At 45.3% G+C, this 57,671-nt stretch carries 56 protein-coding genes, 1 tRNA gene, 1 other RNA gene and 1 pseudogene (2 of these 59 running past the window's edge); 40 read left to right on the forward strand and 19 right to left on the reverse strand.

Features of this window, described 5'->3' with window-relative positions:
- The 3 genes from ttcA to NGM44_RS00860 all read right to left on the reverse strand — a co-directional run.
- On the reverse strand, window positions 1-192 hold the start of the coding sequence (ttcA, locus tag NGM44_RS00850; RefSeq protein ID WP_371923535.1) for a tRNA 2-thiocytidine(32) synthetase TtcA. The gene continues 759 nt to the left of window position 1, outside the view; only the first 192 of its 951 coding nucleotides appear in the window; its start codon is at window positions 190-192; its stop codon lies beyond the left edge, outside the window.
- 168 nt (window positions 193-360) lie between these two features.
- A complete protein-coding gene (gene rlmKL, locus NGM44_RS00855; RefSeq protein ID WP_371923517.1) occupies window positions 361-3,156 on the reverse strand; it encodes a bifunctional 23S rRNA (guanine(2069)-N(7))-methyltransferase RlmK/23S rRNA (guanine(2445)-N(2))-methyltransferase RlmL in 2,796 nt (931 codons plus the stop codon).
- Window positions 3,157-3,255: 99 nt separating this feature from the next.
- Window positions 3,256-4,404 carry a mechanosensitive ion channel family protein gene (locus NGM44_RS00860; RefSeq protein WP_253223811.1) on the reverse strand — a complete coding sequence of 383 codons (1,149 nt, stop codon included), beginning with the start codon at window positions 4,402-4,404 and terminating at the stop codon, window positions 3,256-3,258.
- A 261-nt stretch (window positions 4,405-4,665) separates the two neighbouring features.
- Between NGM44_RS00860 and NGM44_RS00865 the strand changes: the two genes are divergently transcribed.
- The 3 genes from NGM44_RS00865 (at window position 4,666) to nfsB (ending at window position 7,890) form a co-directional block, all read left to right on the forward strand.
- The gene (locus NGM44_RS00865) at window positions 4,666-5,577 is read left to right on the forward strand and encodes a lysine exporter LysO family protein (RefSeq protein WP_253223812.1); all 912 of its coding nucleotides are present in this window, start codon (window positions 4,666-4,668) and stop codon (window positions 5,575-5,577) included.
- A gap of 91 nt (window positions 5,578-5,668) precedes the next feature.
- Window positions 5,669-7,198: an exodeoxyribonuclease VII large subunit gene (xseA, locus tag NGM44_RS00870; RefSeq protein WP_253223813.1), complete on the forward strand. Its 1,530-nt coding sequence runs from the start codon at window positions 5,669-5,671 to the stop codon at window positions 7,196-7,198.
- Between the two features lie 35 nt (window positions 7,199-7,233).
- The gene (gene nfsB, locus NGM44_RS00875; protein ID WP_253223814.1) at window positions 7,234-7,890 is read left to right on the forward strand and encodes an oxygen-insensitive NAD(P)H nitroreductase; all 657 of its coding nucleotides are present in this window, start codon (window positions 7,234-7,236) and stop codon (window positions 7,888-7,890) included.
- Between the two features lie 85 nt (window positions 7,891-7,975).
- Here the strand turns inward: nfsB and dusB are convergent, their stop codons facing one another.
- The 3 genes from dusB to NGM44_RS00890 form a co-directional block, all read right to left on the reverse strand.
- The gene (dusB, locus tag NGM44_RS00880) at window positions 7,976-8,992 is read right to left on the reverse strand and encodes a tRNA dihydrouridine synthase DusB (RefSeq protein WP_253223815.1); all 1,017 of its coding nucleotides are present in this window, start codon (window positions 8,990-8,992) and stop codon (window positions 7,976-7,978) included.
- A gap of 105 nt (window positions 8,993-9,097) precedes the next feature.
- Window positions 9,098-9,901, reverse strand: a complete 804-nt coding sequence (locus tag NGM44_RS00885) for a TatD family hydrolase (protein WP_253223816.1) — start codon at window positions 9,899-9,901, stop codon at window positions 9,098-9,100.
- 34 nt (window positions 9,902-9,935) lie between these two features.
- On the reverse strand, window positions 9,936-11,609 hold the full coding sequence (locus NGM44_RS00890; RefSeq protein WP_253223817.1) for a mechanosensitive ion channel family protein: 1,674 nt from the start codon (window positions 11,607-11,609) through the stop codon (window positions 9,936-9,938).
- Window positions 11,610-11,845: 236 nt separating this feature from the next.
- Here NGM44_RS00890 and NGM44_RS00895 point away from each other — a divergent pair, with 236 nt between their 5' ends.
- The 4 genes from NGM44_RS00895 (at window position 11,846) to NGM44_RS00910 (ending at window position 17,352) form a co-directional block, all read left to right on the forward strand.
- The gene (locus NGM44_RS00895; RefSeq protein ID WP_253223818.1) at window positions 11,846-13,738 is read left to right on the forward strand and encodes a TonB-dependent siderophore receptor; all 1,893 of its coding nucleotides are present in this window, start codon (window positions 11,846-11,848) and stop codon (window positions 13,736-13,738) included.
- A 225-nt stretch (window positions 13,739-13,963) separates the two neighbouring features.
- Window positions 13,964-15,337 carry an adenosylhomocysteinase gene (ahcY, locus tag NGM44_RS00900; protein WP_253223819.1) on the forward strand — a complete coding sequence of 458 codons (1,374 nt, stop codon included), beginning with the start codon at window positions 13,964-13,966 and terminating at the stop codon, window positions 15,335-15,337.
- A 177-nt stretch (window positions 15,338-15,514) separates the two neighbouring features.
- Window positions 15,515-16,531, forward strand: coding sequence for a methylenetetrahydrofolate reductase [NAD(P)H] (gene metF / locus NGM44_RS00905; protein WP_253223820.1), 1,017 nt, complete (start codon window positions 15,515-15,517; stop codon window positions 16,529-16,531).
- A 92-nt stretch (window positions 16,532-16,623) separates the two neighbouring features.
- Entirely contained in the window at window positions 16,624-17,352 is a 729-nt protein-coding gene (locus NGM44_RS00910) for a 16S rRNA (uracil(1498)-N(3))-methyltransferase (RefSeq protein WP_253223821.1), read from the forward strand.
- 82 nt (window positions 17,353-17,434) lie between these two features.
- Here NGM44_RS00910 and folP read toward each other — a convergent pair whose 3' ends face one another.
- Window positions 17,435-18,316 carry a dihydropteroate synthase gene (gene folP, locus NGM44_RS00915; RefSeq protein WP_253223822.1) on the reverse strand — a complete coding sequence of 294 codons (882 nt, stop codon included), beginning with the start codon at window positions 18,314-18,316 and terminating at the stop codon, window positions 17,435-17,437.
- A 170-nt stretch (window positions 18,317-18,486) separates the two neighbouring features.
- On the opposite strand from folP, the gene hflX reads away from it, so the two are divergent.
- From hflX to NGM44_RS00930, 3 genes are all read left to right on the forward strand, one after another.
- Window positions 18,487-19,911 (forward strand): ribosome rescue GTPase HflX, encoded by a 1,425-nt coding sequence (gene hflX / locus NGM44_RS00920; RefSeq protein WP_253223823.1) that lies wholly within the window; start codon window positions 18,487-18,489, stop codon window positions 19,909-19,911.
- A 110-nt stretch (window positions 19,912-20,021) separates the two neighbouring features.
- On the forward strand, window positions 20,022-20,423 hold the full coding sequence (locus NGM44_RS00925; protein WP_253223824.1) for a CidA/LrgA family protein: 402 nt from the start codon (window positions 20,022-20,024) through the stop codon (window positions 20,421-20,423).
- Window positions 20,424-20,426: 3 nt separating this feature from the next.
- Window positions 20,427-21,125: an LrgB family protein gene (locus NGM44_RS00930; protein WP_078253160.1), complete on the forward strand. Its 699-nt coding sequence runs from the start codon at window positions 20,427-20,429 to the stop codon at window positions 21,123-21,125.
- Between the two features lie 123 nt (window positions 21,126-21,248).
- Here the strand turns inward: NGM44_RS00930 and NGM44_RS00935 are convergent, their stop codons facing one another.
- Entirely contained in the window at window positions 21,249-22,070 is an 822-nt protein-coding gene (locus tag NGM44_RS00935; RefSeq protein WP_253223825.1) for an enoyl-ACP reductase, read from the reverse strand.
- A gap of 242 nt (window positions 22,071-22,312) precedes the next feature.
- Here NGM44_RS00935 and folE point away from each other — a divergent pair, with 242 nt between their 5' ends.
- On the forward strand, window positions 22,313-22,918 hold the full coding sequence (gene folE / locus NGM44_RS00940) for a GTP cyclohydrolase I FolE (RefSeq protein WP_253223826.1): 606 nt from the start codon (window positions 22,313-22,315) through the stop codon (window positions 22,916-22,918).
- Between the two features lie 393 nt (window positions 22,919-23,311).
- Here the strand turns inward: folE and NGM44_RS00945 are convergent, their stop codons facing one another.
- Window positions 23,312-24,061 (reverse strand): YoaK family protein, encoded by a 750-nt coding sequence (locus tag NGM44_RS00945; protein WP_253223827.1) that lies wholly within the window; start codon window positions 24,059-24,061, stop codon window positions 23,312-23,314.
- A 132-nt stretch (window positions 24,062-24,193) separates the two neighbouring features.
- A complete protein-coding gene (locus NGM44_RS00950) occupies window positions 24,194-24,610 on the reverse strand; it encodes a NirD/YgiW/YdeI family stress tolerance protein (protein ID WP_253223828.1) in 417 nt (138 codons plus the stop codon).
- Between the two features lie 381 nt (window positions 24,611-24,991).
- Between NGM44_RS00950 and NGM44_RS00955 the strand changes: the two genes are divergently transcribed.
- Complete coding sequence (locus tag NGM44_RS00955; protein WP_253223829.1) at window positions 24,992-27,043, forward strand: hypothetical protein; 2,052 nt, start codon at window positions 24,992-24,994, stop codon at window positions 27,041-27,043.
- Window positions 27,044-27,136: 93 nt separating this feature from the next.
- On the opposite strand, the gene NGM44_RS00960 is transcribed toward NGM44_RS00955, so the two are convergent.
- Window positions 27,137-28,045, reverse strand: coding sequence for a LysR family transcriptional regulator (locus NGM44_RS00960; RefSeq protein WP_253223830.1), 909 nt, complete (start codon window positions 28,043-28,045; stop codon window positions 27,137-27,139).
- A 207-nt stretch (window positions 28,046-28,252) separates the two neighbouring features.
- Here NGM44_RS00960 and ycaC point away from each other — a divergent pair, with 207 nt between their 5' ends.
- The 8 genes from ycaC to NGM44_RS01000 all read left to right on the forward strand — a co-directional run bounded on the left by ycaC (window position 28,253) and on the right by NGM44_RS01000 (window position 35,440).
- Window positions 28,253-28,876 (forward strand): isochorismate family cysteine hydrolase YcaC, encoded by a 624-nt coding sequence (ycaC, locus tag NGM44_RS00965; RefSeq protein WP_253223831.1) that lies wholly within the window; start codon window positions 28,253-28,255, stop codon window positions 28,874-28,876.
- Window positions 28,877-28,984: 108 nt separating this feature from the next.
- Window positions 28,985-29,521 (forward strand): NADPH-dependent FMN reductase, encoded by a 537-nt coding sequence (locus tag NGM44_RS00970; protein ID WP_253223832.1) that lies wholly within the window; start codon window positions 28,985-28,987, stop codon window positions 29,519-29,521.
- Window positions 29,522-29,564: 43 nt separating this feature from the next.
- The gene (locus tag NGM44_RS00975; protein ID WP_253223833.1) at window positions 29,565-30,179 is read left to right on the forward strand and encodes a glutathione S-transferase family protein; all 615 of its coding nucleotides are present in this window, start codon (window positions 29,565-29,567) and stop codon (window positions 30,177-30,179) included.
- A gap of 13 nt (window positions 30,180-30,192) precedes the next feature.
- Entirely contained in the window at window positions 30,193-30,486 is a 294-nt protein-coding gene (locus NGM44_RS00980; protein ID WP_253223834.1) for a GNAT family N-acetyltransferase, read from the forward strand.
- A 114-nt stretch (window positions 30,487-30,600) separates the two neighbouring features.
- Window positions 30,601-31,512 (forward strand): pirin family protein, encoded by a 912-nt coding sequence (locus tag NGM44_RS00985; RefSeq protein ID WP_253223835.1) that lies wholly within the window; start codon window positions 30,601-30,603, stop codon window positions 31,510-31,512.
- Between the two features lie 215 nt (window positions 31,513-31,727).
- Window positions 31,728-32,597 carry a pirin family protein gene (locus NGM44_RS00990; RefSeq protein ID WP_253223836.1) on the forward strand — a complete coding sequence of 290 codons (870 nt, stop codon included), beginning with the start codon at window positions 31,728-31,730 and terminating at the stop codon, window positions 32,595-32,597.
- Between the two features lie 174 nt (window positions 32,598-32,771).
- Complete coding sequence (locus NGM44_RS00995; protein WP_253223837.1) at window positions 32,772-35,129, forward strand: YgiQ family radical SAM protein; 2,358 nt, start codon at window positions 32,772-32,774, stop codon at window positions 35,127-35,129.
- Window positions 35,129-35,440, forward strand: coding sequence for a hypothetical protein (locus NGM44_RS01000; RefSeq protein WP_253223838.1), 312 nt, complete (start codon window positions 35,129-35,131; stop codon window positions 35,438-35,440). Before NGM44_RS00995 ends, NGM44_RS01000 begins: the two co-directional genes overlap by 1 nt.
- Window positions 35,441-35,524: 84 nt before the next feature.
- On the opposite strand, the gene NGM44_RS01005 is transcribed toward NGM44_RS01000, so the two are convergent.
- The 5 genes from NGM44_RS01005 to ispF all read right to left on the reverse strand — a co-directional run bounded on the left by NGM44_RS01005 (window position 35,525) and on the right by ispF (window position 38,114).
- Window positions 35,525-35,854 carry a hypothetical protein gene (locus NGM44_RS01005; RefSeq protein ID WP_253223839.1) on the reverse strand — a complete coding sequence of 110 codons (330 nt, stop codon included), beginning with the start codon at window positions 35,852-35,854 and terminating at the stop codon, window positions 35,525-35,527.
- 77 nt (window positions 35,855-35,931) lie between these two features.
- On the reverse strand, window positions 35,932-36,567 hold the full coding sequence (locus NGM44_RS01010) for a PIN domain-containing protein (RefSeq protein WP_253223840.1): 636 nt from the start codon (window positions 36,565-36,567) through the stop codon (window positions 35,932-35,934).
- Window positions 36,568-36,625: 58 nt separating this feature from the next.
- On the reverse strand, window positions 36,626-36,961 hold the full coding sequence (gene grxD, locus NGM44_RS01015) for a Grx4 family monothiol glutaredoxin (protein ID WP_253223841.1): 336 nt from the start codon (window positions 36,959-36,961) through the stop codon (window positions 36,626-36,628).
- A 15-nt stretch (window positions 36,962-36,976) separates the two neighbouring features.
- Window positions 36,977-37,558, reverse strand: coding sequence for a YbjP/YqhG family protein (locus tag NGM44_RS01020; protein WP_253223842.1), 582 nt, complete (start codon window positions 37,556-37,558; stop codon window positions 36,977-36,979).
- Between the two features lie 79 nt (window positions 37,559-37,637).
- On the reverse strand, window positions 37,638-38,114 hold the full coding sequence (ispF, locus tag NGM44_RS01025) for a 2-C-methyl-D-erythritol 2,4-cyclodiphosphate synthase (RefSeq protein WP_253223843.1): 477 nt from the start codon (window positions 38,112-38,114) through the stop codon (window positions 37,638-37,640).
- 177 nt (window positions 38,115-38,291) lie between these two features.
- On the opposite strand from ispF, the gene mnmA reads away from it, so the two are divergent.
- The gene (mnmA, locus tag NGM44_RS01030; RefSeq protein ID WP_253224587.1) at window positions 38,292-39,359 is read left to right on the forward strand and encodes a tRNA 2-thiouridine(34) synthase MnmA; all 1,068 of its coding nucleotides are present in this window, start codon (window positions 38,292-38,294) and stop codon (window positions 39,357-39,359) included.
- A 60-nt stretch (window positions 39,360-39,419) separates the two neighbouring features.
- Here the strand turns inward: mnmA and NGM44_RS01035 are convergent, their stop codons facing one another.
- Window positions 39,420-39,863, reverse strand: a complete 444-nt coding sequence (locus NGM44_RS01035) for a hypothetical protein (RefSeq protein ID WP_253223844.1) — start codon at window positions 39,861-39,863, stop codon at window positions 39,420-39,422.
- Window positions 39,864-40,049: 186 nt separating this feature from the next.
- Between NGM44_RS01035 and purB the strand changes: the two genes are divergently transcribed.
- Window positions 40,050-41,438 carry an adenylosuccinate lyase gene (gene purB, locus NGM44_RS01040; protein ID WP_253223845.1) on the forward strand — a complete coding sequence of 463 codons (1,389 nt, stop codon included), beginning with the start codon at window positions 40,050-40,052 and terminating at the stop codon, window positions 41,436-41,438.
- Window positions 41,439-41,647: 209 nt separating this feature from the next.
- Here the strand turns inward: purB and NGM44_RS01045 are convergent, their stop codons facing one another.
- Complete coding sequence (locus NGM44_RS01045) at window positions 41,648-41,848, reverse strand: hypothetical protein (RefSeq protein WP_253223846.1); 201 nt, start codon at window positions 41,846-41,848, stop codon at window positions 41,648-41,650.
- A 276-nt stretch (window positions 41,849-42,124) separates the two neighbouring features.
- On the opposite strand from NGM44_RS01045, the gene alaS reads away from it, so the two are divergent.
- The 15 genes and pseudogenes from alaS (at window position 42,125) to NGM44_RS01120 (ending at window position 55,139) form a co-directional block, all read left to right on the forward strand.
- Window positions 42,125-44,776 (forward strand): alanine--tRNA ligase, encoded by a 2,652-nt coding sequence (gene alaS, locus NGM44_RS01050; protein WP_253223847.1) that lies wholly within the window; start codon window positions 42,125-42,127, stop codon window positions 44,774-44,776.
- 159 nt (window positions 44,777-44,935) lie between these two features.
- Window positions 44,936-46,222 (forward strand): aspartate kinase, encoded by a 1,287-nt coding sequence (locus NGM44_RS01055; protein WP_253223848.1) that lies wholly within the window; start codon window positions 44,936-44,938, stop codon window positions 46,220-46,222.
- A 231-nt stretch (window positions 46,223-46,453) separates the two neighbouring features.
- Window positions 46,454-46,621 (forward strand): annotated as a pseudogene (gene csrA, locus NGM44_RS01060) (carbon storage regulator CsrA); the annotation flags it as partial.
- Window positions 46,622-46,713: 92 nt separating this feature from the next.
- On the forward strand, window positions 46,714-47,061 hold the full coding sequence (locus NGM44_RS01065) for a HopJ type III effector protein (RefSeq protein WP_253223849.1): 348 nt from the start codon (window positions 46,714-46,716) through the stop codon (window positions 47,059-47,061).
- Between the two features lie 281 nt (window positions 47,062-47,342).
- The gene (gene rpmB, locus NGM44_RS01070) at window positions 47,343-47,579 is read left to right on the forward strand and encodes a 50S ribosomal protein L28 (RefSeq protein ID WP_076554403.1); all 237 of its coding nucleotides are present in this window, start codon (window positions 47,343-47,345) and stop codon (window positions 47,577-47,579) included.
- A gap of 36 nt (window positions 47,580-47,615) precedes the next feature.
- Window positions 47,616-47,771 (forward strand): 50S ribosomal protein L33, encoded by a 156-nt coding sequence (rpmG, locus tag NGM44_RS01075; protein WP_078253122.1) that lies wholly within the window; start codon window positions 47,616-47,618, stop codon window positions 47,769-47,771.
- Window positions 47,772-47,963: 192 nt separating this feature from the next.
- Window positions 47,964-48,156, forward strand: a non-coding RNA gene (gene ssrS / locus NGM44_RS01080) — 6S RNA.
- A gap of 137 nt (window positions 48,157-48,293) precedes the next feature.
- Window positions 48,294-48,369 (forward strand) — tRNA-Asn (locus NGM44_RS01085).
- Window positions 48,370-48,650: 281 nt separating this feature from the next.
- Window positions 48,651-49,076: a hypothetical protein gene (locus NGM44_RS01090; protein WP_253223850.1), complete on the forward strand. Its 426-nt coding sequence runs from the start codon at window positions 48,651-48,653 to the stop codon at window positions 49,074-49,076.
- A gap of 145 nt (window positions 49,077-49,221) precedes the next feature.
- Entirely contained in the window at window positions 49,222-50,676 is a 1,455-nt protein-coding gene (locus NGM44_RS01095; RefSeq protein WP_253223851.1) for an L-lactate permease, read from the forward strand.
- Window positions 50,677-51,009: 333 nt separating this feature from the next.
- Window positions 51,010-52,128 carry an aspartate-semialdehyde dehydrogenase gene (gene asd, locus NGM44_RS01100; protein WP_253224588.1) on the forward strand — a complete coding sequence of 373 codons (1,119 nt, stop codon included), beginning with the start codon at window positions 51,010-51,012 and terminating at the stop codon, window positions 52,126-52,128.
- A gap of 94 nt (window positions 52,129-52,222) precedes the next feature.
- The gene (locus tag NGM44_RS01105) at window positions 52,223-53,218 is read left to right on the forward strand and encodes an asparaginase domain-containing protein (RefSeq protein ID WP_253223852.1); all 996 of its coding nucleotides are present in this window, start codon (window positions 52,223-52,225) and stop codon (window positions 53,216-53,218) included.
- Window positions 53,215-54,048 (forward strand): tRNA pseudouridine(38-40) synthase TruA, encoded by an 834-nt coding sequence (gene truA, locus NGM44_RS01110; protein ID WP_253223853.1) that lies wholly within the window; start codon window positions 53,215-53,217, stop codon window positions 54,046-54,048. The genes NGM44_RS01105 and truA overlap by 4 nt, the downstream gene beginning before the upstream one ends.
- 64 nt (window positions 54,049-54,112) lie before the next feature.
- Entirely contained in the window at window positions 54,113-54,334 is a 222-nt protein-coding gene (gene infA / locus NGM44_RS01115; RefSeq protein WP_029102801.1) for a translation initiation factor IF-1, read from the forward strand.
- Window positions 54,335-54,479: 145 nt separating this feature from the next.
- The gene (locus tag NGM44_RS01120; protein WP_253223854.1) at window positions 54,480-55,139 is read left to right on the forward strand and encodes a triacylglycerol lipase; all 660 of its coding nucleotides are present in this window, start codon (window positions 54,480-54,482) and stop codon (window positions 55,137-55,139) included.
- A gap of 219 nt (window positions 55,140-55,358) precedes the next feature.
- Here NGM44_RS01120 and NGM44_RS01125 read toward each other — a convergent pair whose 3' ends face one another.
- On the reverse strand, window positions 55,359-56,027 hold the full coding sequence (locus NGM44_RS01125; RefSeq protein ID WP_253223855.1) for an alpha/beta hydrolase: 669 nt from the start codon (window positions 56,025-56,027) through the stop codon (window positions 55,359-55,361).
- A 127-nt stretch (window positions 56,028-56,154) separates the two neighbouring features.
- Here NGM44_RS01125 and NGM44_RS01130 point away from each other — a divergent pair, with 127 nt between their 5' ends.
- The 3 genes from NGM44_RS01130 to NGM44_RS01140 form a co-directional block, all read left to right on the forward strand.
- Window positions 56,155-56,427 carry a hypothetical protein gene (locus tag NGM44_RS01130; protein ID WP_253223856.1) on the forward strand — a complete coding sequence of 91 codons (273 nt, stop codon included), beginning with the start codon at window positions 56,155-56,157 and terminating at the stop codon, window positions 56,425-56,427.
- Window positions 56,428-56,564: 137 nt separating this feature from the next.
- Window positions 56,565-57,464, forward strand: a complete 900-nt coding sequence (locus NGM44_RS01135) for a neutral zinc metallopeptidase (RefSeq protein WP_253223857.1) — start codon at window positions 56,565-56,567, stop codon at window positions 57,462-57,464.
- Window positions 57,465-57,536: 72 nt separating this feature from the next.
- Window positions 57,537-57,671, forward strand: the beginning of a protein-coding gene (locus NGM44_RS01140; RefSeq protein ID WP_253223858.1) for an ATP-binding protein. Its footprint extends 747 nt past the window's final position; the window shows 135 of its 882 coding nt (coding positions 1-135); it begins with the start codon at window positions 57,537-57,539; its stop codon lies off the right edge, out of view.

Consider the following 57,671-nt stretch of genomic DNA (forward strand, 5'->3'; position numbering starts at 1 on the left):
CACGACATCAAAGTGAATCGGCGCAATACGCTTTAGGAATAATAAAATATCAAGTAGTGTAAAACTGTCCTTACCGCCTGAGATACAGACCATCACCACATCGCCATCTTCAATCATCTTAAAGTCGCGAATCGCCCAAGACACTTCCTTGCGGATTTTCTTTTGTAGCTTTTTAAAGCGTGCAGATTTGATGCCATCATCGAATTCATGGCGAGCATCGTCCGCATGATCATCAAGCTCTTCTTCATGATCACCAAGGCTAATATCCGCACCCGATAGCACGCTTTGCAAGGTTTGTTGTTCTTGATTGTCGATTTCTTCGATATGAGTGGTCATGGCTTACCTATATATACAATAAATTTATTTTTTAGATTTAATTTGATAGCGCGAAGTGGTGCTTGTATCATTTTTGGTGTCAATCTTATCTTGCAGATTTTTGGCAAGCGTGTCTGCGCCTGCAAGTTTTGGATTGACATACACACGCTTGGCACCTGTCGTATCCAATGCACGCTTATGTTTTTGCACAGTTTTTGGATGAGTGTCGGCTGATTTTTTATTCAATGATTTGTTATCAAACGGCTTTTTGTTTGCTGGTTTTTTATCAAATCTTGGTTTGTCAGCTGATTTTTTGGTAAATTTATCATCACGCTTAGCAAAGCTTTTGCCTTGATTCGGCTTGTCAGTTTTATCAAAGCGCGATTTATCCGTGCGTTTGCCATCGCCATCTTTGCCAAAGCTGCGTGATTTTTCGCCTGTATAATCCGCTGATTTATCCAATTGTTTATCAAATTTATCTTTAAAATCACCACTTATATGGCTTGGCTCATTATCAGCTACCAAGGCAGATTTGATGGCGTTTTTGTGGCGGATTTCAAAGCTTTGATGAATCGGTTTTTTGATATCAAAATCAAAGCCGATGGTCTTGTGCGTGATGTCCGTCACTTCATAGCGATTGGTCAGGCTCTCGTCAATCTCAAAGCGCGTGTAGTTATTACTAAAATACAGCACGCCACCCGCAGATAGGCGATTCATCGCGCGATTGATCAGCGCCACATGATCACGCTGCACATCAAAGGTGCCTTTAAATTTCTTAGAATTTGAAAAAGTCGGCGGATCGATAAAGATGACATCGTACTGCTCGGTGTTATTCTTAATCCATTCAAAGGTATCTTCTGCGATGAACTGATATTTTAACCCATCTTCAATTTGAGCATCAAGTACCAAGCCATTGAGGGCGAAATTTTGCTTGCCCCAATCCAAATAATTACCCGACAAATCGACACTAGTTACGCTCTTCGCCCCTGCCATTGCAGCGTGGACACTGGCTGAGCAGGTATAAGAAAACAGATTTAGCACGCGTTTGCCACGACTTGCCGCCTTGACAAGTCCGCGCATATTGCGATGGTCGATGAACAGGCCAGTGTCAAGATATTCTGTAAAATTGACATAAAAATACGCACCATTTTCGGCGGCGACATACAGCTTGTGGCGTTTGCTGTTTTCATTCTTGGTGTATTGCTCATTGCCCAATTGGCGCGCGCGTGTCTTGATAAAAATCGATTCACGCGATACACCAAAGACTTCGCGCACCGCGTGCAGCACCAGATTAAAGCGCGCTTTGGCGACATCAGTAGGGATTTGCTTAGGCGGTGCGTATTCTTGCACATGGATTTTATCGCCATAGACATCGATGGCGACATTGAAATTGGGCAAATCCGCATCATAGACGCGCAGGTTGGTTACGCCTGTTTTGGCAGCTTGTTTTTTAAGATTGACTACATTTTTTTGCAGGCGATTGATGAATTCTTGTGCATCATCAATCAGCACTTCACGACGCTCGTAATCACGGATAATGCTTGGCAAGGCTACCAAATTCAGCTGACCATAGCGAAAATACACCGTCAGTGCACCGTTGTGACAGCGTAAAGTTTTCGGCTCGGCGATTGGCAGAGTATCGACGTGCTCGACATGGCTTGCCAGTACCGCCATATAGGCATGATCCACACCTGCTGCGCGCAAGCCATCGACGCATTTTAGCCCCAAGCCTTGATACAAGGGCTTGATAAAATCACTGTCGCCCAGTCGCTCGCCATAAGGCGGATTACTGATGATCAATGCTGATTTGGCGATGATATCGCTCAGCACATCACCCAATGTCGCCACCGCACGCTGCTCAAGGCGCACCTTAGATAAAATCGGTGATAAGCCTGACGCCATCAAGTTCTTATGACACGCTTGCACCGCATAGGCATCGGCATCACAGGCAATGATGGTCAGCTGCTCATTTTGTAGTTTTTCTAAATTATCATGAAAATCTTGCGTGGCTTTGGCGACCATCTGATCCCACAAATCTTCATCATGATGCTGCCAGCAATAAAAGCCAAATTCATCCGCTGCTTTATCCAGTCCCACAGGGTAGTTGGCGCGCATCAGAAGGCTTTCGGTGATAAAAGTACCCGAACCACACATCGGATCGATGATGGCATCAAACTCACCCTTGTGCCAGCCGCATTCGTACAGCAGGGCTGATGCCAAGTTTTCTTTCAAAGGCGCAGCAGTATTGGCGATGCGATAGCCGCGGCGGTGTAAGCTTGTACCTGATAAATCAAGGAACAGTTCGGCAAATTTATTATTGGCAGCGGCAAAAATCTGAAAATCAGGGGCTTTGGCATCGACATCAGGACGCGCGCCAAACGCACGGTTGAAAGTATCGGCAATTGCATCTTTGATACGCAAGGTAGCAAACTGCTGATTGACCGTCAGTCGCTTATCGGTGCTTAGGCGAATGGCGAAGCGGTGATCTAAGCCAAACAGCGCCATCCAATCGATACGGCTAGCAAACTGATACAGTGCTTCAGGCACATCTTCGTTCAGAACTTCGTTGCCATTATCAAGTTTTTGTTTAAAATAATACTCGCCAAGTGGCAAAAGCACGCGACTTGCCACACGACTATAAAGGCACAAACGATACAAACCTGTCAAATCCGTCTGCACCAGCACACGCCCTGCGCGCAAGATCTCACCTGTCATGCCAAAGCTATCAAGCTCGATCAGCAGCGCAGGCTCAAGCCCATCAGCGCAAGTGATGACAAGGTGAAATGCGCTTGGGTCAAAGGTGCGCAGATTGGCAAAATAAGTGGTGGCAGACGCAGTCATAACGATCCAAATTTTCAGTCGAAGTCAAACAAACCATTATAGCACAGCTTTGTGATTTCGACGATAAAAAACCACCAAGTGAATCGGTGGTTTGGCTGCTTAATTTTTATCCATCAACTCATCGGTGTGTAGCAGCTTATCTTTGGTTTCATCACTCATCACAAGCTTCATATATGGATACGGTACTTCGACGCCTGCGTCATCAAGGGCGCGTTTGATTTTTTCGTTGATATTTTCTTTAATCACAGGGATGCGCGCAACCGATAATGGCGCAACCCAAAAACGCACAATCAGATTAATCCCCGATTCACCAATGCTATCAACCGTGGCAAGTGGCGCAGGATGCTTAAGCACCACTTCATCTTTTTGTAAAGTTTTAATAATCGCACTGCGCGCAGCGGTGATGTCCGCGTGTAGCCCGATGCGCGTTTTGACATCGAAGCGGATCATTTTTTTGGAAGTCAAATTCACCACTTCAGACGATGCCACTGCTGAGTTTGGAATGATGATGATAATGTTGTCGCGATCTAGGATTTGCGTGGCGCGCAGCGAGATTTTCACCACGCGACCTTCTTTATCACCCAAGCGAATCCAGTCGCCAACTTGGAAAAATTGCTCCACCAAAATCACAATCCCTGCGATGAAATTGGCAAGGGTGCTTTGGGACGCCCAACCTACCGCAAGACCTGCGATACCAAGACCTGCAACGATTGAGAAAATATCAAAGCCGAATTTTGCCATCACGGTGGCAAAGGCAAGCACCAAGATAAGTACTAATAATAAGTTTTTTAAAAGTTGCTCAATCGATGCGTTCAGATCATAATGCTTCAGCACACTGCTGACCATCTGTCCACTGGCAGCCCACAGTGCATAATAAAAACCCGCCCAAGTTGCCGCCGATGCCCCTGCTTTAATAGTGTCCGCCCGCACGCCAATCTGCGACAGCACCGCCAAAATACTGGTAACAAACCACAAATAGCGTAAAGTCACGCGAGCAATGCGCGCATAGCGATGCGGTAAGCCAAACGCCTTTCGCACTGTCTTGATGGCATAGACAAGCAGCCAATAAATAAAGCCAATCAACACAAGCAAAATGATGATTTTAATGCCTGTGGCCAGTATCGACAAGCCGAGCTTTGCCCAGTTGAGCGTCTTATCATCGAGCGAACCACCAAGCAACCAATAGATATTTTGGTATAATTCCCTTAATATTTTTTCAAAAAATTGTGCAATATTCGACGCATTCATAGCGGGCACATCCATCGACAAAAATCAACTACAGCAATTGGTGTTAAGACTTGATATTTTAACAAAAAAATTGACACTAAGCCATTGATAAATACGAGTTATTTTTTAATAAATGTTATATAAATTCAGCTTGCACAAATTTTATCCACACACCATCATAACGAACGCTGTTTATGCATATTTTCAGCCCAAAACAAGGATAACTTTCACAAATACAGAAACAGTGTTACAATAGCGAAATTTATCCACACAGGTACCGCTATGTCAGGTCTGATCACGCTTGTACTTATCCTAAGCCCGATGTTTATTGGCTTTTTATTACCCAGTCGTCCAGAGTGGGTGAAAATGAGCGAAACCGCTTTGGGCTATTTGGTATTTTTACTGTTGATCGTCATCGGCATTGAGCTTGGGCTTGTGCAGGATTTGGCGGAGAAAATCGGCGCGATCGCCATGTATCTTGGCGTGCTAATGCTACTTACTCTAAGCTCAGGCGTCGTTGCATTATGGGCGTTTGATCGCTTTTCACCACAGCACACCACGCGCACAGACACGCAAGGCAGTAAGCCAAAAGTTAGCCTACGCGGCAGCCTTGTGCAGCTGATTTGTCTTGCCATCGGATTTAGCTTAGCTCAGATTTTACCTGCTGCCCTGCTACCCCCTGAGAGGACCACCACCGTGCTACTCATGGCACTGCTGTTCTTGGTCGGAATCTCATTAAAAGGCTCTGGCGTAAGCCTTCGTGAAGCCATGCTAAATAAACGCGGCTGTCAAATCAGTGTGATTTTTATGGCGGTCACTTTATTAAGCGGTGTCATTTATGCGCTGATTTTCTCAGAAGTGTCATTTGCAAAAGCCTTGGCATTGGCATCTGGCTTTGGTTGGTATTCGCTGTCTGGCACGATCATGACCGATGCCTATGGCGCGGTTTGGGGCAGTGTCGCCCTGCTCAATGACTTGGGTCGTGAGATCGTTGCTTTGATCGTCATTCCGATGCTGATGCGCCATTCGACATCGGCAGGCATTGGCTTGGGCGGTGTTACCAGTCTTGATTTTACCTTGCCAACCATTTTACAATCAGGCGGTACACAGATCATGCCTGTGGTGATTAGCTTTGGTTTTATCACCAATGTGGTTTCGCCAATTTTAATGGTATTATTTAGTCAATTGGGATAATCTTAGCATTATATCAGTACAAAGCACACATTGTCTTAAGACCCTTGCTTTGTTACAATAACCCATTCACCGCTTTATTTTGGTTATTATTATGTCAAACTCCATCGTCGAACAAGCACTGCGCGCCGCCCGAGCTGATCAGGTAAATAGCCATCAAGACATCCTTGCCAAACACCAAAAAATCGCCGAAGAATTTGAAGAATCATTAAAAAATCAGCAAGCATTACAAGACATTCATCTATCCCTATCAGACTATTTGGCTGCGGTCAAATTGGTCATTGATGACAGCTTCGATCATGAAGTATGGGTGCGCGCCGAAATCCGCTCACTGCACAGCAAAGGCGGCCATTATTATTTTGAACTTGCCGAAAAAGACGATGATGACAACATCACTGCCAGTTGCCGCGCGACCTTATGGCGGTATCGTGCCAATACAGTTCTTGCCAAATTCACCGCTACCACAGGGCAAAAACTTGCCGCAGGCGCAAGCATCCTGATCGAATGCTCAGCAAGTTTTCATGCGCAATACGGCTTTAGCCTAAATATCTCAGACATCGATCCGAACTACACACTCGGCGAGATCGCAGCCGCTTATCAAGCGATGAAAAAACGCTTGATCGATGAAGGATTGATCAATTTAAATAAACAATTGCCCACACCATTTGACATCGAAAATGTCATCGTCATCGCACCAGAGCAAGCGGCGGGATTGGGAGATTTTCGCGCTGAAGCCGATCGCTTGATGCGTGCAGGTGCGTGCCAATTTCACTATCATCATGCCACTTTTCAAGGCAATCATGCACCCAGTGAGATTCGCGCCGCTATTACTACAAGCTTGACAGAGTTTGTAGAAAATCATCAAAAACTACCCGACATCTTAGTGATTATTCGCGGTGGCGGCGCGGTCGGCGATTTGGCATATTTGAACGATTATGAATTGGCAGCACTGATCGCAGAATGCCCTGTGCCTGTTTGGGTTGGCGTCGGTCATGAGCGCGATCAGGTGATTTTGGATTTGGTGGCACATACAAGCTTTGACACACCGTCAAAAGTCGTGCTCGGTATAGAATCGCATTTGGCACAAATTACAAGCCAAGCCAAATCCACCATGGAATACCTGCACAAAAAAGCACTGGATCAGCTATACCTTGCCAAAAATAACAGCCAGCGGCATTTTGAGAAAGTACGCCTAAAAAGCCTAGCTGCCATCGCCTTGGCAAAAAAAGACACCGCACATGAACTCAAGCAATTTAGCCAAACGATCAAACACCAGCATTCTAAAGAAAAATTAAAAACTTATGCCTTGATGAAATCAATTCATCAACACAGCATTACGCAGCTTACCCATGCCAAGCACCAAAGTACACATCAGCTACACCGCCATCACAGTGTGAAATCTCGCCTGCAAGTCATGCGCGATCGCTGCGCACAGCTACAACGCCTAATCCTGACTCAACACCCCAAACACACCCTACAAAAAGGCTATGCCATCATCTATAATGATGTCAATCAGCCGATCAAAAGTGCGAGTATGCTCAAGGCTGATGATCGCGTACGCATTCAGTGGCAGGATGGTAGCGTCAGTGCGCGCATCGAATCAGTGCATTCAGAGTTATTTTAACGCTATAATTTTCGAAAAACTTTTAAGGTAAATTTATGAATACAGCACTACAATTGGCACAGACACGATACACTTGCAAAGCCTATGATGCTGCGCAAAAAATCGATGAAGACACTTTTAATACCCTGCTTGAAATGCTGCGCCTTGCACCATCATCGATCAATATTCAGCCGTGGCAATTTTTGGTGGTGAATAGCGATGACAAAAAATCCCTACTGACACAGTCGATGACCGATGGCGATGCACACAATGTGCCTAAGGTAATGAACGCATCTCATATCTTGGTACTGTGTACCAAAACCAGCCTTGATGGCGCGCATCTTGACAAGGTGCTACAAGCCGAACAAGCTGCGGGACGCTTTGCTACCGATGAAATCATGCAGTCACGAAAGGCACTGTGTAGCTACTATATCGAGCAGTTCGCCCAAGACCCCCAAAAGCTCATCACTTGGGCGGAGAATCAAACCTTCATCGCACTAGGACATCTGCTGCTATCAGCTGCGATGCTTGGCATTGATGCCACACCGATCGGCGGCTATGATGCGCAAGTGCTGGATGATTTGCTAGATCTACCTGCACAGAATTTAAAAAGCTCGGTGCTTGTAAGCCTAGGGTATGCAAGTAGTGCCGATGGCAATAAAACCTTGCCAAAAGCCCGCCTAGCGATGGATGATGTTGTTAAGTTTTTATAAAAATTATCAAGCAAAATAAGCTTGTGAAAATACCAAAACCCATCATCGCGATGGGTTTTGTTTTGGTTTAACTTGACAAATATATTTAGTCAATCCGCCCCAAAAACTCATCAACAGCACGGTACTGCTCAGCCGTCGTCTCGCAGGCATACATCGCATCACGAAAGGCATTGGAATTGGGCAAGCCGCCTGTGTACCAAGCAATGTGCTTACGCGCAATGCGGCAACCTGAATATTCACCATAGAATTGATATAGCTCTTGTAAGTGAGTCAGGACAATGTCTCGCAGTTCGGTAACGCTTGGCGCATCCAAAAGCTCGCCCATCTTAGCATAATGCACGATGTCGCGAAATAGCCACGGTCGCCCTTGTGCTGCGCGCCCAATCATCACTGCATCTGCGCCAGTGGCTTGTTGTACCGCGACTGCCTTTTCAGGGCTATCGATATCACCATTAACAATCACAGGAATACTGATGGATTGTTTAACCTGTCTAATCAAATCATAGCGCGCCTGCCCTGTGTAGAAATCTTCGCGTGTGCGTCCATGAATGGCAATGGCGGCGATGCCTGCTTCTTCGGCGATCCTGGCGACTTGTAGGATATTTTCTTGTCCATTGGCAAAACCAAGTCGTGTCTTTAGGGTGACAGGCACATCGACGGCATCGACCGCGGTTTCTAATAATTGCTTGACCAGACCAACATCTTGTAAGAGTGCTGAGCCCGCCAGTTTTTTACAAACCTTTTTGGCAGGACAACCCATATTAATATCAACGATTTGTGCGCCATTTGCCACCTGAAATCGCGCAGCTTCGGCAAGCTTATCAGGCTCTGCACCAGCGATTTGCGCGGAGATGGGGGCAATCTCCCCATCGAAATTGGCGCGGTATAAGGATTTTTTACGCGCGTATAGAGCGGTATCAGCAATGATCATCTCACTGACTGCATGACCTGCGCCAAACGACTTGCACAATCGGCGAAAAGGATTATCCGTCACACCCGCCATCGGTGCCACCCATAATCTATTCTTAATCTCTAAGCCCTTGATATACAAAGGCTGTAGTAAAATATGTTGATTTTCAAGGGGTTTTTGGGGATTTTGCATTGTGTATATTTTCGTATATTGTTGCATATTTTAGCGTATTGTTGCATATTTTGCTTTATTCTGCATCATATTGACATCATTTCTCAGTCGTAACGCAGAACCAAATCATGCAATCACCGTCTTATACTGATTGACAAGTCGCACAAAATTCTCGCTGCTAATCCGCCCAATCTCTTCGCTGCTCATGCCATAAACCTTGGCAAGTGCCTGTGCCACATACGGCACATAGGTCGGTTCATTATCACGGCCACGCTTGGGCACAGGTGCTAGATACGGACTATCAGTCTCAATCAATAGGCGGTCTAGGGGCAACTGCTTGGCAACTTCTCGCAATGCTTCAGATTTATTAAAGCTGACAATCCCTGATAGCGAAATGTACAGCCCCATATCCAGTGCACGCTTGGCAAAGGCATAATCTTCGGTAAAACAGTGGATGATACCATGCTCACAGCGCTCGCTTTGTAGCACATCCAACGTGTCATGATAAGCACTGCGAGTATGCACAATGATGGGTTTTTTGGCGATTTTACTGGCACTGATATGGGTGGCAAAGCTATGCTTTTGGGCAGATTTTTTATTGTCATCCCAATAATAATCCAGCCCCGTTTCGCCAAATGCCCACACCTTATCCGTATCCAAAGCCAACAAATCCTCAACTTGCACGCTCTTTAGCATCGCCTCATCTTGACAAGGGTGAATTCCCACACTCATGCCGATATCAGGCAGGCTATCATCACTCATCGCCAAATCCACCCACGCACGGATGGCATCATTTTCCTCAAACTTGCACATAATCGCCATCGCTCGGCTGACATCAGCATCACGCATGGCGGTCAGTAGATGGTGTGGCGACTGCTCACAATTGTCAAGTTTTAGATAAGTTAAGTGGCAATGGGAATCGGTGTACATAGTCGTTCTCAATCAATACAAACGCCGTATTTTATCATGAATCTGGCTGATTTAGGCGGTTTTTGTCGTCCAGCACCACCGTCTGGCTAGGCAAGGCGTGCTCAACCTGATAATTTTCTAAGAATTTAAGTACCGCAAGCGCAAGCTGGGTCTGCTTGGCATAAAACTCCTGCGCCCCTGACGCTGGAATATACGCACGCATCTCGATGACATAGCAGTCTTGGCGCAGCTCTTTGATCCACACCTGATTCCACTCATCATTGGTCAAGGTATGTGATGCCAAAAAGCCTTGTAAATCAGCAATCATCCGCTCTACTTCTGCCAAATCCGCTGTGCGTTTGATAAATAGATTATGCAGAAAATAAAACATATCTCTTGCGGTAAAGTTCTCAATCTGCAAGGCAGAAAACTCACCATTTGGCACGGTAACAATGGTGCGATTGAGCGTGCGGATACGCGTCGAACGGATACCGATATCAATGACCGTACCTTCATAAGTGCCAAATTTACAATAATCCCCCACATGCACTGGACGATCAGCGACGACAACTACTGAGCCGATGAGATTTTCGATGGATTTTTGGGCACCAAAAGCCAGTGCCAAACCACCCACACCCAGTGCAGCAATCCCCGTGGTCAAATCAAAACCTAAGTTGCCAAAGATGATGATAATTGCCAAAATCAACATAAACACTTTAGCAAGCTTACGCAATAAACCTAGGATAGATACCTGCTCAGGGCGATTGCGTTTGAGTGAATTGGCTTCGGCACGGCGAAACACACCATCAATCAAGCGAAACGCAAGCCATGTAGTCGCAATCCATGCCACTGCCTCCTTGAGTCGCCCAACTGGTGTGCGGATGGTCACAGGCACGCCTGCTCGTAGCATGATTTCGGACAGTAGCATGGCGACGATGATGATCGCAACAGGCATGATGACATTGGCATTGATGGCAAAGCGTCTGCCAGTCAATCTAGGAAACAGCCACCGGCTAATGACAAACAACGTCCAAACCAATACATACACCACCGCAAGACTGATCAGCACCATCACCGCCAGTGCGATAATCTTTGACAGCTCAAAGTCAAATAGCTTAACGCCCTTTAACTGCTCAATCTCAAAATAACTTGCCCAAGTCCGTCCTGTCGTATGCACATCAGGCAAATTTGCCAAAGTCTCATCTGCAAACTGCCAATAGCGGTTGCCATCTTTATCGACCTTACGCACCAACAAGACATCCACGGATTTGTCAGCAATGCGAATACTACCAACTTTTTCTTGGTCATTTGGCAACAAATCCCCGACATCCCCTTCTTTGGCATCAGACAGTTGCAACAGTGGCTCAAGTCGACCGCCTGTGTCAAGCGCCTGCTTAAACTGTGCCACAACATCAGCATCCGACATCTTTGATTTGCTTAAAAATGTCGCATCCAAATAGCGACTGGCAAGCTGTGTATCTTCGCTTGACAACGCCGACATAAAGCCCTCAACTGTGCTACGCGGCGTATCTCGCCCATAGCTATCCGACCACACTTCGGCAGGCTCTTCGGTTTGGGTGGTTTTTAGCCCCAGCTTGGCAGTGGTGGCATGACTTGGCGATGCCAATAGTAGACAGCTACACAGCATCATCACACACCACAAACCAGCCCTTGGCATTCGCTGATACCACTTAGCAAGCATACTATACAGGGATGATGGATCAAGCATGGCAATCCTCAATCAATTCTACAAACACCTCATTGTATATCCGATACTCAGCACTTGCAACTGTCAGCACAGTATGCCAGCATCTATTGTGATCAAGAATGGTAAGTCTCATTGAACAAATTTCATGCCAAGCTTAGAATTTTTCATCTAATTGAAAGTTGTTAAAAATTTTTTCATGTTATAATAAGACAGTTAATTTTACAAAACCCAACCCATTAGCAATATTAAGGTTAGTTATGTCATCGACCACTCTACGCCGTGCTATTTTGTTAGCATTAGCCCCAACGAGTCTTATCACCGCCGCCCATGCCGAGAGTGTACCAACCGTGATGCTTGATCCTGAAGTCATCACCGTCAGCCGCAGCGCCACACCACTGAGCGACACCCCTGCTGCCGTGAGCGTCATCTCACGCGCCGAAATCGAGAAAAACCCTGCGCGCAATCTGTCAGATGTCATCCAATCAGATGCGGGTATCTATATCAAACAAAATGGCGGTATTGGTCAAGGGACTAATTTAAGCATTCGAGGCACAAACCCAAGCCACACACTATTGCTCAAAGATGGTGTGCGCCTAAATACACCAAATACCCTTACGCCAATTTATCCAGAGAACTTAGATCTAACCAATGTTGATCGTATTGAGATCGTCAAAGGTCCTGCATCGGTACAATATGGCTCAGATGCCATCGGTGGCGTAGTGCAAATGGTCAGCAAAAAACCTACACGCACTGGTGCAGAGCTCACTGGTATTTTTGGTGAGAACAACACTTATAAAGCTATCGCACGCGGTGATGTGGTGCATAATGGCTTTTATGCCAGTCTATCAGGTCAGCGTCTAGAAACTGACGGCACGCGCATTTTTAACACCCAAGCGCGCAACGATCAAGCAGGCTATGAACAAAAAGGCTTTGGCGCAAAAGTCGGCTACAATAATGACAAGGTCGATGTCGGCGTTTCATTTGATGAAAACAAAGGCACAAATGAATACAGCACCAATAGCGGTACAAGCATTGATGCAGCGCGTGAATTTAAAAATACCCAAGCCAAAGTTTTTGCCAGTATTAAAGCGACTGACAGCATCAAGCTATCAGCACATTATGCACAAGCCAAAGATGAACAATCTTATGTAGAACCTTGGTCAACCAATGAGTACAATACCCGTTATCATGAAACCGATGTAAATGCTCGCTGGAACATCACACCACAGCAAAACATTCTATTTGGCATTACCGACAATACGACCAAATATGCTGACGCTTATGCTTACAAGGGTGAGAAAAAAGTTGGTAGTACAGGTTATTATCTACAGCATCAATATAATAATGATAAATTTAATACGCAAGCCGGTATCCGCGTTGAAGACCATGATACTTTTGGTGTGCACACCGTTGGTCAAGCAGCAGCGCGTTATCACTTCAGCCCAAGCACCAGTGTTTATGCTAATATTGGTTCGGCTTTCCGCGCACCAAGTCTGAATGAACTGTATTATGATTCAAAATCAACTTGGGATGCGACAACTTACCTAACCAAAGGAAATGAAAATCTTGATCCAGAAAAAAGTATCAGCTACGGACTTGGTCTTGATCACCAAATCAATGACAATCTAAGTATCTCATTATCAGGTTTTGCCACCGAAGTCAAAGATTTGATAGCTCTTGATAGCAATTTTGATGTTGACACAAGCACAAGCATCTCCACCTATCAAAATATCAATAAAGCCAAATTTACTGGTGGTGAATTGGGTGCAAAATATGTACGCGGTGACTACTACGCCCAAGCCAACTATAGCTATGTTGACGCCGAAAATAAAGCCACAGGTCTTGAAATCGCCTATCGCCCAAAACATACAGGCACTTTAACCATCGGTTATGACGATGGTGTGGTCGGTGTGAGCAGCTCATTGGTTGCGCGCACGGGTGCAAAAACCAGCAATAATACAACCGCCAAAGATGTGCCAGGTTTTGCAACCATTGATTTTGATGCACATTGGAATATTAATCCTTATGTTAAGGTATTTACAAATATCCAAAATATTACAAATAGTGATAATAAATTAGTAGACAATTTTGGCAACTGGTACATCAACGGCGGTCGCCAAGCCAATCTTGGTCTGACTTTCAAATACTGATCGGATGCACTTTGACAAAATGGCTCGCTTTGGCGGGTCATTTTTTATGGAAAAAGCGGATGAAATTTGTTATAATTATCCGTTTGCAAGAGATGTTGCAACCGCTTTTTTAAACGGTCAGGCTTGCTTTTTAGATTTGCGGCTGCGATTTAAAATAATCAACGACATCTGCGTTTTCTTTTTTATGATGATTATCCATCATCTCATCGTTAATTTTTAAAAGGAGTGGACGCAGTGTCTACATTTACCGATTATAAAGTAGCTGACATCAGCCTTGCCGACTTCGGTCGTAAAGAAATCCGCCTCGCCGAAACCGAAATGCCTGCTCTAATGGGTCTGCGTAAGCGTTATGCTGCCGCTCAGCCACTGGCTGGTGCCAAAATCGTCGGCTGTATCCATATGACCATTCAGACAGCCGTTTTGATTGAGACTTTGGTGGCATTGGGCGCTGAAGTTCGCTGGACTTCTTGCAACATCTTCTCAACCCAAGACCACGCCGCCGCTGCCATCGCCGCTGCTGGTATTCCTGTATTTGCTTGGAAAGGCGAAACCGAAGAAGAATACGAGTGGTGTCTAGAACAACAAATCCACCAAGACGGCAAACTGTGGGATGCCAACATCATCCTAGATGACGGTGGTGATTTGACCGCATTGATTCACGACAAATACCCACAAATGCTCGATAAAATCCACGGTATCTCTGAAGAGACCACCACAGGCGTACACCGCCTAATCGAGATGCTGGGCAATGGCACACTCAAAGTCCCTGCCATCAATGTCAATGATGCTGTCACCAAATCAAAAAATGACAACAAATACGGCTGCCGCCACTCACTAAACGACGCCATCAAGCGTGGTACAGATATGCTTCTATCAGGTCGTCGTGCACTGGTCATCGGCTACGGTGATGTGGGCAAAGGCTCAGCACAGTCGCTACGCCAAGAAGGTATGATCGTGCGTGTGTCTGAGATTGACCCAATCTGTGCGATGCAGGCGTGCATGGATGGCTATGAAGTCGTCTCGCCATTCGTCGGCGGCGACCAAGCCCAAGGCGTGAACACCGCCCTACTTCAAGACACCGATTTGATCGTGACCACCACGGGTAACTATCATGTGTGCAATAGCGAGATGCTAAAAGCCCTAAAATCAACCGCTGTCGTGTGTAACATCGGTCACTTTGATACCGAGATTGACACTCAGTTCATGCGTGACAACTGGAAATGGGTGGAAGTCAAGCCGCAAGTGCATCAAGTCTATCGCTCAGACAGCGATGATGACTATCTCATCTTGCTGTCTGAAGGTCGCCTAGTAAACCTTGGCAATGCCACAGGTCACCCATCGCGCATCATGGACGGCTCATTTGCCAACCAAGTACTGGCGCAGATTCACCTGTATCAAGAAAAATTCGCTGATTTGCCTGCTGCTGACAAGCCAAGCAAAGTCTATGTCAAGGTACTGCCAAAGAAACTTGACGAAGAAGTGGCTGCTGCGATGGTTGCAGGCTTTAATGGTGTCATCACCAAACTTACCCAAAAACAAGCCGACTATATCGGCGTATCGGTCGATGGTCCATTCAAGTCAGATGAATACAAATACTGATTAGCCATACTCACACAAGGCGATAAGATAGGGTTCTTATCGCCTTTTTCTTTGGAATTTACTAACATCTATTTGGCATTAACAAACTGCCAAAAATCTGCTATAATTGAATAATTTTAACAAAATTGATAAATCCTATAATCGTTTGATTTATCTTGATAATTTTAGAGAGCCATCATGAGCCAAGACACCCTAAATCGCCTTGCAGCGATTGAAAAATTATTAAATGAACTAAAATCTGATATTAAAAATCAACAAACTGTACAAGCCACGACAGCCACCAAGCCTGCCGAAGTAGCCACCCAAATCAAAGCCGAAGTAAAAAAACCTACGCCAAAAACACCAAGCAGTGCCAAAGTGCCATTTTCGTTTGAATTCTTCCCTGCCAAGACTGACGAAGGTCAAGACAAGTTACTTAGCGTCTTTGATGAGCTGAACGCTCTGAACCCAAAATACTTCTCAGTTACCTATGGTGCTGGTGGATCGACACGTGAACGCACATTAGGCATCGTCAAGGCGCTCATCGAAAAAGGCAGCACGCCAATCGCTCCACATATGTCATGCATCGGCGACACCAAATCACAAATCGGCGAGCTACTGGATTATTATAAAGCACTGGGCGTGGATCGCGTGGTGGCACTGCGTGGTGATTTGCCATCAGGTCAGGTCGGCTATGGCGAGCTGCCTTATGCACTGGACTTGGTCAAATACATTCGTGAACACAGTGCCGATCACTTCTCCATCAAAGTTGCCGCCTATCCTGAGATGCATCCACAGGCGCGTAATTTTGAAGCAGATATTGATAATCTAGTTGCCAAATATCACGCTGGCGCAAACGAAGCCATCACCCAATTTTTCTACAATCCTGACAGCTATTTGTTCTTGCGTGATCGCTTGGCAAAAAAAGGCGTGTATCAAGACGATTTCCCCATCATCGCAGGTATCATGCCAATCACCAACGCATCAAACCTAATCCGCTTTGCAGATGGCTGTGGTGCTGATGTCCCACGCTATATCCGCAAACAGCTTGCCGACTATGGCGATGACAAAAAATCCATCCGCCAATTTGGCTTTGATATCGTGCATCAGCTGTGCGAACGCTTGATTAGTGAAGGCGTGCCAAGCTTGCATTTTTATAGCATGAACCACACCGAGCCAAACAAAGCCTTGGTCGAAAGCTTAGGATTAATTTAATTTATCCAAAAACCGTCCATGAGTTGATGCCAGTTTATATGAGTATTGACTCATTACGGTTTTTAATTTTTCTTAGCATTTATTGATGAATCATGTCCAGATTTTTTATTGATACGCCTTTATCCACGACGCTCATCGGTCAAAGCATCACGCTACCAGATGGCGTCTATCATCATTGGTGCAAGGTTTTGCGTGCCAAAGTGGGCGACACTGCGGTGCTATTTGATGGTACAGGTGGTGAATATACGGCAGAATTGATTAGTATTGATAAAAAATCAGCACAAGCCAAGCTCCATGCCCATAACCCCATCAACCGCACACCGCCTTTTGCAGTCAGTATCGGGCTTGTGATGAGTCGTGGCGATCGCATGGATTATGCCATCCAAAAAGCGTGTGAAATGGGCGTGTATCAGATTCAACTACTGACCAGCGAACGCTGTCAAGCACATCTAAAATATGAGCGAGATTTTAAGAAAATCGAACATTGGCAAGGTGTGGCAATCGCCGCTTGTGAGCAATGTGGATTGAACATCATTCCATCCATCGCTCCGCCTGTACCGCTTGAGTCATGGGTAGCAGATTGTGCAGATGCGCTAAAATTGGTACTGGCTTTGTCAGATGGCAGGCCAAGCTTTACCAGCCCCTTGCCTGACACCATCGCCCTACTTATCGGCGCTGAAGGCGGTCTATCCCCGACCGAGATTGACTTTGCCATCGAGCATGGCTTTGTACCTTGGACGATTGGCGAGCGAGTACTACGCACCGAGACTGCCCCTGTGGTGGCTTTGACGGCGTTGCAGATTATTAATGATTTGAGTTGAGTGGGCGATAATTAATTGAGTAATAAGTTGATATTTTTTAATATATAATTAATTAACTTAATAAAATTTACCCAATTTTCACTCACTCGCCATAAATCTGCTGCCACATCGACAGCATCTGTACGCTTTTGGCGACATCATGCACACGCACGATGCTTGCACCTTGTTGTACCGCCAATAGCGACATCCCTGCACCGATGATGTCTCGATCATGTGGCTGATGGTTTTGTAGGCTATCCAACCCCGTACGCTGCAGTATCTCACCCAAAAACCGCTTACGAGACACGCCAAACAACATCGGCAACTCAAACTGCCGAATAAAAGTGCCCAACTGCGTCATCAACACCTGATGATACTCATAAGTCTTGGCAAAGCCCATACCGACATCAATCACCAACTGCTCACGAGCCACCCCAGCTGACACCGCCCGCTCAATGCTGTGCGACAGCTCATCGATGACTTCTGCGACGACATCATCATACACTGCTAAGTCATCCATCGTATCAGGCTCACCGCGGCTATGCATCAGTATCACAGGCACGCCAAGAGACGCCGCCATCTCTACCGCCCCATCTCGTCGCAGCGCTCGCACATCATTGATGATATCCGCCCCTGATTCAATACCTGCCTGCATCACCTGAGGATTGCTAGTGTCCACTGATAGCCAAATCTCATCGCCAAAATGCTGACGAATCGCCTGCACCACAGGCACAACTCGCCGAAGCTCTTCATCCGTGCCGACTGCTGTCGCATTGGGACGTGTCGATTCGCCACCGATATCGATGATATGCACGCCATCAGCAATCATCGATTCGGCATGGGCAAGCGCCCGATCCACGCCATGATAGCGACCGCCATCAGAGCACGAATCTGGTGTGACATTTAAGATTCCCATCACCTTCGGCGTGGACAAATCCAATGTCTTGCCGTGTGCGTGTAGCTGTCTGATTGCTCGCTGTGACATAAAAAACTCACTTCATCCCAAAAATGCCTTATAATAGCATAAGTTGCAGTTTAAGTGACACATTCGATGGTAAGTGGTACACCAAAATTCCCCATCATCATCCCATGCGGTCGCTTGCTGATTAATTGGTTAAAATTTATTTATAATAATATTTATCATAAGGATAAAATTTGCAATATTTTGACAGACATGAAGGTGGCGACAATGCCATCTTGGTTCACCTAGATATCCATCAAATCATCGATCCTGATGATTTAGAAGAGTTTCGCCTGCTTGTACATTCAGCTGGGGCAAACGAAATCGAAATCATCACAGGCAGCCGTAGTAAGCCACACGCCAAATACTTCGTCGGTACAGGTAAAGCGGACGAAATCGCCGATGCCGTGCGTCGTTTTCGTGATAGCACCGATGGCGAAAAAGGCGATGTGGTGGTGATTTTTAATCACACACTCACCCCAAGCCAAGAGCGAAATCTTGAAAAAATCCTAAAATGTCGCGTGCTTGACCGTACAGGATTAATCCTTGATATTTTTGCTCAGCGTGCTCGTACTTATGAAGGTAAATTACAAGTAGAATTAGCACAACTCAACCATCTAGCGACTCGGCTGGTGCGTGGCTGGACACACCTTGAACGCCAAAAAGGCGGTATCGGTCTGCGCGGCCCTGGTGAAACTCAGCTAGAAACTGACCGCCGATTGCTACAAATCCGTGTCAGTCAGCTCAAGGCCAAGCTCGATAAGGTCAAGCAAACTCGCGCCCAAGGTCGTGCCAAACGCCAAAAGTCCGAAATCCCTACCGTCTCATTGGTCGGCTATACCAACGCTGGCAAGTCCACACTCTTTAACCGTCTAGCCGATGACAACATCTATGCTGCCGATCAGCTATTTGCCACCCTTGATCCGACACTTCGCCGTGTCAAATGGCCTGGTGTCGGTAATGTCGTACTGGCGGATACCGTCGGCTTTGTACGTCATCTACCGCATGAGCTGGTCGAAAGCTTTCATGCAACACTCGAAGAGACGCTTGAAGCCGATCTGCTACTACACGTCATCGATACCGCCAGCGAAGATCGCCATGAGCAGATCGCCGCGGTCAATGATGTACTCGCCCAAATCAAAGCCGATGCACCGATTTTACTTGTGCATAACAAAATCGACAAAAGCGGCGAACCACCTGCCATCTATTATCAAGATCATGGTGTGCCGCATCGCGTCTATGTCTCCGCTCGTGAAAATCTAGGCATCGATCAGCTGATGATCGCCGTACAAGAGCTGCTCTCAGGCGAACTCAAAGAGTTTACACTCACCCTGCCTTATCATGCTGGCGGACTCAAAAACACCCTGCACGGTCTGGGTGTCATCACGGACAGCAGCTATGATGAGATGGGCAAAGAAGTACTACAAGTGCTACTTGCACCCAGCAAGCTACAGCAGCTACTCGGTCAATACGCACTGGATGCTGATGAAGTCCTACCAAAAGCTCAGGCGGATAGCCTAAAACCAGTGCTTGAGCCTTTTGAGGTGGTGCTACAAAATAATATCACAAATGAAAATAGCGAACATTTAGATGAAGAACTTGACCCATTTTGTCGATAATGGGTAAACTGTCAAAATACGCTAATTACTTGTATTTATTAGAGTTTACAGGTGTAACCCAATCAATAATGGCGAAATTTTGGTACATAATCGCCCAACAAGGATGAAGTATGAAACTACCCGTGCACTCAGGTAAATTTTGGCTTGGTATGCTCGCCACCATCATCATTGTCGTGGCGGTACGTGAGCTCGCCTTGGTGGTCTGCACTTATTTTGGAATGCCGACTGCGGCAAATATCGTGGGCTTGGTCAGCTTATTTATCGCACTGATTGGTATGCGTATGACGATTGGGTTGCCTGAGTGGCTCAGCTACTCATCGAGTGTGCTACTGGTGGATAGCGGCTTTGCATTTTTGCCGGTGTCTGCTGGTGCCGGGATATTGTTGTTTGGGCTTGGGTCGGATTTATTACCTGTGTCGGCAGTGATTATCATCAGTACGCTGATTCCGCTGTGGGCATTTGCCAAGCTCTCAGCAGCATGGCTCAAAGGCTCTGAACAGGATAAGGAGTAAGCCATGCCACAGATTGACAGCACCACCATCATCATTGCCTTTATTGTGACACTGATTGCTCATATCAGCGCCAAATATGTACTTCGCTATCTGAATCGCTACATTCGTGGCGTACCGATGATTATCATCGCCATCGTGATTACGCTGATTTTGCTGCTGATTATTCAGTTGGATTATGCCACTTATTATGCCAATGCCAAGCCTGTATTTGACCGCTTGCTGGGCTATAGCACCGTGCTACTTGCCGTGCCACTGGCTGGGATGGATTTTAAGGGACTACCTGTCAAAAAACTCTCCATCATCGTCGTACTTGCAAGTCTCGTCGGTGCCATCGTACCAATGTCACTCAGCTACCTGTTTGCACTAAATATGGACACCATCTTGGCATTTGCCACTCGCTCAGTGACGACACCTGTTGGTCTATCAGTCGCCCAAATCATCGAAGCACCGTTGGTGATGGCAAATCTGATTATCATCGTCTCAGGCATCCTAGGTGCAGGGATGTGTCGTATCTTATTTCGCAATATCAAAGATGAGCGCGCACAAGGCTTGGCACTTGGCTTGGTGGCACACGCCATCGGCACAGTCGAAGCATGGACCATCAGTCCGACGGCTGGACGCTATGCCGCCTTTGGACTTGCCATCAATGGGCTAGTGACCGCTGTATGGTTGCCGATGGCAGTGCTGTGGTGGCTTGGCTAAAACAACATTTGAACACCGATCACATCTCAATCATCAGTATCAATTTTCAGATTTACCACTTTTACTTAAAGAAAAAAATAACCACGATATAAGAATCGTGGTTATTTTTATGCTTATTTAGCCTTATTCATCATCAGATGCCATCGCCATGATTTGCTCACTGATAGCAACAGTATTAAAGCCTGCATCAACGAACAGGATTTCACCTGTCACACCACTCGCCCAAGGTGATAGTAGGAATAAGGCGGCATTACCCACTTCTTCTTGGCTGACATTGCGTTGTAGCGGTGCGATTTTTTCGCTGACATCGAGCATACGGCGGAATGATTTGATACCGCTGGCTGCTAGGGTGCGGATTGGACCTGCACTGATGGCATTGACGCGGATACCTTCACCACCCAGTGATGATGCTAGGTAGCGTACTGATGCTTCTAGGCTAGCTTTTGCCATACCCATGACATTGTAGTTCGGCAGTACTGAGATACTACCTTCGTAGGTCAGGGTCAATAGCGAACCTTGACGCGCAGCAAGTAGCTCACGACCTGCTTTGGCAAGTGCCACAAAGCTGTAGCTTGAGATGTCGTGGGCGATTTGGCTACCTTCACGCGTGGTCGCATTGGTAAAATCACCATCTAGCTGATCTGCTGGCGCAAAGCCGATGGCGTGTACGATACCATTGACACCACGATCATCGCCATTGCCCCAGTGTTTAGCCACTTCGACAAAGCACGCTTCGATAGAGGCATCTGATGCGACATCACACTCAATCACTGCGGTGGCATTGAACGCTTCGGCTGCCATATCGACACGCTTTTTGATTTTGTCATTTGGATAAGTCAAAATCAGCTCTGCGCCTTCGCGGTGCAAGCTCTCAGCAATCGCCCAAGCGATAGATAGTTTACTGGCGATACCAGTCACAACAAAACGCTGACCTTTTAGTAGCATAATTTTTGTCCTTTGTTTGGATAAAATTGATAAATTGGCGGTATTATAGCACGGTTTTTGAAATTGTGCAGTAAAATTAGTACAAATGTAAACTTAATATCACACTCACACACCCGCCCAATCACCACACCCAAGCTTGTGATAAATTTCTCCAAAAATCGCAATAAATCCCAATAAAGGCTTTAAAAAATTGCCGTTTTGCGTTAAGCTATGTTGTTTTCATTCATTATTCATCAAAAACCATGTCAAATTCTGATACCGTAAACTTTACACCCGATTTTGAAGTCCTATCTGAACATTATGCCAAGATTATCAGTGCATCAGGCGAAGATTTGAGCCGTGATGGTCTGCTTGATACGCCGATGCGCGCCGCCAAAGCATTTGGCTACTTGACTCGTGGTTATCATCAAGACCTTGCAACTGTGGCTAATGATGCGGTGTTTGACTCGGATAATCCCGAATTGGTACTGGTGCAAAATATCGAATTTTATTCGCTGTGCGAACATCATCTGTTGCCATTTTATGGCGTGGCTCATGTCGGCTACCTACCCAATGGTAAGGTGCTCGGTCTATCAAAAGTCGCACGCATCGTCGATATGTACGCTCGTCGCCTACAAATCCAAGAAAACCTAACCAAGCAAGTCGCTACCGCCATCGAAGAGCTGACAGGCTGTCGTGGTGTTGCCGTGGTGATGGATGCCAGCCATATGTGCATGATGATGCGTGGTGTCGGTAAGCAACAATCCACCACCCGTACAACGAGTATGCTAGGTGAATTTGTCAGCAATCACGATGCTCGTCGTGAATTTTTGGAAGCTGTACCAAAAAGAATGCCTGCGTTTGGGTGATGAAACAAGGTTTAATTAGAGTTCTTTTTGTTGTTTTTACCGAACGCAAAGATACTTTTCGTATCATCACCGCTTTCTTCCCAAGTAATCAGCAAATAAGGAGTTATCAAAATGCCACAAAGTATTAACTTCGAACGCTATAAAAAATTTGAATTTTACAGAAGCCAAACTCGCAATTAATAATCCTATGATTAAAAAGTTACAAGACAATGCCAAAATCGAGCATCTGTACTGGATGATGATGTTCTTCAATGGATTAACACCCAAGATCCCACTACCATTCGCCATATCAACGAAGTGATTCATCACTTTATGGCAATTAAAATGGCATAAATCATTAACAAAAAGGATAAAGTTTTTTGGCTTTATCCTTTTTTATAATCAATCATTCAATCACTCTTGCTTTTTCACTGACTTCAGCCGCTCAAATCGTTTGAGTTTTTTCAATTTCTTAAGCCGTGCCACACGCGCAAACACCCCAAACCATCGCCCCATCTGCGAATAGCTGGTCGCCGCCGCCAAGATGATCACGATCGGCAAGAGCATCGACCAATAGCCATAGTACCGATATGACACCACGGCGACAAAGCTACCACCAAAAAACGCCCACCATAGCCCGCTGTGTAGCACCACTTTGGCGACATCGACCTTACGCCCAACTAGCCAATTCCCCACAGTCGCACCCAGATCCGATGTCGTCCCTGTCAAATGCGTCGTACGAATCACCGCGCCGCCGTAGGTCGCCACCATCGAGTTTTGTAGCCCACACGCCATGGCGATCATCATCTGCCCAAAGTAATTATCATGCACATACAATGCCAAGCTTAGGCACAGCAGCAGCACTTCAAGATACATTGCATAGCCATAGTGCCGATTGATTTTCAGCTCGCTTGAGCCGATAATCATGCCTGATAGTACAGAACCGAACCAAAACGCCAAAATCGAAATCAAAAATAGGCGCATATTTGCCCAGTCACCATCAAGCACACTTAGGGCAAATTGGCTGACATTGCCCGTCACATGCGATGCCGACACATGAGTAAAGCCCATCAGCGCCGTAGTATTCAGCATACCAGCACAAAAAGCCAACACCACCGCACCCCACAGCACCCACGCTGGGATGGTATCACCCATGATTTTCATCACATCCCCATGTCTATTTCATGAAAAATGACCCAAAAGTATATTTTAGCACCGAATGATAAAAAGCACAAAATCCATACAGACTTTGTGCTTAATCATGCAGATTAATTTTAAACAATTATTAATTTAAAATTATTTAAACTCTACAAAATCCACATCCACTTTCATGCGTTTGGTTGGTAGATACTCGACATCCAGCTCACCGACGATGGTGATGATGTCATTGGCTGTCACAGTGCGACCTTGCCAATCTTCATTGTCAATCTCCACAATGACTGCGCCTGTCGCATCGACGAATTCATATTTTTCATCGCCTAATGCCTTGGTGATTTTACCTGTCAAGCGCACCATGCTCTCATCACGAAGATTGGCAAGGCTTGCAACTGTAATCGGCGCGCCTGCGACAGCTTGGCTGTTGATCGCAGCTTGTGGGTTAATCACAGCAGATTGGACAGACTTAGGTGCGGCTGCCACCTGCGTAGTCGATGTGGTGCAAGCAGCCAATGCAGTAGCAGTGATGATGGTAGCAATTAGGGCAAATTTTTTCATAAGAAACTCTTTTTTAGGTTGGTGTAATTTTAGCTCAATAAAATCTGATTAAAAAACTGCCATCAGTGTAGCACAAAACGGCAGTGTCAATGGGTTAAATTTTCCAATCACTAAGTTTATACAAACTTATCATATACGCTTATTATGATCGGCGACTTGACTTGAATGCGTATATTTCATCATAATAAGCTTAAATTAACCTTAAAAAACTTAAAAAATATCCAAAATTTTCAGCATAAAAATCCCTGCCTATAGATCTGTAGCGTTTTTGTGAGTAAATGGTTTCTTTGTGTAGAAATGCCTGTTTTATCATTGAGTTTGGTTTATAATATGGCTAAATTTTAACCGATCATGTTGATCTTTTTTATTTGAGTGTTGAATATGTCACAAACTTCTGCCAGCGTCATCCGCTTAGAGCAAGCGGTTGCAAAAAAAGACTTTGAAGCATCTTGTAATGAACTACTTGCCATCTTAGGCAGTCTTGATAATCAGTTTGGCGGCATTCACCAAATCGAATGCGACTACCCACAACAGCTAAATTTCTCAGAAAAAGAGCGTGTGGTGCATTTTGCAGCTCGTGTTGCATCAGCTGTGACTGAGCTGTTTGATGCCAAAAACAACTTTAGCATCACTGATGGTGGCTTTAACCGTTTTATGACTTTGCATCGTTGGTTGGGTCTGATTTTTGCAAGCTCACCATACATCAATGCTGACCACATCCTAAAAACTTATGACGCTAACCCAAATCCAAACCCAGAGCGTCCGCTTGAGATTCATCTATCAAATAATCTAGAAGCTATTAAGCGTTTTTGTATTCTATATACCATGGAATCTAATATTCCGCTAAACCTTGATGTTCTGTGGAATCTTAACCCATCACTGTGTGCATCGCTATGCTTTGCCCTACAATCACCACGCTTTATCGGTACGGATGCTGCATTCAATAAGCGTGCCGCCATCCTAAAATGGTTCCCAGAAAAACTAAAAACCTTTGAAAATCTAAATACCCTACCATCAGCCATCAGCCACGATGTCTATATGCATTGCAGCTATGATGTCGATGCTGATAAGCACCGTGTCAAAGAGTCTTTGAACGCTGTGATTCGTAAGCACTTGCTGTCTAGTGGCTGGGCGGATCGCGATGTCTCTAAGATCGGTCGTACCAATGGCAAGCCTGTGATGTTCGTCGTGCTTGAGCATTTCCATTCAGCACACTCCATCTATCGCACACATTCTACATCGATGATCGCTGCTCGTGAGCTATTCCACCTTGTTGGCTTTGGTGGCGAAGCTGTGGATCAAGCTGGTCGCGATGTCTTTGATGAGTTCCACCTACTTGACCAAAACAGCATCTTTGATAAGCTAAATGCCGTCAAAGAGTATGCCGACAAGCTTGAGCCAGCTGTACTCTATATGCCAAGCATCGGCATGGATTTGACCACGATTTTCCTAAGCAACACCCAAATTGCACCAATCCAAAGTGTCGCTCTAGGCCATCCAGGCACCACACATTCGCCATTCATTGACTATGTCATCGTCGAAGATGACTATGTCGGCTCAGAAGACTGTTTCAGCGAGACGCTACTGCGCCTGCCAAAAGATGCACTACCATATGTACCATCAGCGCTGGCACCGACCTCAGTTGAGTATCGCCTACGCGAAAATCCTGAAGTGGTGAATATCGGTATCGCCTCAACCACAATGAAGCTAAACCCATATTTCCTAAAAGCACTACAGATCATCCGTGATCGTGCTAAAGTCAAAGTACACTTCCACTTTGCCCTAGGTCAGTCATCAGGCATTACACATCCATATGTAGAACGCTTTATCAAATCATATCTAGGCGATAGTGCGACCGCACATCAGCATACACCTTATGATCAATATCTACGCATCTTGCACCAATGCGATATGATGGTCAACCCATTCCCATTTGGTAATACCAATGGCATCATCGACATGATTACGCTTGGCTTGGTCGGTGTCTGCAAGACCGGTCCTGAAGTGCATGAGCATATCGACGAAGGTCTATTTGGTCGCCTAGGTCTGCCTGATTGGCTAGTAGCAAACACCGCTGATGAATATATCGAACGCGCCATCCGTCTAGCCGAGAACCACGAAGAGCGTCTGGCACTGCGTCGTCATATCATCGAAAATAACGGTCTTGCAACGCTATTTACTGGCAATCCAAAACCGATGGGCGAAGTATTGCTTGCCAAAGTCGCTGAAAAAGGTCTATTGGGTGATGAAAAGCCTGCAGCGAAAAAAACAGCCGCCAGAAAACCTGCAGCAAAAAAAGCAACCACAGCCAAGGCTACAGATGCCAAGCCTGCGGCAAAAAAACCAGCAGCGAAAAAACCTGCTACCAAAGCCGCTGCCAAGCCTGCAGCCAAAACCACCACGCGTAAACCTGCTGCCAAAAAAGACAGCTAATACGCGCGCATAGAAAAAACAGCCTTGCACTAAGTGACAAGGCTGTTTTTTTATTGGTAATTCAATCAGAATATTCAATGACGGTTTACAATATCAGTCGGCTCGCTTGGGTGATTTGACCAAATCCGCTTTTTGTAAAATAAACTCCACCAAGGCACGCACCGCAGGCACCGCACCGCGATTTTTATAATAAATGATGTACAAAGGCACGCCATCAATCTGCCATTCGGGTAGTACGCGCAGCCAGTCAGCTTGCCATGCATTATCAAACAGCGGCAGCATTCCGATACCGACACCATCGCCGACCATATTGCCTGCCAAATTATTATCGTTGCAAATAAAGCGATTCTTAGCATCGATCAAAATGCTACTGTCCTTATGGTGAAACAGCCACGGCACACCATCGTATTTATGGATCAGCTGATGACCATACAGCTCATTGGGCGTACTCGGCATACCCATGCGTGCGATGTAGTCGGCACTGGCGAACAACCCAAATTCAATGTTGAACAGCTTACGCGCGATGACATTGTCATTATCCACCGAGCCGACACGCAGCGAAATATCGATGCCATCTTGGATCATATTTACCTTGCGATTATCAACTTGTACTTCAAGCTGAATATCAGGATACAAGCGCAAAAATTCCGCCAAATGATGCATCAAAAAACCGCGACACACTTCAGTCGATACAGACAAGCGGATCAAACCACTGGGCGATTGCAAATTATCCTGCACATCATCGATGGCAAGCTGTGCGGCTTTAAGCATTTCTTGGGCACGATGATAAAAGCGTGTGCCAAGCTCGTTGAGCACCACGCCACGCCTGCCGCGATCCATCAGCGTCGTGCCAAGACTGGTTTCAAGCTCGGTCAGATGGCGACTTAGGTGCGATTTTGGCACATCGAGCAGCTCGGATGCCTTGGTCAGACTGCCCGCCTGCACCACAGAGACAAACAGTCGCATATCATTTAGGTCAATTTTCTGGATAGGTTTTGGCATCGTTTCACTCACTCAATCCCATACTTTATCTTAAAGCTTTATCATTGATTTGCAGGATAAATTTGTTTCATATTTGCAACTTTAGATTGTTATTTTACATCTTATTCTATTTTTTGCAACTTGTATAATACACATTCATGGAGATTACTCTGAAACACCAAAGTTATTATAAGACTTTTTAACCATTAAATTTTAAGGAAACTTACCATGTCAAAACCTTATGTTCGTTTAGACAAAAATAATGCAGCCATGTTATTGGTTGACCATCAAACAGGTCTTTTATCACTGGTGCGTGATATTGACCCAGACAAATTTAAAAACAATGTATTAGCAACGGCAGATTTGGCAAAATATTTTGGCTTGCCAACGATTTTGACCACTTCATTTGAAGAAGGTCCAAACGGTCCACTTGTACCAGAGCTTAAAGAAATCTTCCCAGATGCACCATATATTGCTCGCCCAGGGCAAATCAATGCGTGGGATAATGAAGAATTTTTGGCAGCCGTTAAAGCCACTGGCAAAAAACAATTAATTATCGCAGGTGTAGTGACTGAAGTTTGTGTGGCATTCCCTGCATTGTCAGCGATTGAAGCAGGCTATGATGTGTTTGTGATTACTGATGCGTCAGGTACATTTAACCAAATGACCCGTGATGCTGCGTGGGATCGTATGAGCCAAGCAGGTGTTCAATTAATGACTTGGTTCGGTGCTGCGTGTGAATTACACCGTGATTGGCGTAATGACATTGAAGGTTTGGGAGCATTGTTCTCAAATCACATCCCTGACTATCGCAATTTGATTAACAGTTATACAACACTTACCCAAAAATAAGTAATTCGTATCAATTTTGTAAATAAATAGAAAAGATGGCTTAAAAGGTGACTATGTTTGTCATCTTTTCTTTTATAATAGTTGGATTTATTCCAACAGGATTTTACAATGTCCAACATCGCCTTGATTATCGGCAGTCTTAGCCAAAATTCCCTAAATCGCAAAATCGCCAATCATATTGTTAATCATTTGCCAAGCAATTTGACAGTGGAAGAAGTTGTCATTGCTGATTTACCGCTTTATACCCAAGATTTGGACCAAGATGACATTGCAAGCTATGAGCGTGTCCGCAAGCAAATTCAATCAGCCACAGCCGTTTTGATTGTTTCGCCCGAACATAACCGCAGTATCCCTGCCGCTATGAAAAATGTTTTGGATATCGCATCTCGTCCAAACGGTCAAAATCTATGGGCAAATAAAAAAGTTGCAGTTGTGACAGCTTCCCCAGGTTCGTATGGCGGGATTAATTCAGGTTTGCATTTGCGTCAAAGCCTACAAGCAGTCGGTGCGGATGTTTTTCGCTCGCCTGAAGTGTATTTAAGCCAAGCTCATACCGCCTTGGATGAACAAGGGCAAGTCGCCAATGAGCGTACCAGTCAATTTTTAATTAAATTTGCCACGGCGTTTGCCGAGTGGGTGCAATAAGTTTTATTCATCAATTAATTTTTTACCAATACAAGGATATTTTATGAAACTTTATTATATGGCTGGGGCGTGTTCACTTGTACCGCATACCGCACTGGTATGGACAGGTACAGCCTTTGAAGCTCAAGCCATGAAACTTGCCGATACCAAAACACCTGACTATTTAGCCTTAAATCCACAAGGGGCGGTGCCGCTACTTGTAGATGGTGAGTTTGTCTTATCGCAAAACGTGGCGATTTTAAGCTATTTAGATGAAAAATTCCCAGAAGCCAAACTATTTGGTAGTCGTACGGCACAAGGTCGTGCAACAGCAATGCGTTGGCTAACTTTTTTAAATGGTGATGTGCATAAAGCCTTCTCACCATTATTCCATTTACCTGATTATGTACAAGATGAAGGGTTTAAAGCCGATATGCAAAATCATGCACATAGTGAAATTTTGCGTATGCTGGCTCAAGCCAATACTTGCCTTGGGGCACAAGATTATTTAGCTGATGATATTTCAGTGGCTGATGTCTATTTATTTGTGCTACTTCGTTGGTGTCGTGGCCTAAAAATTGACTACAGTTCATTGGAAAACTTAGTGGCGTTTTATGAGCGTATCAGCGACAATACTGGCTTAAAAACAGCCATGGCAGAAGAAGGCATTCACGCCTAAAAAGGGATAAATCATGACAGATACAAGCTATACCGTCATTGATAATAAAGTATTAAGCCGTTTTGAAATTCATGTGGATGGCTTTATTGCCTTTGAAGATTATGAGTTGTTTGATGGCGGAATTGCCTACACCCATACCGAAGTACCTAAAGAATTAGGCGGTCGTGGCATTGCTAAATTTTTAATCAAAACCATTTTAGATGATGCTGCCACCAAAGGCTTAAAGGTGAAACCTGTTTGTCCAATGGTGCGTGCATTTATTGAAAAACATCCAGAATATCAGGCAAATACGGTCGATTATCAATAATAGCCTGTATCGTTGACCAAGCTGTGGTTTTGGTTTTGGATGCTCTGGCAGTTTGGTGGATAATGCGAAGTAGATGATGGTTATTTTTTTAAGTACAATTTTTAGGAATTTTTTATGAGCGTTGATAAATATACCGCCACGACCAAAGATGTCGGTGGCATTCCTGTGGCTCGCCTGCTACCACAAGCCCGTCGCAAAACCATCGGTGCATGGTGCTTTTTGGACCACGCTGGTTCAGATGAGCTAAAATTTGCCGATGATTCAGATGGCTTACAAGTCGGTCTGCATCCACACGTCAATCTTCAGACCTTCACTTGGATGCTTCAGGGCGAAGTATGGCACCAAGACAGCCTTGGCAATCGTCAGCTGATTCGCCCAAAGCAAGTCAACCTAATGACCGCAGGCACAGGCAACCACACAGGCATCAGCCACACCGAACAAACCCCTGATGGCATCAAAGACCTACACGCCGTACAGCTATGGATCGCCCTGCCAATGGATCAGGACATTAAGCCAAGCTTTGAGCATTATCCACAGCTACCGACTTGGAGCCGTGATGGTGTGAATTATATCTTAACAACAGGCAGCTATCACGGACATACAGCGCCAACCACACAGTACAGTCCGCTACTGGGTGTGGATATGCAGTTTTTGCAAGATGGTGCGTTTGCCATTGATGAAGTGGATGGCTTTGAATACGGCTTTTTGGTCATCAAAGGTGAAATCCGCATCAATGGACAAAGCTATGGTCAAGACGAACTGGCTGTACTATCTGACTGCCAAAATGCCCAAGGCGAGCTTGAACTGTGGGCAGCAGCAGGCACTCATGTGATGCTATTGGGCGGTGAGCCATTGCCGCACCCGACCATCATTTGGTGGAATTTCGTCGCAGATAACATCGACGATCTTAAGCGCGCGGTGAGTGATTGGAATGCAGGTCATGAGCGATTCGGCACGATTAACCTAGATGGTACGCAGCTTCGTAGATTGGTTGCGCCTGAAGTACCTGATACGCTACAATCTTAAGTGAATCTACAATGCGATAACTGAGTTTATCGCATTTTTTATTGCGCTATTTTTATGATAGGATTTTTGCAGCGCAACTTTTATTGCATTATCATTACCAAAAATAGCCGATTAAGTTGCAAATATGGAACTTATAGTTGTAATTATCCCTGTTTTATTCTTATCTTAGCAACCCCATAATAACACCATCATATTAATCATCTAAGGGTTTTGCAATGAAACAAGTTCTAAAAATCTATCCAGCACCACAAAAACATTGGGTCGGTGATGGCTTTCATGTTCACGGTATGTTCAATTATCAAGAAACGCACAAAAATCTTGATCCATTCTTATTGATGGACTATGCATCACCGCAGCATTTTGCACCCAATCACAGCAGCCATCATCGCGGCGTGGGCGAGCATCCACACCGTGGCTTTGAGACTGTCACCATCGCTTATCAGGGTGAAGTGGCGCACAAAGACTCAGCAGGCGGCGGTGGCATCATCGGTACAGGCGATGTACAGTGGATGACCGCGGGCAGCGGACTGATGCACGAAGAATTTCATTCAGAGAAATTCTCAGAAACTGGTGGTGATTTTGAGATGGTGCAGCTGTGGGTGAACCTACCTGCCAAAGATAAAATGACGCCGCCAAAATACCAGGCCATCACCAATGATGACATTCCTGTTGTTGATTTGGATGGTCAAGGGGTGGCGCGTCTGATTGCAGGTGATTTAAGTGACACCAAAGGCGCAGCAAGCACTTTCACTCCGATCAACCTATGGGATGTACGCCTAAATGCAGGTGGCAAGTATGAATTCACCATTCCAGAAAGCCATAATCTACTGCTACTGGTGCAAGATGGCACGGTGCAAATCAACGGCGACAACATCGCGCACCCTGCCGAGCTTGTGACCTTTGCCAAAGGTGGTGATCGCGTGACGCTAGAAGCCAATAACGCCGCCAAAGTGCTGGTGCTATCAGGCGAACCGATCAACGAGCCAATCGTTGGCTACGGTCCGTTTGTGATGAATTCTCGCGAAGAAATCATCCAAGCCATGCACGATGTACAAAATGGCAAATTTGGGCAAATCGTACAATAAGCCACCCAAATTATCCTAATGAAAATCACGCCAGATATACACATTTGGCGTGATTTTTTATGGCTTCATTTTCAAATCAATTTACCAAAAGCCCACAACATTCCCCCAATTTGAATAAAATTCATGCTAAAATGAGAAGTTTTCATTATTGCTTTTTATTTGGTAACGCTATCCATGTCCACCGCTTATAAACACCGCCAAACTGCCAAAAATATTTTAGATTATGATAAATATTGGGCAAGTTGTTTTGAACCTGCACCATTTTTACCCATGTCTCGTGAAGAGATGGATATGCTTGGTTGGGATAGTTGCGATTTTATTTTGGTGTGTGGTGATGCCTATATTGACCACCCATCGTTTTGTTCAGGGGTAATTGGACGCACGCTTGAAGCACAAGGTTTTCGTGTTGGCATTATTGCCCAGCCCGATTGGACATCTGCTGATGCCTTTAAAGTGCTAGGCAAACCTAATATTGCGTTTGGCGTAACCGCAGGCAATATGGATTCCATGATTAACCGCTATACAGCTGACCGCAAAATCCGTTCTGATGATGCCTATTCCCCTGATAATGTGCCGAATAAACGCCCTGACCGTGCGGCGACGGTATATTGTCAGCGTTGCCGTGAAGCCTTTGGCGATGTGCCGATTATTTTAGGTGGAATTGAAGGCAGTTTACGCCGTATTGCCCATTATGATTATTGGTCAGATAAAGTGCGTCGTTCTATTTTAATGGACGCAAAACCTGATATTTTGGTTTATGGTAATGGTGAGCGTGCAATTATTGAAATCATGCACCGCTTGGCTCGTGGTGAAACTATCAAAACGATTGTCGATGTGCGTGGTACAGCATTTATTTTAAATAAATCTAATCGCCATCTTAAAAAAGATTTTATTGAAATTGCCAGTAATGATGTAGATACGATTGGGCGAGTTGACCCAATTATCAATCCTTATGTGATGATGGAAGATGTTGCCGATTGTGAAATTGAGCAAAATAAAACAGAACAATATCAAAACTTTAACAAAGATGTGGTCGAAAATCCAATCGTAAAAGCAGGTGATGATTTGCCAAGTGATACGCAAATTGTCAGTCTGCAACCCTCAAAAGCCATTAAACACAAATTACCACCACGAGAACTGGCAGTCATTCGTATGCCAAGTTTTGAACAAGTGGCAAATGACCGTGTGATGTATGCCCATGCCAATCGTATTTTGCACCTAGAAACCAACCCCGGGAATGCTCGTGCATTGGTGCAACGTCATGGCGATAGAGATGTTTGGCTAAATCCACCAGCAATTCCACTCACCACCGAAGAGATGGATTATATTTTTGATTTGCCTTATGCTCGCTTGCCACACCCAAGCTATGGTAATGCTCGTTTCCCTGCCTTTGATATGATTAAGTTTTCGGTCAATATTATGCGGGGTTGTTTTGGGGGCTGTACCTTCTGTTCCATTACCGAACATGAAGGGCGAATTATCCAAAATCGTTCGGAAGAATCCATTTTAAGAGAAGTGGAAAAAATCCGTGATACCGCACCAAATTTTACAGGTATTATTTCTGACCTTGGGGGGCCAACAGCGAATATGTATCGCTTGCATTGCAAAGACCCTGAAATTGAAAAAAATTGCCGTAAACCATCGTGTGTTTACCCAGGTGTGTGTCAAAATCTGCATACCGACCATGCTCCACTGACCCAACTTTATCGTAAAGCTCGTGCCATCAAAGGTATTAAAAAGATTTTGATTGGTTCAGGATTGCGTTATGATTTGGCAGTGTTAAATCCTGAATATGTTAAAGAATTGGTTACGCATCATGTAGGCGGATATCTGAAAATTGCTCCAGAGCACACCGAACAAGCCCCTTTGTCTAAAATGATGAAACCCGGCATTGGTACTTATGACCGCTTTAAACAGATGTTTGACCGTTTTAGCCGCGAGGCAGGTAAAGAGCAATATTTAATTCCATATTTTATCGCTGCCCACCCCGGAACTAGTGATTATGATATGATGAATTTGGCAATTTGGCTAAAGAAAAATGGTTTCCGTGCTGACCAAGTGCAAACCTTTTATCCAAGTCCAATGGCGACCGCAACGACCATGTATTATTCTGCCAAAAATCCGCTGGCAAAAGTCTCTCGCACCAGTGAAGATGTGGATATTGTCAAAGGTGAGAAACGTCGCCGTTTACATAAAGCCTTTTTGCGTTACCATGACCCAAATAATTGGGAATTGTTACGAGCCGCCTTAAAAGAAATGGGGCGATCAGATTTAATTGGCAATAGTAAACAGCATCTGATTCCTACTTATCAACCTGCTGGCACGGGCAGTTATCAATCAGCTCGTAAAAAGAACTCCAGTGCCAATGGTGATAGCATCAAGCGGACAGGCAACGCCGCTACAAAAGGTGCAAAAGGCCAAAATCAAGGCAAATCGCAACACCGTCAGCCACCCAAAGGGCGAGTGCTGACCCAGCATACTGGACTGCCACCACGCAAGACAGGCGAGCACAAGGCTCGTAAAGGCAAATAATGACAGCATATGGGCGTTTTGGGCAGGTGTATCGCCTACTGGCATGGCTTGGTCTGATTGCTTGGTGGGCGGCTGCTGTTTTGGTGGCGTATTCACTCATCAAGTATCAAGTTGGTGTTTTGGGTCATGCCATCTTTTTGGGGCTGTTTTTTGGTTTTGGTGTGGTGAGTGGCAAATTAGCCCTACTTTATCACACCAAACTAAAATATATCGGCTTTGTGGTGCTACTGATTGCCTTTTTGGTCGCATTATTGGCAATATCAGCTGAACATCATCGGCTGTTTATAGAAGGTCTGCCGCTGTTTGACTGAGTCATTCATCATCAACTCTCATACTATTTTTAATGCCATCTAATCCGTGATACTTAACCGCTGTTGTGTCAAACAGCGGTTTTTTTAGATAATACCCATCGTCTGTAGATTGGCTTTGGCATCATCAGGCAGTTTGTCAAGCAATGCCAATTTCATATGTTCATCACCCGCTTTGAGTACAAGCTCAATAAGCGGTAAGCCATCAAATGGCAAATCCTGCACCTGCATGGCAAAATTCGCCAAATAATACGCCCCATCGACATCACGATCCGCCATCACACGGTTATACACCACTTGCCATGCCAGCTCGCCTGCACCACCATGCTGTATGATGAGATGGATGGCTTGTAATGCGGTATTTGGCGACTCACACAGCGTTAGAATTTGTTCGGAGATTTGTTTGATTGGGTTCATGGGTTATCCTTATTGTCATCTTACCGCACTTAATATGGACAAAAGTAGGATTTGCAAGCTAAGCCCATCAAGCAATATCACCGCTTATAAATTACTTTATTGTCAATCAGTTGAATCCACCCTTGTTTTTTGAGCGCTTTGATGATTTTTTTGGCAGTTTCTTTATCACATTGCAAAATATTGATAATTGCATTATGCAGGGATTTTAATTTTTTGGGTCTATGATTATTATTTTTATTTAGTAAATCTAATAGTTTACGAACTGACTTATCATCAAAGTCAGCAAAGATTTGCAGACTTAGCTGAACTTGCTGATCTTCAGCATGATTCTTGGATGATGATTTGGTCATTGCTTGCACAAGATGAATGTCATTAGTGCGTCTGATGCTGTGAGCTTGCCGCTGTTCTTCAATGTGTTCAAATAACACATCATACCCCTTATCATTCGACAAGATGATCAGATCAGCCTGTGGATCTTTGGCGATGATTTGCCCCGAATAATAGCTCAAATAAAAATCGAGTACATTTTTGCCCGATTTCTGCAGATGGATAATTTGGGGTTTATATTTGAATTTTAATAAAGAATTGGTCAGCGTGGTGGGTAAGTTTTGCTGTTTGGCACCCACGAATAACCACACCTGCACTTGATCATATGGCAGTTGATCCAAATTTTTTGGTTGGATATTTTCAAAATCAATCAATAAATATTTCATAAATCACGCATAAATGATTAAAAAAAATAGCTACTTGATTCAAGTAGCTATCGGAGTCTTAGGCTGGCTGAGTATGCTCTTCGATCAATGGCTTAAGCTCGCCTGATTGGTACATTTGTAGCATGATGTCACTACCGCCAATCAGCTCACCATTGACCCACAGTTGTGGGAAAGTTGGCCAGTTGGCAATCAGTGGCAAGGTGCTACGAATATCAGGATTTTCTAGGATATTGACGAACGCAAATGGACGACCGATTTGGGTCAATACTTCTACCGCACGAGCAGAAAAACCACATTGTGGGAACTGTGGTGTGCCTTTCATGTACAGTAGCACGGCATGGTCTTTGATTTGGTTTTCGATCAATTCTTTGATTTGTGGATTGATGTCTGTCATGGTTTTCTCCAATTATTAGATATTAAGAATGTTTTCAACAAGCCATTTGCCGTTTTCTTTCTGCATACTCACCGTTCTGTGCAGCGATTCACCTGAAACATCTGAAACAAAAGTGACTTTAAATACAATCTTGTCTCGAACAGGTGCATACCAACCGCCAACTGAAGAAACGGTCATACACTGATCCACTGGGTGATATTTGGTTCTTGGGATAATGGTAGTGTAATTAACATTTGCACCTGATGCCATAATACGACCTAATGCAGGTTTATCACCATCATACTGACAAGACATTACTTCCAAAAAATGAGCTACATTATCTTTTGCTTCCAAAATATAGTCATTTGAAAATTTATCATCAGTATTGGCTTGAATGCTATTTTGGATAATTTGCTTTTGTTCATCTGTAATTTGAGCCATTGGCGCAGAACGCACTACACCTGAATTACTATTACCGCCAGTAACAGCACCCACAGTACCTAGCACTTTACCAGCACCATCTAACACGCCATTAAGTTTGTCCCAAAAGCTAGCATTTGCAGTAGATGCAATCATAACCGAGCCAAGCAATACTGGCATCATTACTTTAAGCTTCATAATAGACTCCAAAACAATTATAAGATACAAGATGATTTATAGCATACATTGCTATAAACTTCAAATAATTTAATAAATATTATACTTTTTGAAGTAGCACCACACTACTGGCAAAAATCCCTTCTTTTCGCCCCAAATAGCCCATTTTTTCGTTGGTGGTGGCTTTGATGCTGATACGGTCTAGATTGACGCCAAGCACGCCTGCGATACAGTCACGCATGGCAAGATTGTGCGGTGATAGTTTAGGTGCTTCACAAATCACCGTCATATCAGCATTAATGAGCTCGTAGCCCTTTGATTTGACCAAGTCATACACATGAGCAAGCAAAACCTTGCTATCCGCCCCTTTATAGGCGTCATCAGTATCAGGAAAATGCATACCAATATCACCAAGTGCCAACGCACCCAAGAGTGCATCGCACAAAGCATGAAGCAGCACATCACCGTCTGAATGTGCCTTGATGCCATGCGTATGGGGAATTTGGATGCCGCCAAGCGTCACAAAATCGCCATCGGTAAATGCGTGTACATCCAAGCCCTGACCAATTCTTAGCATGATAATTCCTTAAAAATCTTGAATTATTCAATTATAACACAAAATAACTGGCTAAATTTGCTATAATAAATCATTCATTTTTATCAATTAAGAACAACTATGACCACACCATTCACCCTAACTGATGTCGCCAAATCACTTGGCAAAGAATCCAAAGACATCAAAGTCATCGTCGGTATGTCTGGCGGTGTTGATTCTTCCGTTTCTGCGGTACTGCTCAAAGAAGCAGGCTTTGCCGTGGAAGGCTTATTTATGAAAAACTGGGAAGAAGACGACGGCACCGAGTACTGCACCGCTTTAGAAGACTTGGCAGACGCACAAGCCGTCGCTGACAAAATCGGCATCAAGCTACACACCGCCAATTTTGCGATGGAATATTGGGACAGAGTGTTTGAGCATTTTTTGGCAGAATACAGTGCAGGTCGCACGCCAAATCCTGATATTTTGTGCAATAAAGAAGTAAAATTCAAAGCCTTTTTGGATTATGCTTTGACTTTGGGTGCGGATTTTATCGCCACAGGGCATTATACCCGTCGCAGCTTTGCGGCAGATGGTAAGGCGAAGCTACTTCGTGGACTAGATGGCAACAAAGACCAAAGCTATTTTTTACACGCTGTTGGTGGCGACAAAATCGCCAAAACGCTGTTTCCAGTGGGTGAGCTTGAAAAACCTGCCGTGCGTGCCATCGCCGAGAAATACGAGCTTGCCACTGCCAAGAAAAAAGACAGTACGGGCATCTGCTTTATTGGTGAGCGTAAATTCAAAGACTTTTTACAAACTTATCTACCTGCCAAACAAGGCGACATCTATACCGATGATGGTGTGTGCATCGGCAAACACGATGGTCTGATGTACTACACCATCGGTCAGCGTGGCGGTATCGGTATTGGTGGCGTATCAGGTCGCCCCGAAGAACCTTGGTTTGTCTTACACAAAGACCTTAATAATAATCGTCTCATCGTCGGTCAAGGGCATGAGCATCCCTATCTGATGTCTACTGAGCTGACCGCTTATAAGCTCGATTGGGTAGTTGCACCGCCTGCCGATGGGGCGAAACTTGTCGCCAAAACTCGCTATCGTCAGCCTGACCAAGCTTGCACCTTGTATCGCGATGGTGATAAAGTGCGTGTAGTGTTTGATGAGCCACAGCGCGCTGTTACGCTTGGGCAATCGGTGGTATTTTATGATGGCGATGTCTGTCTTGGTGGCGGCGTGATTGATGGCTGCAATGTCAATATTGGCTAATGGGTTATCATCAATAAAAAGACGGTTATTAGCCGTCTTTTTGCTTTGTATCATATCAATTCACTGAAACTTCAAGCGTTTTTGCTGATAAATGCGTTCATAAAAATCCATCGCCGCTACCACACCAACTTGCTCAATCGGTATGATGGCAATAGATGCACCAAGCTTAATGGTCAAATACCGCTCATCGAGTGCAAAATCACCCACCTTATGCCACGCCCATTGTCTCGTCTTGCCGCTCATCGTCTCTTGAATGCCAGTATCAGTGATTTCAATCACTGCAGGCTTGCACCAAAACGACAACGCACCAATAATCAGTACATAGACCAATACAATGGACGCAATTAATACCATCACCCCCACCCAAGGAAAACCCGAACCTTGATTGATGGACTGTACACCAAAGACAACTGCATAAGCGATAATCAGCATCACTAGCCAATCAAATTTACGGGCAAAATATCGGTTCAACTCCCCAACTGTCAAATGATACTCAAGTTTCATAACGCATCTCCTTGATTTTATTCATCATACATTCACCTTATCAAACCCTAACAACTAAGTCAAACTCGTTCACCATTCATAAAATTTGTGCAACACAAGCACTTTTTGACCACAAATCCCCAAAACTGTGTAAACTTTTGTTATAATACGCCAAGCCCTTTTTCTTGATGATTTTAAGGATTATTCATGACTCTATCTACCCTGACCGCCCTATCACCACTTGATGGCCGCTATGCATCAAAAGTCGATGCACTTCGCCCTTATCTGTCTGAATTTGGTCTGATTCACGCTCGTGTCACTGTGGAAGTTCGTTGGCTACAAGCCCTAGCCAATCACCCACAAATCAGTGAAATCGCCCCATTTTCGGCCGAGACCAACGCTCGCCTTGATGCGATTGTGGCAAACTTTTCAGAAACTGATGCCGAACGCATCAAAGAAATCGAACGCACCACCAACCACGATGTCAAAGCAGTGGAATATTTCTTAAAAGAACAAATTGCCGACATCGCAGAGCTTGCCAATGCAGGTGAGTTTATCCATTTTGCCTGCACCTCAGAAGATATCAACAACCTATCTCATGCATTGATGCTCAAATCAGGCCGTGATGTGCTTGTGGCAAGCATGCAAAAAATCGTCGATGAAATCGCCGCTTTGGCAGATAAGCACGCCGCCCAACCGATGCTATCACGCACCCACGGTCAAACCGCAAGCCCAACCACGCTAGGCAAAGAGATGGCGAATGTCGCTTATCGCCTACATCGCCAAATTCAGCAGTTCAAAGCAGTGGAATTGTTAGGTAAAATTAACGGTGCTGTCGGTAACTACAATGCTCATCTATCTGCTTATCCAAACATTGACTGGCCAAAACACTCACAAGCGTTTGTAGAAAGCCTAGGTTTGACCTTTAACCCATATACCACACAGATTGAACCGCACGACTACATGGCAGAGATGTTTGATGCCCTGCGTCGTTTTAACACCATCTTGATTGACTTTAACCGTGATGTATGGGGTTATATTTCACTGGGTTATTTCAAACAAAAACTAAAAGAAGGTGAAGTAGGTTCATCAACTATGCCGCACAAAGTCAATCCGATTGATTTTGAAAATTCAGAAGGTAACCTAGGCATCGCCAACGCTGTACTTGCGCACTTGGGCGAAAAATTACCTATCAGCCGCTGGCAGCGTGATTTGACTGACTCGACAGTACTTCGCAATATGGGTGTTGGTTTTGCCCAAAGCTTGATTGCATTTGATGCCTGTCTAAAAGGTATCGGCAAACTTGAACTCAATGCTGACCGCTTGCTTGAAGATTTGGATAATGCTCAAGAAGTACTGGCTGAGCCGATCCAAACCGTGATGCGTCGTTATAATGTCGAAAAACCTTACGAAAAGCTAAAAGCCCTAACTCGTGGTCAGGCGATGACTCGTGAGATGATGGTGAATTTCGTCAATGGTGATGAATTGGCAACCGTACCGGCAGCTGATCGCGAACGCCTAGCCATGATGACGCCTGCCACTTATACAGGTAATGCCGAAACACAAGCCCGTGCATTGAAGGATTATTTGAAATAATCAGCCGTCAAATTCGGTTTTATAAAACAAAATAGCGATCTGGTTTAGTCAGGTCGCTATTTTTTATATTTTTATGCCAAATGCTCAGATTTGCTCTTATTTGACACTTTTAAGGCATTTGGCACTATTAAGCAAAGAAACACGACCACAAGCCACATTTACTAATCAATATGGCTTATTGTCGTGTTTTTTGATGTTAGTTAAATCAATCAGCTTTTGCTACTGGTTAGGTTGCTGATTTTCTTGGTCAAAACCACCGCCACAGGCAAGCTGATCAGACCGCCGATGACCACAGCACCAACGATATGCGGCATTTTATCAAAACCCGTCACAAAAGCCACAATCATCAGTACACCTACAATCACTGTAAACGCCATTGAAAATAACATACTTAATAATGGTAAATTCATCTTAATACTCCAATTGTGTTGAGCCTTGCTATATTTATACACCTTTTTTGCACAAATGTTAAGCCTTTTTATAAAAATTTCCATAAAAAATTTGTGGGTATGATAATTTTTACAAAAATTTCTCAAAATTTGCATGAAAGCTCTGATATTTACCAACTTTTATGCTAAAATTAAGCGTTTTTGGTCGGATATTTGTTGAGTAATTCGCTCAGCTTATTTAAACAGCGACCACCAGATTTTATGTTTGACATTCGCCACGATTGGCAAAGGATATTTATGAAAACAATGCAATTAAATCAAGTGCGTCAAGCCTTTATCGATTTTTTCGTCAGCAAGCAGCACACCCATGTCCCATCATCAAGCCTAATTCCGCACAATGATCCAACCTTGCTATTTACCAACGCAGGGATGAACCAGTTCAAAGACACTTTCTTAGGTCTTGAAAAACGCGACTATGTGCGTGCCGTGACTTCCCAAAAATGCGTACGCGCTGGCGGTAAGCACAACGACCTAGATAATGTCGGCTACACCGCACGCCATCACACATTCTTTGAGATGCTTGGCAACTTTTCATTCGGTGATTATTTCAAGGCAAATGCCATCGCTTTTGCATGGGAGTTTTTAACTTCAGAAGACTGGCTCGCTCTGCCAAAAGATCGCCTGTATGTCACGATTTATCAGACTGATGATGAAGCCTTTGACATTTGGCACAATGACATCGGTCTTGCACCAGAGCGCATCATCCGCATCGGCGACAATAAAGGTGGTGCATTCCAGTCAGATAACTTCTGGATGATGGGCGATACTGGTCCTTGTGGTCCTTGTACTGAGATTTTTTATGACCATGGCGACCATATCGAAGGTGGTCTGCCTGGCACACCTGAAGAAGATGGCGATCGCTATATCGAAGTATGGAACTGCGTCTTTATGCAGTTCAACCGCCAAAAAGACGGCACGATGGAACCATTGCCAAAGCCATCGGTGGATACTGGCATGGGTCTTGAGCGTATCAGTGCCATCATGCAAGGCGTTCATGGCAACTATGAAGTCGATCTATTTGCCAATCTGATGAATGCCGCTGCCAAGCTACTTGGTATCGAAAACCAAGATCAGCCATCACTTAAAGTCATTGCTGACCACATCCGTGCAGTCTCATTCTTGATCGCTGATGGCGTCCGTCCAAGTAATGAAGGCCGTGGCTATGTGCTACGCCGCATCATCCGCCGTGCCGTGCGTCATGGCAACAAACTTGGTGCAGAAGGTGCATTCTTCTATCAGATGGTGCCAGCACTAGCGACCGAGATGGGTGCTGCCTACCCACAGCTGAATGAAAAACTGGCCGAAATTCAAGCTGTTATCCAAAAAGAAGAAGAGCAATTCGCCAAAACCCTTGCTCAAGGCCTACGCCTACTCTCAGGCGAGCTTGAAAAGCTTAATAACGGCGATACGCTGGATGGTGAAACTGTGTTCAAGCTATATGACACCTACGGCTTCCCTGTCGATTTGACTGCAGACATCGCTCGTGAGCGTGAAATTGGCATCGATGAAGCAGGCTTTGAGACGCATATGCAAGCACAGCGTGAACGCGCTCGTGATGCTGGTAAATTTGATGTAGATTATTCTGCCGCCATTAAGGTTGATACCCCGACACAGTTTTTGGGTTATGACAGCTTGGCTGCTGATACCACCATCGTTGGCCTATACCAAGATGGTAAAGAAGTGGATACGCTTGCCGAAGGCGATACCGGTGTCATCGTCCTGACTGCAACCCCATTTTATGCAGAAGGTGGTGGTCAGGTCGGCGAAACTGGTGAAATCAGCACCGAGTCAGGGGTATTTGCCGTCGAAGATACCAAAAAATCAGGTCAAGCCATCATTCATCATGGCACCGTAAAAATGGGTCAAATCACCAGCAAACAAGCTGCCGCAGCCCAAGTCATCGATGATGTGCGTGCTGCATCCGCCAAGAACCATTCAGCAACTCATCTACTACACGCTGCTCTACGCAGCGTGCTTGGTGATGGCGTCGCCCAAAAAGGCTCATTGGTCTCAAGCGAAGTGCTACGCTTTGACTTCTCTTATGATGGCAGTATCTCAGCAGAAGAGCTGGCTCAAGTAGAACGCTTGGTCAATGAACAAATCCAAAAGAACACCACCGTCAGTATCGAACATATGGACATCGACAGTGCGATGAAAAAAGGTGCGATGGCGCTGTTTGGCGAAAAATACGGTGAAACAGTCCGCGTCCTAACCATGGGCGAAAAAGCAGACAAAACACCATTTTCTATCGAGCTGTGTGGCGGTATCCATGTACTACGCACAGGCGACATCGGTATGTTCAAGATCACCTCTGAAAGCGGTATCGCAGCCGGTGTACGCCGTATCGAAGCCTTGACAGGCATGGGTGCACTACGCTATATCCAAGCGGGTGAACGCACTTTGGCAACCTTGGCAAACAACCTAAAAGCCAAACGCAATGAAATCTTGCCACGCATCACAAGCCAAAGCGAGAAGCAACGCGAGCTAGAAAAGCAGCTAGAACAGCTGAACCAAAAACTGGCAAGCCTACAAGCAGTAAGCCTAATCGATCAAGCGGTGAGCATCGGCGATTATAAAGTACTGGTCGCCAAAGTCGCTGGTATTGACGGTAAGAGCATTCGCGGCTTGACCGACACGCTAAAATCTCGTCTGACCAATGGCATCATCGTGATTGTCGGCGAAACCGATGACCTAGCCATCACTGCCAGCGTCGCCAAAGGTGCTCAAGACAAAGTCAAAGCAGGCGACATCATTCGTCACCTAGCCAGTGAGCTTGGTGGTAAAGGCGGCGGCAAACCTGACTACGCCCAAGGCGGTGCACCAAAGTCTGACAAATTGGCTACGGTGTTAGAAGCATTACAAACCAAGCTTACTGCCGATTTGGCATAAGCTTATCCCAAAACCATACAAGCACGGCGGCGTTTTTGTGGCACAATATCCGACTGGCACGGACGCGCGACAGCTTTGCTTGATGGATTTGGCTTTTTTCCATGAGCGTTTTTGACGCTTGACGACAAGCCCTATTGGGTGATTTACAAGGCAACTATAATGGCACTAATCGTACAAAAATACGGCGGCACTTCGATGGGTAACATCAGCCGCATCAAAAATGTCGCTCAGCGTGTCAAACGCTGGCACGACAATGGTCATCAAGTCGTTGTGGTCGTCTCAGCAATGAGTGGCGAAACCAACCGACTGATCGGTCTGGCGCGTGAAATTACCACCGACCCAGATCCGCGCGAATACGACCAAATGGTCTGCACTGGTGAGCAAGTTTCGATTTCTCTGCTGTCGATGGCATTGCAATCGATTGGCGTTGAAGCCAAATCGATGACAGGTGGTCAAGTTGCCATTCGCACGGATGATACTCATACCAAAGCTCGCATCCAAAGCATCGATTCTGATGCCATCATGAACGAGCTAAATGCAGGTCGCGTCGTCGTCGTGGCAGGCTTCCAAGGTATCAATGAACTTGGCGATGTCACCACGCTTGGTCGTGGCGGCTCTGATACCACAGGCGTCGCCCTAGCTGCTGCACTAAAAGCAGACGAATGCCAAATCTATACCGATGTCGATGGCGTCTATACCACCGATCCACGCGTCACATCTAAGGCCAAAAAGCTATCGAAAATCACTTTTGAAGAGATGATCGAGATGGCAAGTCTAGGCTCAAAAGTCCTACAAATCCGCTCTGTAGAATTTGCAGGCAAATACCAAGTCCCACTGCGCGTTTTGTCAAGCTTTGACGAATCAGCAGACGGCGTCTTTGATGACAACTTTAAACAAAATGTCGGCACACTAATCACGATTGATGAAGGAGATGATATGGAGCGTGCAGTAATTTCTGGTATCGCATTCAACCGCGATGAAGCAAAAATCGTCGTGCGTGGCGTGCCTGACCGTCCTGGTATCGCATCGGCCATCCTAAGCCCAGTGAGCTCTGCCAATATCGAAATCGATATGATCATCCAAAACGCATCACAAGAAGGCTATACCGATTTTAGCTTCACCGTGCAGCGTGGCGACTACGAAAAAACCCTAAAAATCCTAAACGAGCGCGTGAAAGACGAGATCGGGGCAACCGAAGTATTTGGCGCTAATGATGTGGTCAAGGTCTCTATCGTGGGCGTTGGTATGCGCTCGCACGCAGGCGTGGCAAGCAAAATGTTTGACACCCTAGCAAGCAACAACATCAACCTACAGATGATCTCTACCAGCGAAATCAAGGTCTCTGTTCTAATCCAAGAGCAGCACCTAGAAAAAGCCGTCAAAGAGTTACACACTGCTTTTGGTCTGGATCGTCAAGATGGCGAAAGTAAAGTTGCTGGTCTATAAACAACCATTACCATCAGCATAGATTGAATTTTTCAAAGATTTTATTAAACAAAATACAACGAAATCGACAGAAAAAATTACTGACAAGATGCCTAATGCAGATTATAATATCGCATTAGGCATTTTTATGGGCAAAATTTATACAGCCCGCCCACCGATCAACTCAATTGATAAAACGGATATCATGGCTAACAATAACGATTGAGTTGATGTGTATCTAAGGAGTATCTTATGCTAATCCTAACACGCCGTGTCGGCGAAACCCTAATGATTGGTGATGAAGTCAGTGTAACTGTCCTAGGCGTTAAAGGCAACCAAGTCCGTCTTGGTGTCAATGCCCCAAAAGACATCGCTGTACACCGTGAAGAAATCTATCAGCGCATTCAGCACGAGCGCTCTATGCAGATGCACATGAGCCATCTTGAGCAAGGCAACTTTGCGCCACCATCATTCGATGATGATGATTATTTCAATCGCTAATAAGGTGCGTCATGAAAGCTACTGAAATCTCACACTTATTGGCTGGCGTCGCTAATGAAAGCTTAGCCTTTGCTGATGTGCTTGCGTTTATTGAGCAGCACTACACTTACACGCCTGTAGAATTTGTCAATGGTGATGTGACTAACCCTGCTGGCACTAATGAAGGCAGCGCTAAAGTATTTAGCTTGGCTAAACTGCATGGCTTAAACCAAATCGACACCCTAAGCCTATTTGCCGAGCATTACCGCGCGGTACTTGCCACACCAGATGGTACAGATCACGCCAATATTCGTAACTTCATGCACTACGGTTGGCACGGTTTTGGTCTGCCGACCAATGCTTTGACGCCAAAAGCTTAAAAATATCTGGGCTATTGTATATAATACGCCCTGTATTTTTTATCATAAAAGCCTGAATAATACTTGTATTTTATAATCATTTCATGTATAATTCGGGCTTTAATTTTTTCTGCTACTTCTTGATTGTCGTCGCCTTTAACGGTAAGCAAAGAGTGGCCTAACCATGAAAAAGTCACGCTTTATTTGTGCCGTGTCCATACCACAAATAAGTAAGCACCAAAGCTGTGACTGGCACACCTGATACCGCTCAATATCCGTGCCGCTAAGATTAGGAGTTCACCATGTCTCGAGTCTGTCAAGTGACTGGAAAACGCCCACAAGTGGGTAACAATGTATCACACGCGAACAACAAAACTCGCCGTCGTTTCCTGCCAAACCTACACAACCATCGTTTTTGGGTAGAGTCTGAGAACCGTTTTGTTCGTCTACGCGTTTCATCTAAAGGTATGCGTATCATTGACAAGCATGGCATCGACAAAGTGCTTGCTGACCTACGCGCCCAAGGTCAAAAAATCTAATTTGACCCCACATACCATTAGTTAAAGGATACGATCATGAGAGATAAAATTAAACTAGTTTCTACCGCTGGTACTGGTTATTTCTACACCACTACTAAGAACAAGCGTACCATGCCTGGCAAAATGGAAATCAAAAAGTTTGATCCAAAAGTTCGCCAACATGTTCTATTCAAAGAAGCAAAAATCAAATAATTGCTCAATTGAATTGTTCAAATGCCCATTGAGTTTTCAATGGGCATTTTTATTGGTTCATTGTCAGACCATCGCCATTCACCATCATCACTTTTTGAGAATTTTTCCTAATAAATCAATAAGTTATTTACGAAACACTACACGAAATTTGACAATAATCACTTGCCAAATTTCGCCAATTTGTTATAATAATCGCTACTGGAGCACTCGCCAGTGAAGCGTATTCCTGAGCCGATAATCTTATTTTAGGATTTGGGTTCAATGTTTCTGTTGTGCAGGCCTGCATCCTTGTGATGTATCAGGAAGCCGTAATGAGCATTACTCTTATCCGCCTTGAACTTCACGGTTCATGGTCACCCCTTTGCAGCGGTGCTTTGGTTTTTTCAATTATGTGCTTTTGGCATTGAATTGATCAAATAATCGAAATTTTTTCGAAAATTTTTAAAAAAAGTATTGACAGGCAAAGATAACCTGCTATAATACGCACCATCTTGAGCAGTTAAGCGAAAAGATAACCGACATTCCCCAATAGCTCAGTCGGTAGAGCATCGGACTGTTAATCCGTGTGTCCCTGGTTCGAGCCCAGGTTGGGGAGCCATATTCAAGAAAGCCTTTCATTTTGAAAGGCTTTTTCTTTTTATATTGGAAAGTTTTCCAGTCTATCAATATCACACCAATCTCAGATCCACTTTATTACCAACACCCTTTTACCCCAAAACTTTTATCATCAATCACCACCCCAATATACGCCACTCTACTCAAAATGACTGCTCAGTCACTTTTTGTAAAAATATATCATTTCATTTTTGCATAATTTGCTATTATAATATAACTATACCAAACGGTAATGTCAGAGTAACAAACAAAAGGATGGCTGTTATGAAAGCATATACTTCGATGAAAGAAAGAGTCTTTGGTATTGGCGCGCTGGCCATCGTCGCAGCGATCAGCGCGTGGTGCATCGGCGAACTGACTGTATCTGTGGCGCAGACGGATTTTCGCCTAGCAACCGATGGGCATTATCATCTGTATCAAGATGGTGCATTTACCCCTGATGCAGGTGCAGTGACGGCACAAGATCCACTACTTGTGCATGACACACTGGTCTATGGCGTGGCAAATGGCGGTAAAGCACCGCATTATTTCGCAGTCAATGTCTGCACAGGTAAGCTGATCAGCACGACAAGCGACAGTGAGTTTGCCAGTCAGCTTGACAGCTTACAAGTTCCAGTGGCAAATCGCGATTTTAGTATGGGCAAAAGCCTAGCCGAACTTAGCCAGACGCTTGAAGTGAGCTGTGGCTAAACTTGAATAATCTTAAAAACAGTGTATGATACTTGTCATGCACTGTTTTTTATGCAGTATCTATAATAAATATTAATAATAATCTATGGATAATAATCATCACTAAAAACAGCTAAAATCAAAAGCTGATAACAGGAATAATAACATGATCGCCCTATTGCTCTTGCCGATTTTAATCAGTCTATTCACCATGCTCGTGCTGCACAAATCCAGCCAAACCGCGGGCATTGTCGGTATCATAACCGCCCTATTCTTAGCGGTCACGGTCGATGGCTTGCGGCTGGACACAGCCATCATACACGCATCTGTGGTTAATAAGCTGATTTTATCTTTGACGGCATTTTGTGTGATTTTACCTGGTTTGACATTGGGCGTGCTGCTCGATGAATATCGCTATAATGCTAGAATCCGTGATTTTTTGGCGGCATTGCCGATTGATGCGCATCACAAGGTGCTGATTTTGTTATTTGGGCTATTGCCTGCCATTGAGTCGATCACAGGCTTTGGCGTCTCGCTGATTTTGGCTGTGCCGCTGTTTTTCTCGCTGTATCACGCCACGACCGCCGCACAGCTGTCGATGCTGAGCATGAATATCATCTCATGGGGAACGCTTGGGCTATCGACCATGGTTGGCAGTAAATTGGCAGGCATGGACGCGCCGACTTTGGGCGTGATGACGGCGTATTTTGTGCCGCTGTATCTACTGCTGTTTAGCATGACCGCCTTTAAACTCCTAAAACAATCTCGCCTAAACCTTGGTGAAATCGGCTTTTGTGCGCTACTCATCGCAGTATTTGGCACGGCGTTGTACTTTGCCAATCGCTACAATCAAGTGGAGCTGGCTGGCGTGGTCGCAGGCTTTATCAGCTTTGTGGTGTTTTGTGCTTATTTTTTAATCAAAAATAAGCAATCCCTTGCCAAAACCACACGCACTTTTCTCATCGTCATGATGCCGTATCTACTCGTGGTCGTGTTTGTCATCGCCATCAAGCTATTGGTATATGCGATGCCTAATCTGCTAGAACTTGGCACGCTGCATGGTCATGGCGTGAATTTTGTGCTGTTTGCCAGTCCTTGTCTTGCCATCATTTTGACCATCTTAAGCATCGCGGCTCGCCATCGTCATTATCGCATTCATCTGCCGATCGCCAAGAGCATCAAGGCGTGCGCGACTTTGTTTATCTTTATTTTGCTCGCGCAATTGATGGGCTTTGCAGGGTTTATCTCAGCATTGATCGCAAGCCTTGACGGTGTCGGCGGGTTGTGGCTGTATGTGCTGATTTTGCCGATTTTTGCGATGCTAAGCGGCTTTGTGACAGGCTCAAACCTCGGCGGCAATGCGCTATTGATGGACATCAGCGTGCAGCTTGGGGATAAATTTGGGCATGATTTGCTGTTTGCCGCGATCCAAAATGCTGGCGCAGGCTTTGCGGTATTTACATCTATGCCACTGATTATTTTGATCTGTACCATCGCAAGCCAAAATAATATCGATGGCGCATTGGATGAAAAAAGTCTATTAAGCTTCGGACTAAAGCTACTGCTTGGCGTGTATGCCAGCATCATCGCGACCGCGGCAGTGTTATTATTGATCACATAAAATCATGGGCAATAGCGAAAATCATCAGCGTTATTTATTATCAATTTCACCCAAAATCATCGGCAGTGCATGAAAAAATATTTTTAAAATCATCTAGTTATAAAGATAGCAGTGAGATTTTTCAAAGCCAATCATGCGATGATTTTGAAATTGTTTTGTTATCTTAAACAAAAGTTTGGCTTAACCAAACAAATAACTCTACAAAAGCGGTTAAAAACACTTGATTTTTTGTCGATAACAAGGCATAGTTAGCTATTTGATATTTAGTCCAATTGTGATGGTCTAATTGGGCGATTTCACCAAGCAAAAGGTAGTTTTAACATGGCAGAAAAAATGGTAGTTGGTCTGGTTGGCTGGCGTGGTATGGTTGGCTCTGTACTGATGGCTCGCATGATTGAAGAAGGCGATTTTGCACACATTACGCCTGTATTCTTTTCAACGAGTAACGCTGGTGGCAAAGCCCCTGACTTTGGCGTGGATGCAGGCACTTTAAAAGATGCTAATGACATCACAGAGCTTGCCAAATGCGATACCATCATCACCTGCCAAGGTGGCGACTACACCAAAGCTGTACATGGCAAACTGCGTGACAGCGGTTGGAATGGCTACTGGATTGATGCAGCTAGCTCGCTACGCATGGAAGATGATGCCATCATCATCCTAGATCCTGTCAATCGTGATGTGATTGATGCCGCCCTTGCCAATGGCAAAAAAGACTTCATCGGTGGCAACTGCACCGTCAGCCTAATGCTGATGGCCATCGGTGAGCTATTCCGCCGCGGCTGGGTAGAATGGGTATCAGCGATGACTTATCAAGCTGCATCAGGTGCTGGTGCCAACAATATGCGTGAACTCATCAGCGGTATGGGCGTATTGCGTGATTCGGTCGCTGATAAGCTTGCCGACCCTGCTTCTGCCATCCTTGAGATCGATAAGACCATCGCCGATACACAGCGTAGTGACAGCTTCCCAAAACAGCATTTCGGTGCGGTCTTGGCAGGCAGTCTAATCCCGTACATCGACAGCCAGCTTGAGAATGGTCAATCTCGTGAAGAATGGAAAGGTCAAGCCGAAACGAATAAAATCCTTGGCAAATCAGGCGATGATCTGATCAACATCGATGGTATCTGCGTGCGTATCGGTGCGATGCGTTGCCACAGCCAAGCATTGACCATCAAGCTAACAAAAGACATTCCACTAGAAGAAATCGAAGCCGCCTTGCGTGAAAGCGACAATCCATGGCTGGATGTCGTCGAAAATGACAAACCTGCCAGCATGGAACGTCTAACCCCTGTCGCTGTCACAGGCACGCTCAATGTCGCTGTTGGTCGTCTGCGTAAGATGAACATGGGTGGCGAGTATCTGACTGCGTTCACCGTCGGTGATCAGCTACTATGGGGTGCTGCCGAGCCACTACGCCGTATGTTGGCCATCCTACAAGGTCGCATCTAAGATAGGCAGATCATCAAAAGCACATCGATTTCGATGTGCTTTTTAGTCAGCTTTGCTTTATAATACGCCTAAGCTTTTTTGATTGATGATTCTTATGACCACACCCATTCATCTGATTTATGCAGGCGGTACTTTTGGTAGTCATGGCACGCCGTTATCACCCTTGCTTGCCGATGTGTTTTTGCCGATTTTGACCGAGCGTTTGGCTGAGCAAAATTATCACATTCGCGTGCTTGATAATGATGTCATCAAAGATTCTAGCACCTTGACACCGACAGAGTTTGTGCATTTTTATCGCATTATCCTTGATGCCTATGCTACTGGCGTGCGTCGATTTGTACTATTGACAGGGACGGATACGCTCAGCTTTTTGGCGGCATTTTTGGCACACGCTTTGGCGGATTTGCCTGATATTAGCCTTGTGATTACAGGCAGTATGCAGCCATTATTCATCCCTGAGCTTGCCGATTATCAGATTAATAAAGACAGTGATGCATGGACGAATCTTAGCGACGCACTTGGCGTAGCGTCAAAGCACACGGGTGTCTATGTGCAGTTTTATCATAAGAGCCTAATTGCCAATAATACCCAAAAAATCAACAGCCAAATCCATGATGCGTTTGATGGTGTGGTGGCAACTTTTGATAATGCCAATCATCATGCAGTGCCAAGCACAGCGATTGAACACAAAACAAGCGAGCTTGCCAATTTACAAACCCGTGCAAGCACCACCCACATCCATGCCATCTACGCCCTGCCCAATGCCACCGACATTTTGGCACAGTCCATCAGCCAAGCAGCCGCCAATGCGTGTGCCATCATCCTAATCGGCTACGGTGCAGGCAATCTGCCATCATCACCTGCCATCATCCATGCCATCGATGATGCCATCGCTCGTGGCGTGCGTATCATCTGCACGACGATGTGCCCATTTGGCGGTACGAACAGCAACTACGCAGCTGGCGCATGGCAATATGAGCATGGCGTCTGGGCAGCAGGGACGCTAAGTATCGCAGGTATCTATGGGCAGGCACTGTGGCTTAGCCTAAATGACAAGCTGTCTGATGCACACTGGATGATCACCCCATGACACAAGACACCCAAACCGCCCAAAACCGTGCGCAGGTCTATGCCGTCGGTATCGAGTTCATCGGGACGAACTATCGTGGCTGGCAACGCCAAATCGATGCCATCGGCGTCCAAGCCGTCATCGAAAATGCCCTATCCAAGATCGCCAACGAACCCATCGAACTCATCGCCGCAGGTCGCACTGATGCTGGCGTCCATGCTGGCAATATGGTAGCGCATTTCACCACGCACGCTCATCGCCCTGTCTATAACTGGCTGCGTGGCGTCAATAGTATGCTGCCTGATGACATCGCTCTGCGCTGGATGGTGCCGATGCCAGATGATTTTCATGCCCGCTTTAGCGCCATCGCGCGTCGCTATCGCTACATCACGCTCAATCAGCCCTATCGCCCCGCCATCTTACGCCATCAGGTGACACATGAATATGCACCGCTTGATATTGATAAGATGATACAGGCAAGCAAGCTTTTGGTCGGTACACATGATTTTACAAGTTTTCGTGCGGCAGCTTGCCAATCCAATCAACCTGTACGCACAGTCAGCCATGCCGAGCTGTTCACGCATGGGGCGTATCTCGTGCTTGACATCCAAGCCGATGGTTTTTTGCACCATATGGTGCGTAACATCATGGGCGCACTGTTTGCCATCGGTCGTGGTGAGATGGCGGTGGATGAGCTATTACCCCTAATTCATGCCAAAGATCGCACGCTTGCCCCACCGACCGCATCGGCTGATGGCTTATATTTTATCAATGCCTATTATCCAGAGCATTTGCAATCCTTACTGCCTGATATGCCATTGACACCACTTTGGCTAAATTTACCAAAATAAGGCTATATTTTCACGATGAAAAATAGTATAATAGCCCAAATTTTTTAACGATATTGATGAGATTATGGCAAAAAAAGACGACATCATCGAATTTGAAGGCGAAGTAATCGACACTTTGCCAAACACCCTGTTCAAAGTCCGCCTAGATAACGGACACGAAATCATCGCTCACATCTCAGGTAAGATGCGTAAGCACTACATCCGCATCCTAACTGGTGACAAGGTTAAGGTTGAGATGACACCGTATGATTTGAGCAAGGGTCGCATCACTTATCGTGGTAAATAATCCACTGAGTTGATGGCTTAGTGCTATTTGCACCATCAAATCCCAAAAGATTCAAACGATTGTTTGGATCTTTTTTGTGCAGTGATTGATTGTGGTTTTGTGGATTTGCTATGATATGGTTCATTCAAACAACATAATACCGTCAATGAACACGCCCTTAACCATTCTCATTCATGGACTGCATCTCAATCCGTGGTATATGAAACCGCTCGCCAAAAAGCTTGAAAACCATGGCTTGCCAACCTTTTGCTATGGCTACAAAAGTCTAAGTCAGCCCATCGCAATCAACAGCCAAGGACTGCACGAGTATCTGCTTGCCAATCATCATCCCACTCAGCCCATCAATCTGGTTGGGCATAGCCTAGGCGGTCTTGTGATACGGCATTTTTTGACGCATTATCCGATGTGGCAAGTGCATCACTGTGTCACACTTGGCACGCCGCATCAAGGTAGTCAGACAGCACACTATGCACGCAGATATCTGCCTTCATTGGTCAGACACGCCTACACAGGTGCACTCGATGGCACTTGTCCACTACCGCCGACTGGTGCCAAAATTGGTGTCATTGCCGGCAACCGACCTGTCGGTCTAGGTGTGCCATTATTGGCGCTACATCATCATCGCCACAGACACAGCATAGCTGATAAGCGTCATGATGGTACGGTACTACTGTCTGAAACTGTCCTTGACCATGCGACGGATTATTTGATTTTACCCGTCAGTCATTCAGGACTGCTGACTGATAAGACAGCGGCAATGCAGACGCTACATTTTTTGCAACATGGTCAATTTAATCATGCTTAATCATTATCATCATTAATATAAAACCGACCATACGGTTTGTAATCATCCATTCTTGACCAATTCCCCAAAGCTTACTTCTCAAACTTGCCATATCAAATCACATTTGGTACAATGACAATCAAGCCCAACACTACTCCCACGGGGTGACCACGATCACCCAAGAGGTGGGGAAGCGTGTTGGGCTTTTTTATTCTTGATAAGTGGTTATGGTGAAATCAATCAAGGCTTGGCAAATAACTCATTCATCCATTGACCAATCGCCTTGATCTGCGCTAGGCACACCTGATGCGCCATTGGATAAGTCGATAGCGTCGGGGATAGCCCAAGCGTTTCTAGCGATGCTTTGGCTCGTGCACCAAGTACAGGCGGGACGATGTCATCAAAGTCACCATGATCGATTTTGACAGCGATGTCTTGGTTGATGCCGACGCTTGAGATTTCATTGCTGGTGGCAAAATAAGTCGATAAAGCAAGCAATCCGCCAAGCTTGCGAGTATTGGTCAAGACAGTGTGATACGCCACCGCCCCACCTTGCGAAAAGCCTGCAATGATGATGTTTTGGCTATCGATGCCTGCGTTGATTTGCTCATCAATCAGCACATTGATGGCATCTGCCGATGCAGCGATTTGGGCGACATCCACCTTGCGATCGAGCGTCATCTCAAGGATGTCATACCACGCCGGCATGATATAGCCACCATTAATCGTCACAGGAATCTGTGGTGCGTGCGGAAAAATAAATCGCACACCCACATCACCTGATAAGCCAAGCTCAGGGACAATCGGCTCAAAATCATGACCACTCGCTCCCAAGCCATGTAGCCAAATCACCGCATGAGTGATGGGTAAGTTATTTGGGTTGTGCTGGGCGATGACACTTTTTAGCATAAATCATTCCTAAAATCAGTAATACCGCCAATCTTACGCCCAATGTACCAAAATTGCAAGTCAATCACGCTTGCCAAGTCGCCACCAAACCACTTATACTAACTACTCATAATAACAAGGCATCCGCATGATGGCACGCACAGACAGTACACAGACTTATAAAGTAATGATTGGGATACTCATTGCCATCGCCTTTATGGTGTGTGCAGTGGTGGTCAGCCATCATCGGGGTGGGTTTGATGCATCGCACGCCCATCATCACGACAGTCACGACAGCCATCACGCCCATCACAGCCAGCAGGATTTGGCAAATATGCACGCATCAGATACAAGCCAAACTGATGCCATCAAAGGCTATTGGTGGTCGCCACTCGTGCATATGGCGACTTGTGCACACTAAGCCTATCCCCATCACCGACCATCACGGTGCGACTTTTGTAAAATATCGTAACCCATCACCCATCTGCGACGGCATTTTTCGTATAATAATCCCATTTTAATCATTTTCCAAAATCAAATTCAACAAAAGGTGAAACTATGCAGTGGCGTGGTCGCAGACAAAGTAGCAATATCGAAGACAGACGCGGTGGTGGTGCCAAAAAAGCAGGCGGTATCAGTATCGTCGGTCTGATTATTGCGCTGATTTTATGGCAAGTATTTGGCATCAGCCCCGAGACCACGCTAGGCGTCACTCAGCAAATCCAAAATGCCAACACGCCTGCCACTGCCCCTACTACCGAAACGGCGGACATGGCAGAATCTCGTGAATTTGTGGCAACGGTGCTTGCCGATACCGAAGAAGTCTGGACGCCGATTTTTAATCAGCTTGGCAAGACTTATCAAGCACCGACCCTTGTGCTATTTAGCGGTGCGGTGCAATCTGCGTGTGGTTCGGCGACTTCTGCTAGCGGGCCATTTTATTGCCCTGCTGACCAAAAGGTGTATTTGGACACGGGATTTTTTCGTGATATGCGCACCCAAATGGACATCGGCGGTGAACAAAACAACACTGAACTGACTCGCAATGACCAAGCAGGCGACTTCGCCCAAGCCTATGTCATCGCCCACGAAGTCGGTCATCATGTGCAAACCTTGCTAGGCATCTCAAGCCAAGTCCGCCAAGCACAAGCACAGGCAAGCACTGCTGCCGCCAACAACCTATCTGTCCGCCAAGAGCTACAAGCCGACTGCTTTGCTGGGCTATGGGCACGCCACAATCACGAACGCACGCAGTTCCTACAACAAGGTGACATCGAAGAAGCGCTAGATGCCGCCGAAAAAATCGGTGATGACTACCTACAACACAAGGCACAAGGTCATGCCGTCCCTGACAGCTTCACGCATGGCACGAGCGCACAGCGTAAGCAGTGGTTCTATCGTGGCTTTGAAACTGGTGATATTAAACAGTGTGATACCTTTGCCACACGCAATATTTGATGGTAATTTGCTAAAAAATTGGGGTACAATGGCGTATCCCAATTTTTTTATTTGTATGATTAAGGATATGCCATGACTTTGCCAAATGAACTCATCGACCTACTAACCCAATACCTAAGCGAGCGTACCACACAGCCTATTAGCATCGATGCTGATGTGCTTGCCTATCGCTGGGTGGGTGGTCTGCATGGCAAGCTTGTACCGATT

Source organism: Moraxella sp. FZFQ2102, from assembly GCF_024137865.1.
Taxonomy (GTDB): domain Bacteria; phylum Pseudomonadota; class Gammaproteobacteria; order Pseudomonadales; family Moraxellaceae; genus Moraxella.

Excerpts from the sequence above, each read along its gene's own strand:
- rlmKL (WP_371923517.1), bottom strand. The coding sequence starts at position 3,156 with ATGACTGCGTCTGCCACCACTTATTTTGCCAATCTGCGCACCTTTGAC.
- NGM44_RS00860 (WP_253223811.1), bottom strand. The coding sequence starts at position 4,404 with ATGAATGCGTCGAATATTGCACAATTTTTTGAAAAAATATTAAGGGAA.
- NGM44_RS00865 (WP_253223812.1), top strand. The coding sequence starts at position 4,666 with ATGTCAGGTCTGATCACGCTTGTACTTATCCTAAGCCCGATGTTTATT.
- xseA (WP_253223813.1), top strand. The coding sequence starts at position 5,669 with ATGTCAAACTCCATCGTCGAACAAGCACTGCGCGCCGCCCGAGCTGAT.
- nfsB (WP_253223814.1), top strand. The coding sequence starts at position 7,234 with ATGAATACAGCACTACAATTGGCACAGACACGATACACTTGCAAAGCC.
- dusB (WP_253223815.1), bottom strand. The coding sequence starts at position 8,992 with ATGCAAAATCCCCAAAAACCCCTTGAAAATCAACATATTTTACTACAG.
- NGM44_RS00885 (WP_253223816.1), bottom strand. The coding sequence starts at position 9,901 with ATGTACACCGATTCCCATTGCCACTTAACTTATCTAAAACTTGACAAT.
- NGM44_RS00890 (WP_253223817.1), bottom strand. The coding sequence starts at position 11,609 with ATGCTTGATCCATCATCCCTGTATAGTATGCTTGCTAAGTGGTATCAG.
- NGM44_RS00895 (WP_253223818.1), top strand. The coding sequence starts at position 11,846 with ATGTCATCGACCACTCTACGCCGTGCTATTTTGTTAGCATTAGCCCCA.
- metF (WP_253223820.1), top strand. The coding sequence starts at position 15,515 with ATGAGCCAAGACACCCTAAATCGCCTTGCAGCGATTGAAAAATTATTA.
- NGM44_RS00910 (WP_253223821.1), top strand. The coding sequence starts at position 16,624 with ATGTCCAGATTTTTTATTGATACGCCTTTATCCACGACGCTCATCGGT.
- folP (WP_253223822.1), bottom strand. The coding sequence starts at position 18,316 with ATGTCACAGCGAGCAATCAGACAGCTACACGCACACGGCAAGACATTG.
- NGM44_RS00925 (WP_253223824.1), top strand. The coding sequence starts at position 20,022 with ATGAAACTACCCGTGCACTCAGGTAAATTTTGGCTTGGTATGCTCGCC.
- NGM44_RS00930 (WP_078253160.1), top strand. The coding sequence starts at position 20,427 with ATGCCACAGATTGACAGCACCACCATCATCATTGCCTTTATTGTGACA.
- NGM44_RS00935 (WP_253223825.1), bottom strand. The coding sequence starts at position 22,070 with ATGCTACTAAAAGGTCAGCGTTTTGTTGTGACTGGTATCGCCAGTAAA.
- folE (WP_253223826.1), top strand. The coding sequence starts at position 22,313 with ATGTCAAATTCTGATACCGTAAACTTTACACCCGATTTTGAAGTCCTA.
- NGM44_RS00945 (WP_253223827.1), bottom strand. The coding sequence starts at position 24,061 with ATGAAAATCATGGGTGATACCATCCCAGCGTGGGTGCTGTGGGGTGCG.
- NGM44_RS00950 (WP_253223828.1), bottom strand. The coding sequence starts at position 24,610 with ATGAAAAAATTTGCCCTAATTGCTACCATCATCACTGCTACTGCATTG.
- NGM44_RS00955 (WP_253223829.1), top strand. The coding sequence starts at position 24,992 with ATGTCACAAACTTCTGCCAGCGTCATCCGCTTAGAGCAAGCGGTTGCA.
- NGM44_RS00960 (WP_253223830.1), bottom strand. The coding sequence starts at position 28,045 with ATGCCAAAACCTATCCAGAAAATTGACCTAAATGATATGCGACTGTTT.
- ycaC (WP_253223831.1), top strand. The coding sequence starts at position 28,253 with ATGTCAAAACCTTATGTTCGTTTAGACAAAAATAATGCAGCCATGTTA.
- NGM44_RS00970 (WP_253223832.1), top strand. The coding sequence starts at position 28,985 with ATGTCCAACATCGCCTTGATTATCGGCAGTCTTAGCCAAAATTCCCTA.
- NGM44_RS00975 (WP_253223833.1), top strand. The coding sequence starts at position 29,565 with ATGAAACTTTATTATATGGCTGGGGCGTGTTCACTTGTACCGCATACC.
- NGM44_RS00980 (WP_253223834.1), top strand. The coding sequence starts at position 30,193 with ATGACAGATACAAGCTATACCGTCATTGATAATAAAGTATTAAGCCGT.
- NGM44_RS00985 (WP_253223835.1), top strand. The coding sequence starts at position 30,601 with ATGAGCGTTGATAAATATACCGCCACGACCAAAGATGTCGGTGGCATT.
- NGM44_RS00990 (WP_253223836.1), top strand. The coding sequence starts at position 31,728 with ATGAAACAAGTTCTAAAAATCTATCCAGCACCACAAAAACATTGGGTC.
- NGM44_RS00995 (WP_253223837.1), top strand. The coding sequence starts at position 32,772 with ATGTCCACCGCTTATAAACACCGCCAAACTGCCAAAAATATTTTAGAT.
- NGM44_RS01000 (WP_253223838.1), top strand. The coding sequence starts at position 35,129 with ATGACAGCATATGGGCGTTTTGGGCAGGTGTATCGCCTACTGGCATGG.
- NGM44_RS01005 (WP_253223839.1), bottom strand. The coding sequence starts at position 35,854 with ATGAACCCAATCAAACAAATCTCCGAACAAATTCTAACGCTGTGTGAG.
- NGM44_RS01010 (WP_253223840.1), bottom strand. The coding sequence starts at position 36,567 with ATGAAATATTTATTGATTGATTTTGAAAATATCCAACCAAAAAATTTG.
- grxD (WP_253223841.1), bottom strand. The coding sequence starts at position 36,961 with ATGACAGACATCAATCCACAAATCAAAGAATTGATCGAAAACCAAATC.
- NGM44_RS01020 (WP_253223842.1), bottom strand. The coding sequence starts at position 37,558 with ATGAAGCTTAAAGTAATGATGCCAGTATTGCTTGGCTCGGTTATGATT.
- ispF (WP_253223843.1), bottom strand. The coding sequence starts at position 38,114 with ATGCTAAGAATTGGTCAGGGCTTGGATGTACACGCATTTACCGATGGC.
- mnmA (WP_253224587.1), top strand. The coding sequence starts at position 38,292 with ATGTCTGGCGGTGTTGATTCTTCCGTTTCTGCGGTACTGCTCAAAGAA.
- NGM44_RS01035 (WP_253223844.1), bottom strand. The coding sequence starts at position 39,863 with ATGAAACTTGAGTATCATTTGACAGTTGGGGAGTTGAACCGATATTTT.
- purB (WP_253223845.1), top strand. The coding sequence starts at position 40,050 with ATGACTCTATCTACCCTGACCGCCCTATCACCACTTGATGGCCGCTAT.
- NGM44_RS01045 (WP_253223846.1), bottom strand. The coding sequence starts at position 41,848 with ATGAATTTACCATTATTAAGTATGTTATTTTCAATGGCGTTTACAGTG.
- alaS (WP_253223847.1), top strand. The coding sequence starts at position 42,125 with ATGAAAACAATGCAATTAAATCAAGTGCGTCAAGCCTTTATCGATTTT.
- NGM44_RS01055 (WP_253223848.1), top strand. The coding sequence starts at position 44,936 with ATGGCACTAATCGTACAAAAATACGGCGGCACTTCGATGGGTAACATC.
- NGM44_RS01065 (WP_253223849.1), top strand. The coding sequence starts at position 46,714 with ATGAAAGCTACTGAAATCTCACACTTATTGGCTGGCGTCGCTAATGAA.
- rpmB (WP_076554403.1), top strand. The coding sequence starts at position 47,343 with ATGTCTCGAGTCTGTCAAGTGACTGGAAAACGCCCACAAGTGGGTAAC.
- rpmG (WP_078253122.1), top strand. The coding sequence starts at position 47,616 with ATGAGAGATAAAATTAAACTAGTTTCTACCGCTGGTACTGGTTATTTC.
- NGM44_RS01090 (WP_253223850.1), top strand. The coding sequence starts at position 48,651 with ATGAAAGCATATACTTCGATGAAAGAAAGAGTCTTTGGTATTGGCGCG.
- NGM44_RS01095 (WP_253223851.1), top strand. The coding sequence starts at position 49,222 with ATGATCGCCCTATTGCTCTTGCCGATTTTAATCAGTCTATTCACCATG.
- asd (WP_253224588.1), top strand. The coding sequence starts at position 51,010 with ATGGTAGTTGGTCTGGTTGGCTGGCGTGGTATGGTTGGCTCTGTACTG.
- NGM44_RS01105 (WP_253223852.1), top strand. The coding sequence starts at position 52,223 with ATGACCACACCCATTCATCTGATTTATGCAGGCGGTACTTTTGGTAGT.
- truA (WP_253223853.1), top strand. The coding sequence starts at position 53,215 with ATGACACAAGACACCCAAACCGCCCAAAACCGTGCGCAGGTCTATGCC.
- infA (WP_029102801.1), top strand. The coding sequence starts at position 54,113 with ATGGCAAAAAAAGACGACATCATCGAATTTGAAGGCGAAGTAATCGAC.
- NGM44_RS01120 (WP_253223854.1), top strand. The coding sequence starts at position 54,480 with ATGAACACGCCCTTAACCATTCTCATTCATGGACTGCATCTCAATCCG.
- NGM44_RS01125 (WP_253223855.1), bottom strand. The coding sequence starts at position 56,027 with ATGCTAAAAAGTGTCATCGCCCAGCACAACCCAAATAACTTACCCATC.
- NGM44_RS01130 (WP_253223856.1), top strand. The coding sequence starts at position 56,155 with ATGATGGCACGCACAGACAGTACACAGACTTATAAAGTAATGATTGGG.
- NGM44_RS01135 (WP_253223857.1), top strand. The coding sequence starts at position 56,565 with ATGCAGTGGCGTGGTCGCAGACAAAGTAGCAATATCGAAGACAGACGC.